51 protein-coding genes are annotated in these 56,722 nt (G+C 68.3%); 23 read left to right on the top strand and 28 right to left on the bottom strand.

Annotation, left to right across the window (positions count from 1 at the left end):
* Nucleotides 1-73 precede the first annotated feature (73 nt).
* Nucleotides 74-520 (bottom strand): VOC family protein, encoded by a 447-nt coding sequence (locus tag E3O50_RS12480; protein WP_134449134.1) that lies wholly within the window; start codon nucleotides 518-520, stop codon nucleotides 74-76.
* A gap of 313 nt (nucleotides 521-833) precedes the next feature.
* On the opposite strand from E3O50_RS12480, the gene E3O50_RS12475 reads away from it, so the two are divergent.
* From E3O50_RS12475 to E3O50_RS12465, 3 genes are all read left to right on the top strand, one after another.
* Nucleotides 834-1,853 carry an ABC transporter permease gene (locus E3O50_RS12475; RefSeq protein ID WP_134449133.1) on the top strand — a complete coding sequence of 340 codons (1,020 nt, stop codon included), beginning with the start codon at nucleotides 834-836 and terminating at the stop codon, nucleotides 1,851-1,853.
* 86 nt (nucleotides 1,854-1,939) lie between these two features.
* Nucleotides 1,940-3,052, top strand: coding sequence for a substrate-binding domain-containing protein (locus E3O50_RS12470; RefSeq protein WP_134558326.1), 1,113 nt, complete (start codon nucleotides 1,940-1,942; stop codon nucleotides 3,050-3,052).
* Nucleotides 3,053-3,150: 98 nt separating this feature from the next.
* On the top strand, nucleotides 3,151-5,697 hold the full coding sequence (locus tag E3O50_RS12465; RefSeq protein WP_241975244.1) for an ATP-binding cassette domain-containing protein: 2,547 nt from the start codon (nucleotides 3,151-3,153) through the stop codon (nucleotides 5,695-5,697).
* 78 nt (nucleotides 5,698-5,775) lie between these two features.
* Here E3O50_RS12465 and E3O50_RS12460 read toward each other — a convergent pair whose 3' ends face one another.
* Nucleotides 5,776-6,654 (bottom strand): NAD(P)-dependent oxidoreductase, encoded by an 879-nt coding sequence (locus tag E3O50_RS12460; RefSeq protein ID WP_134558325.1) that lies wholly within the window; start codon nucleotides 6,652-6,654, stop codon nucleotides 5,776-5,778.
* Between the two features lie 296 nt (nucleotides 6,655-6,950).
* Here E3O50_RS12460 and E3O50_RS12455 point away from each other — a divergent pair, with 296 nt between their 5' ends.
* From E3O50_RS12455 to E3O50_RS12435, 5 genes are all read left to right on the top strand, one after another.
* Nucleotides 6,951-7,181, top strand: coding sequence for an SDR family oxidoreductase (locus tag E3O50_RS12455; protein ID WP_134558324.1), 231 nt, complete (start codon nucleotides 6,951-6,953; stop codon nucleotides 7,179-7,181).
* A 69-nt stretch (nucleotides 7,182-7,250) separates the two neighbouring features.
* The gene (locus E3O50_RS12450) at nucleotides 7,251-8,633 is read left to right on the top strand and encodes a Xaa-Pro peptidase family protein (RefSeq protein ID WP_134449129.1); all 1,383 of its coding nucleotides are present in this window, start codon (nucleotides 7,251-7,253) and stop codon (nucleotides 8,631-8,633) included.
* Between the two features lie 7 nt (nucleotides 8,634-8,640).
* On the top strand, nucleotides 8,641-9,699 hold the full coding sequence (locus tag E3O50_RS12445; protein WP_134558323.1) for an alcohol dehydrogenase catalytic domain-containing protein: 1,059 nt from the start codon (nucleotides 8,641-8,643) through the stop codon (nucleotides 9,697-9,699).
* On the top strand, nucleotides 9,696-10,754 hold the full coding sequence (locus E3O50_RS12440; protein ID WP_134449127.1) for a 2,3-butanediol dehydrogenase: 1,059 nt from the start codon (nucleotides 9,696-9,698) through the stop codon (nucleotides 10,752-10,754). The genes E3O50_RS12445 and E3O50_RS12440 overlap by 4 nt, the downstream gene beginning before the upstream one ends.
* 83 nt (nucleotides 10,755-10,837) lie before the next feature.
* Nucleotides 10,838-11,818 (top strand): zinc-binding dehydrogenase, encoded by a 981-nt coding sequence (locus E3O50_RS12435; protein ID WP_134558322.1) that lies wholly within the window; start codon nucleotides 10,838-10,840, stop codon nucleotides 11,816-11,818.
* 78 nt (nucleotides 11,819-11,896) lie between these two features.
* Here the strand turns inward: E3O50_RS12435 and E3O50_RS12430 are convergent, their stop codons facing one another.
* Nucleotides 11,897-12,982 carry an SDR family oxidoreductase gene (locus E3O50_RS12430; protein WP_241975243.1) on the bottom strand — a complete coding sequence of 362 codons (1,086 nt, stop codon included), beginning with the start codon at nucleotides 12,980-12,982 and terminating at the stop codon, nucleotides 11,897-11,899.
* Nucleotides 12,983-13,244: 262 nt separating this feature from the next.
* Here E3O50_RS12430 and E3O50_RS12425 point away from each other — a divergent pair, with 262 nt between their 5' ends.
* The 3 genes from E3O50_RS12425 (at nucleotide 13,245) to E3O50_RS12415 (ending at nucleotide 16,336) form a co-directional block, all read left to right on the top strand.
* Nucleotides 13,245-13,892: a helix-turn-helix domain-containing protein gene (locus E3O50_RS12425; protein ID WP_134449124.1), complete on the top strand. Its 648-nt coding sequence runs from the start codon at nucleotides 13,245-13,247 to the stop codon at nucleotides 13,890-13,892.
* Between the two features lie 177 nt (nucleotides 13,893-14,069).
* Nucleotides 14,070-15,278, top strand: coding sequence for a metabolite traffic protein EboE (gene eboE, locus E3O50_RS12420; protein WP_134558321.1), 1,209 nt, complete (start codon nucleotides 14,070-14,072; stop codon nucleotides 15,276-15,278).
* A complete protein-coding gene (locus E3O50_RS12415; RefSeq protein ID WP_134558320.1) occupies nucleotides 15,275-16,336 on the top strand; it encodes a 2,3-butanediol dehydrogenase in 1,062 nt (353 codons plus the stop codon). Before eboE ends, E3O50_RS12415 begins: the two co-directional genes overlap by 4 nt.
* A gap of 21 nt (nucleotides 16,337-16,357) precedes the next feature.
* Here E3O50_RS12415 and E3O50_RS12410 read toward each other — a convergent pair whose 3' ends face one another.
* Complete coding sequence (locus tag E3O50_RS12410; RefSeq protein ID WP_241975242.1) at nucleotides 16,358-17,050, bottom strand: GntR family transcriptional regulator; 693 nt, start codon at nucleotides 17,048-17,050, stop codon at nucleotides 16,358-16,360.
* Nucleotides 17,047-17,580, bottom strand: a complete 534-nt coding sequence (locus E3O50_RS12405) for a VOC family protein (RefSeq protein WP_134558319.1) — start codon at nucleotides 17,578-17,580, stop codon at nucleotides 17,047-17,049. The genes E3O50_RS12410 and E3O50_RS12405 overlap by 4 nt, the downstream gene beginning before the upstream one ends.
* 173 nt (nucleotides 17,581-17,753) lie before the next feature.
* Here E3O50_RS12405 and E3O50_RS12400 point away from each other — a divergent pair, with 173 nt between their 5' ends.
* Genes E3O50_RS12400 through E3O50_RS12390 form a run of 3 tightly spaced genes read left to right on the top strand, consistent with a single transcriptional unit; the run spans nucleotide 17,754 to nucleotide 21,595 of the window.
* Nucleotides 17,754-19,940, top strand: a complete 2,187-nt coding sequence (locus E3O50_RS12400; protein ID WP_134558318.1) for an alpha-ketoacid dehydrogenase subunit alpha/beta — start codon at nucleotides 17,754-17,756, stop codon at nucleotides 19,938-19,940.
* On the top strand, nucleotides 19,940-21,268 hold the full coding sequence (locus E3O50_RS12395) for a 2-oxo acid dehydrogenase subunit E2 (RefSeq protein WP_134558317.1): 1,329 nt from the start codon (nucleotides 19,940-19,942) through the stop codon (nucleotides 21,266-21,268). The genes E3O50_RS12400 and E3O50_RS12395 overlap by 1 nt, the downstream gene beginning before the upstream one ends.
* A 51-nt stretch (nucleotides 21,269-21,319) precedes the next feature.
* Complete coding sequence (locus E3O50_RS12390) at nucleotides 21,320-21,595, top strand: hypothetical protein (RefSeq protein WP_134449118.1); 276 nt, start codon at nucleotides 21,320-21,322, stop codon at nucleotides 21,593-21,595.
* An 18-nt stretch (nucleotides 21,596-21,613) separates the two neighbouring features.
* On the opposite strand, the gene E3O50_RS12385 is transcribed toward E3O50_RS12390, so the two are convergent.
* Entirely contained in the window at nucleotides 21,614-22,024 is a 411-nt protein-coding gene (locus E3O50_RS12385; protein ID WP_134558316.1) for a helix-turn-helix domain-containing protein, read from the bottom strand.
* A 92-nt stretch (nucleotides 22,025-22,116) separates the two neighbouring features.
* Here E3O50_RS12385 and E3O50_RS12380 point away from each other — a divergent pair, with 92 nt between their 5' ends.
* Together E3O50_RS12380 and E3O50_RS12375 are read left to right on the top strand one after the other, a co-directional pair.
* Nucleotides 22,117-22,971, top strand: a complete 855-nt coding sequence (locus E3O50_RS12380) for an NAD(P)H-binding protein (protein WP_134558315.1) — start codon at nucleotides 22,117-22,119, stop codon at nucleotides 22,969-22,971.
* Between the two features lie 168 nt (nucleotides 22,972-23,139).
* Nucleotides 23,140-23,637: a GNAT family N-acetyltransferase gene (locus tag E3O50_RS12375; protein WP_134449115.1), complete on the top strand. Its 498-nt coding sequence runs from the start codon at nucleotides 23,140-23,142 to the stop codon at nucleotides 23,635-23,637.
* Between the two features lie 228 nt (nucleotides 23,638-23,865).
* Here the strand turns inward: E3O50_RS12375 and E3O50_RS12370 are convergent, their stop codons facing one another.
* Together E3O50_RS12370 and E3O50_RS12365 are read right to left on the bottom strand one after the other, a co-directional pair.
* Complete coding sequence (locus tag E3O50_RS12370; protein WP_134558314.1) at nucleotides 23,866-24,882, bottom strand: alcohol dehydrogenase catalytic domain-containing protein; 1,017 nt, start codon at nucleotides 24,880-24,882, stop codon at nucleotides 23,866-23,868.
* A gap of 78 nt (nucleotides 24,883-24,960) precedes the next feature.
* Nucleotides 24,961-25,344, bottom strand: a complete 384-nt coding sequence (locus tag E3O50_RS12365; protein WP_134558313.1) for a VOC family protein — start codon at nucleotides 25,342-25,344, stop codon at nucleotides 24,961-24,963.
* Between the two features lie 99 nt (nucleotides 25,345-25,443).
* On the opposite strand from E3O50_RS12365, the gene E3O50_RS12360 reads away from it, so the two are divergent.
* On the top strand, nucleotides 25,444-26,007 hold the full coding sequence (locus E3O50_RS12360; RefSeq protein WP_134558312.1) for an isochorismatase family protein: 564 nt from the start codon (nucleotides 25,444-25,446) through the stop codon (nucleotides 26,005-26,007).
* Between the two features lie 145 nt (nucleotides 26,008-26,152).
* A complete protein-coding gene (locus E3O50_RS12355; RefSeq protein WP_134558311.1) occupies nucleotides 26,153-26,950 on the top strand; it encodes a hypothetical protein in 798 nt (265 codons plus the stop codon).
* A 25-nt stretch (nucleotides 26,951-26,975) separates the two neighbouring features.
* On the opposite strand, the gene E3O50_RS12350 is transcribed toward E3O50_RS12355, so the two are convergent.
* Nucleotides 26,976-27,794, bottom strand: coding sequence for a shikimate 5-dehydrogenase (locus E3O50_RS12350; RefSeq protein WP_134449110.1), 819 nt, complete (start codon nucleotides 27,792-27,794; stop codon nucleotides 26,976-26,978).
* 88 nt (nucleotides 27,795-27,882) lie between these two features.
* A complete protein-coding gene (locus E3O50_RS12345; protein ID WP_134558310.1) occupies nucleotides 27,883-28,740 on the bottom strand; it encodes a PhzF family phenazine biosynthesis protein in 858 nt (285 codons plus the stop codon).
* Between the two features lie 58 nt (nucleotides 28,741-28,798).
* Here E3O50_RS12345 and E3O50_RS12340 point away from each other — a divergent pair, with 58 nt between their 5' ends.
* Nucleotides 28,799-30,187 carry an alpha-amylase family glycosyl hydrolase gene (locus E3O50_RS12340; protein WP_241975241.1) on the top strand — a complete coding sequence of 463 codons (1,389 nt, stop codon included), beginning with the start codon at nucleotides 28,799-28,801 and terminating at the stop codon, nucleotides 30,185-30,187.
* Nucleotides 30,188-30,325: 138 nt separating this feature from the next.
* Here the strand turns inward: E3O50_RS12340 and E3O50_RS12335 are convergent, their stop codons facing one another.
* Nucleotides 30,326-31,015, bottom strand: a complete 690-nt coding sequence (locus tag E3O50_RS12335) for a DUF2461 domain-containing protein (RefSeq protein WP_134558309.1) — start codon at nucleotides 31,013-31,015, stop codon at nucleotides 30,326-30,328.
* A gap of 103 nt (nucleotides 31,016-31,118) precedes the next feature.
* Between E3O50_RS12335 and E3O50_RS12330 the strand changes: the two genes are divergently transcribed.
* On the top strand, nucleotides 31,119-31,715 hold the full coding sequence (locus E3O50_RS12330; protein ID WP_134558308.1) for a hypothetical protein: 597 nt from the start codon (nucleotides 31,119-31,121) through the stop codon (nucleotides 31,713-31,715).
* A 37-nt stretch (nucleotides 31,716-31,752) separates the two neighbouring features.
* Here the strand turns inward: E3O50_RS12330 and E3O50_RS12325 are convergent, their stop codons facing one another.
* Nucleotides 31,753-32,196: an Lrp/AsnC family transcriptional regulator gene (locus E3O50_RS12325; RefSeq protein ID WP_322188778.1), complete on the bottom strand. Its 444-nt coding sequence runs from the start codon at nucleotides 32,194-32,196 to the stop codon at nucleotides 31,753-31,755.
* A gap of 190 nt (nucleotides 32,197-32,386) precedes the next feature.
* Between E3O50_RS12325 and ald the strand changes: the two genes are divergently transcribed.
* The gene (ald, locus tag E3O50_RS12320; RefSeq protein ID WP_134558307.1) at nucleotides 32,387-33,502 is read left to right on the top strand and encodes an alanine dehydrogenase; all 1,116 of its coding nucleotides are present in this window, start codon (nucleotides 32,387-32,389) and stop codon (nucleotides 33,500-33,502) included.
* Here the strand turns inward: ald and E3O50_RS12315 are convergent.
* The 3 genes from E3O50_RS12315 to E3O50_RS12305 are packed head-to-tail and all read right to left on the bottom strand — an operon-like array spanning nucleotide 33,499 to nucleotide 37,147.
* Entirely contained in the window at nucleotides 33,499-34,989 is a 1,491-nt protein-coding gene (locus tag E3O50_RS12315) for an alpha-amylase family glycosyl hydrolase (protein ID WP_134558306.1), read from the bottom strand. The two genes, ald and E3O50_RS12315, sit on opposite strands and share 4 nt — an antisense overlap.
* Nucleotides 34,990-35,031: 42 nt before the next feature.
* Entirely contained in the window at nucleotides 35,032-35,517 is a 486-nt protein-coding gene (locus E3O50_RS12310) for a DUF1003 domain-containing protein (protein WP_134449103.1), read from the bottom strand.
* Between the two features lie 25 nt (nucleotides 35,518-35,542).
* Complete coding sequence (locus E3O50_RS12305) at nucleotides 35,543-37,147, bottom strand: APC family permease (protein WP_134449102.1); 1,605 nt, start codon at nucleotides 37,145-37,147, stop codon at nucleotides 35,543-35,545.
* A 311-nt stretch (nucleotides 37,148-37,458) separates the two neighbouring features.
* Between E3O50_RS12305 and E3O50_RS12300 the strand changes: the two genes are divergently transcribed.
* Nucleotides 37,459-40,524, top strand: a complete 3,066-nt coding sequence (locus tag E3O50_RS12300) for a cell wall-binding repeat-containing protein (protein WP_134558305.1) — start codon at nucleotides 37,459-37,461, stop codon at nucleotides 40,522-40,524.
* 76 nt (nucleotides 40,525-40,600) lie between these two features.
* Here the strand turns inward: E3O50_RS12300 and E3O50_RS12295 are convergent, their stop codons facing one another.
* From E3O50_RS12295 to E3O50_RS12235, 13 genes are all read right to left on the bottom strand, one after another.
* Nucleotides 40,601-41,263 carry a TetR/AcrR family transcriptional regulator gene (locus E3O50_RS12295; protein ID WP_134449100.1) on the bottom strand — a complete coding sequence of 221 codons (663 nt, stop codon included), beginning with the start codon at nucleotides 41,261-41,263 and terminating at the stop codon, nucleotides 40,601-40,603.
* Nucleotides 41,264-41,399: 136 nt separating this feature from the next.
* Nucleotides 41,400-43,229, bottom strand: coding sequence for a hypothetical protein (locus E3O50_RS12290; RefSeq protein ID WP_134558304.1), 1,830 nt, complete (start codon nucleotides 43,227-43,229; stop codon nucleotides 41,400-41,402).
* Nucleotides 43,226-44,494 carry a hypothetical protein gene (locus tag E3O50_RS12285; RefSeq protein WP_134558303.1) on the bottom strand — a complete coding sequence of 423 codons (1,269 nt, stop codon included), beginning with the start codon at nucleotides 44,492-44,494 and terminating at the stop codon, nucleotides 43,226-43,228. The genes E3O50_RS12290 and E3O50_RS12285 overlap by 4 nt, the downstream gene beginning before the upstream one ends.
* A complete protein-coding gene (locus E3O50_RS12280) occupies nucleotides 44,491-48,012 on the bottom strand; it encodes a hypothetical protein (RefSeq protein WP_134564567.1) in 3,522 nt (1,173 codons plus the stop codon). Before E3O50_RS12280 ends, E3O50_RS12285 begins: the two co-directional genes overlap by 4 nt.
* Nucleotides 48,009-49,124, bottom strand: a complete 1,116-nt coding sequence (locus E3O50_RS12275; protein WP_134559339.1) for an endonuclease/exonuclease/phosphatase family protein — start codon at nucleotides 49,122-49,124, stop codon at nucleotides 48,009-48,011. Before E3O50_RS12275 ends, E3O50_RS12280 begins: the two co-directional genes overlap by 4 nt.
* A complete protein-coding gene (locus tag E3O50_RS12270) occupies nucleotides 49,121-49,510 on the bottom strand; it encodes a response regulator (protein WP_134449095.1) in 390 nt (129 codons plus the stop codon). The genes E3O50_RS12275 and E3O50_RS12270 overlap by 4 nt, the downstream gene beginning before the upstream one ends.
* A gap of 9 nt (nucleotides 49,511-49,519) precedes the next feature.
* A complete protein-coding gene (locus E3O50_RS12265) occupies nucleotides 49,520-49,888 on the bottom strand; it encodes an STAS domain-containing protein (RefSeq protein ID WP_134449094.1) in 369 nt (122 codons plus the stop codon).
* On the bottom strand, nucleotides 49,885-50,343 hold the full coding sequence (locus tag E3O50_RS12260; protein ID WP_166787369.1) for an ATP-binding protein: 459 nt from the start codon (nucleotides 50,341-50,343) through the stop codon (nucleotides 49,885-49,887). Before E3O50_RS12260 ends, E3O50_RS12265 begins: the two co-directional genes overlap by 4 nt.
* Nucleotides 50,327-51,739, bottom strand: coding sequence for a PP2C family protein-serine/threonine phosphatase (locus E3O50_RS12255; RefSeq protein ID WP_134559337.1), 1,413 nt, complete (start codon nucleotides 51,737-51,739; stop codon nucleotides 50,327-50,329). Before E3O50_RS12255 ends, E3O50_RS12260 begins: the two co-directional genes overlap by 17 nt.
* A complete protein-coding gene (locus E3O50_RS12250; RefSeq protein WP_134559335.1) occupies nucleotides 51,736-52,068 on the bottom strand; it encodes an STAS domain-containing protein in 333 nt (110 codons plus the stop codon). The genes E3O50_RS12255 and E3O50_RS12250 overlap by 4 nt, the downstream gene beginning before the upstream one ends.
* 9 nt (nucleotides 52,069-52,077) lie before the next feature.
* Nucleotides 52,078-52,914, bottom strand: coding sequence for a dolichyl-phosphate beta-glucosyltransferase (locus E3O50_RS12245; RefSeq protein WP_134449090.1), 837 nt, complete (start codon nucleotides 52,912-52,914; stop codon nucleotides 52,078-52,080).
* The gene (locus E3O50_RS12240) at nucleotides 52,911-54,188 is read right to left on the bottom strand and encodes an oligosaccharide flippase family protein (RefSeq protein ID WP_134559333.1); all 1,278 of its coding nucleotides are present in this window, start codon (nucleotides 54,186-54,188) and stop codon (nucleotides 52,911-52,913) included. The genes E3O50_RS12245 and E3O50_RS12240 overlap by 4 nt, the downstream gene beginning before the upstream one ends.
* Nucleotides 54,185-55,372, bottom strand: a complete 1,188-nt coding sequence (locus E3O50_RS12235) for a glycosyltransferase (protein ID WP_134559331.1) — start codon at nucleotides 55,370-55,372, stop codon at nucleotides 54,185-54,187. The genes E3O50_RS12240 and E3O50_RS12235 overlap by 4 nt, the downstream gene beginning before the upstream one ends.
* Before the next feature lie 318 nt (nucleotides 55,373-55,690).
* Here E3O50_RS12235 and E3O50_RS12230 point away from each other — a divergent pair.
* Nucleotides 55,691-56,722, top strand: a 1,032-nt coding sequence (locus E3O50_RS12230) for a hypothetical protein (RefSeq protein ID WP_198413638.1), incomplete at its 3' end; no start/stop codon positions are given.

Below are 56,722 nucleotides of genomic sequence, written 5' to 3'. Positions count from 1 at the left end.
AATCGTCGTTCTGCCGCGCTCAGAACGACGGCTCACCCGCTTTCGCGAGGAAGGGGGAGGTGTGGGGGCGGGCTCAGGCGGGCGACTCCCAGATTTCCAGCTGGATGCCGTCGGGGTCGCGCAGGTAGGCCCACTTGGAACCGATCAGGGCGCCGGAATCGAGAGTGACGGGCGGTGCGTTGAATACCGCGCCCTTCTCGACCAGGTCCCGGTATGCCGCGTCGAGGTCCGACACTTCGAGGCACACATGCGCGCTGCCGACATCACCATTGCTTCGATCGAAGTCGCGCCCCTCCGGGTTGTGGTATTCCAGGAATTCCAGGCGGGTGTTCCCGATCATGATCATCGAGAATGCCAGCGCGGCATCGTTCACCTGGACGCTGCGGGAGAGTGCCTCTCCCGAACCCTCGCTGACGGGACCAGGAGTGAGCCCGAACATTCGCGAGTACCACTCGAAGGAACGCTTCATGTCGCGCACCGTCACTCCGACGTGGTGCACTCCGAGAACCTGGAAGGCCATCTGACTCTCTCCTCTGCGTCCCGCCGCACTGCGGGTCGCTGTCGTCGTGTTGTCACTCGACTCACATTCTGCTGCGTCGGGATCGCTTTGTACAGTGTCACTACACAAGTGTGCACCGATCGCGCACGCCGGATCGCGGGGGATGGTCCTTCGCGGTGGTCGAGGACGATCCACCTTCCCCAAACCTCGGCGTTGCCGATTCTCGAATCGTTACCGGCAACTACTTGTGAACAGCTCAGGACTTTTGTAAAGTGACGCTCAACACACAGCGCGTGACATCGACGTTGCCCGGTGAGAATTGTTGGGAGAAAGCATGATCGACGCAACGGTGCGTGAACCGGCGAAGCTACTCAGTTCGCGACCTGTCGTCTCCAAGGGATTCGTCACCGTCGGCGTATCCACGGTGCTCCTCTTCGTGGTCTGCGCCCTTGTCGCGCCGACGAGCGTCTCCGGCGGGGCTGTGCTCGGGATGATCCCCTTCGCCGCCGTGCTTGCAATCGTCGGCCTCGGCCAGATGCTGGTCGTGCAGCAGGGCGGAATCGACCTCTCCATCCCCGGCGCCGTGTCGCTCGCCATCGTGATCGTCAGCCACGAGCCGGACGGTGACAACAGCAGGCTGTTGCCCGCGGTCGTTCTGGCGCTGGCCTACGCGATCGGGGCCGGCCTGCTCAATGGCTTCATGGTCGGCCGTCTCGGACTCAACTCGATCATCGCCACCCTGGGAACGAACGCACTGCTCTTCGGGGCCGTCCTGGGCATTTCCGGCGGCACGCCGCGCAGCACGACCAGCCTGCTGGCCGGAATCGCCGGCGGCCTGACCTGGGGCATCCCGAACTCAGCATTCTTCGCTCTCGCCGCGCTGGCGCTCGTGACCGTCATGGTCAAGCGCACGGTAGCCGGGCGGCGTTTCGAAGCCGTCGGGGCGAACCCGCTGACTGCCCGTGCGACGGGCCTGCGCGTGACGATCCATCAGTCGCTGGCTTTCGTGTGGGCCCAGCTGCTGTACTGCCTGGCCGGCATTCTGCTCGCCGGCATCACCAACCAGCCCACTGCCTTCCAGGGCGACGCATACCTGCTCCCGGCGGTCGCGGTCGTCGTGCTTGGCGGCACATCGTTGCTGGGTGGCCGCGGGTATCCCGTCGCCACGGTCATCGCGGCGTTGTTTCTGAGCCAGCTCGACCAGTTCGTGCTGTCACTCGGCGTGCCCTATGCGGTGCGCACCCTCGTGCAGGCGGCGGCGCTCGCCGTCGGCGTGGCACTGTACACGGTGGACTGGGCGGCATTCCGCCAGAGGTTCATCCGCAGGTCCCCCCGGATCGGCACCCCGGCATGACTGCTACACACCGGGGACAAGGTTTTCGACGGAGCGGTCGAAATAGTGCGACAGAGGCGTCGCTCTCACAATGGAGGAAATCAAACATGAAACGTCCCAAGAGTCTCGCAATGCTCGTCATGTCCCTCGCCGCAGCTTCGCTGGCGCTCGCGGGCTGCAGCGGAACGTCATCGAGCTCGGGCTCCGGCTCGACGGCGGATGCCGGAACTTCTGTGGCAGGAGCACCGTCGTGGTGTGGTCCGAAAAAGATCTCCCTCGGTCTGCTCGACGGCTTCGGCGGAAACAGCTGGCGTCTGGTGACGACGGCGGCCGGTGCCGATGAGGCCAAGCTGTGCCCGAGCGTCACAAGCTACGAATACGCGGACGGCCAGGGTGACACCCAGAAGGCCATCTCGGACATCCAGGGCATGGTCGCCAAGGGTGTCAACGCCCTCGTCGTGTTCCCGGACGCCGGCCAGGCCATGCTGCCCGCCCTGCGCAGCGCATACAAGGCCGGCGTCGTGACCGTTCCCTACCGGGTCGACCCGGGCGGCAAGGACGGCGTGGACTACGACGCCTGGATCGGCGCGGACTTCGTGACCGATGGCAAGAACTGGGGTAACTGGCTCAAGACCAACCTCCCCGACGGCGGCAACATCCTCTTCATCAGCGGGCCGAAGGGCAACAGCCAGGCCGTCGACGAGCTGACGGGCATGAAGTCGGTCATCACCGACCCGAAGTACGTCTTCATCGGCGAGACGCCCGAGGTCACCAACTGGGACCCGGCACTCACCCAGCAGGTACTCACCGCGGACATCGCGAAGTACCCGAAGATCGACGCCATCGTCTCGGACTTCGGCCCGTCGCTCGTGGGCGCCCTTCCGGCCTTCGCGAAGAGCGGGCGTTCCGTGCCGGCCATCGTCACCTCTGACGGAAACTCCCTCGGTTGCTTCTACACGGACAACAGCGCGGCCAACCCGGACTTCAAGCTGATGACGGTCGCCACCGGAAACGACAACGTGCGACTCGCCGTCGACTACGCGGTCGCGAAGGCGACCGGTGGCGTGCTCCCGACCGACACGGTCTTCAAGGCCCCGGCCTTCGAAGACTCCGTGAGCGGAAAGCCGAGCACCGTGCAGTGCAAGAAGGACCTGCCCGGCGACATCTACCTCTCGGCGAAGATGTCGCCTGAGGACCAGGCGGCCCTGCTGAAGAAGTAGGCCAACCTGTGCCGCCGTCGGGTCGGTCGCGACTGTCGCGACCGACCCGGCGGCTGGTTCGTTTCCCCACATTGCACAGACAGGAAAAGGTCACAACTGTGAACAACCACGACACCGTCGACGTGACGACGCCGGACAAGGTCGAGCCCGCCGCCCCCGCAACCCTCGTGATGTCCAACATCTCGAAGCTCTACTCCGGCGTCGCGGCCCTCTCGGACGTTTCCGTCGAGATCCTGCCCGGCGAAGTCCACGCCATCCTCGGCGAGAACGGCGCGGGCAAGTCGACGCTGATGAACGTGGCATCGGGTACGGCGCAACCCGACGGGGGCAGCATCACCTTCGAGGGCACCCCGATCGGCGTGCTGACACCGGCCATCGCCGTGCAGCTCGGAATCGCGATCGTCCACCAGCATCCCGCCGTGCTCCCGGACATGACCGTACTGGAGAATCTGCAGGTCGCCCTGCCCGCCGCGGTCCTCGCGTCCGGTACGTCGCTGGAAGCCACTGCTCAGGCGCTGCTCGCCGACGCCGGCCTGAGCGTGCACCTTCAGGATCGCGTGGAACTCCTGTCCGTTGCCCAGAAGCACCTGCTCGAGATCGCCAAGGCTCTTGCCCTCAAGCCGAAACTCCTCATCCTCGACGAACCGACAGCGCCCCTCGGCCAGGGATCCGTCGACCTGCTGTTCGAACGTGTGCGGAGGTCCGTGTCGAACGGAACGGCCGTCGTCTACATCACCCACCGCCTGGCCGAAGTCCGTGAGCTCGCCGACAAGGTGACCGTGCTTCGGGACGGCCGCGTCCGCGGCAGCGCCCGCGTCGCCGACATCACCGACGACGAACTGCTCGCGATGATCGTGGGACGCAAGCTCGAATCGACCTTCCCGCCCAAGCACATCGGCTCGCCGGACGACGAGACGAACTTCTCGATCAACGGGTTGAGCGGCTCGGGATTCGCGAACATCTCGATCAGCGCCCGCCCGGGCGAGATCATCGGCATCGCCGGGGTCGTCGGAAACGGCCAGAGCGAACTGATGCGCGCGCTCGCCGGTCTCGACTACTTCACGGGAACGGTCGCCATCGCCGGCAAGACCTTGAACTCCCGGCAACTCCTGCAGGAGGCGGCATACATGCCCGCCGATCGGCACCGCGAGGGCCTCCTGATGTCCCTCTCGGTGCGCGAGAACGCCGCCGTCTCGGCACTGGCGAAGTTCAAGCGGGGACCGCTGCTCAGCCGCAAGCGTGAGTTGGGCACGGTGGCCGAGACGCTGGGTTCGCTCGCGGTCAAGGCCGCGTCGATGGATTCCGTCGTCTCCTCCCTGTCCGGCGGCAACCAGCAGAAGGTCGTCCTGGCGCGGGCGCTGCTCTCCGAGCCGCTGCTGGTCGTGGCCGATGAGCCGACGCAGGGCGTCGACGTGGGTGCCCGGGCCGAGATCTACCGGATCCTGCGTGAGGTCTCGGCCTCCGGCATCCCCGTCGTCGTTGCCTCATCCGACGCGAAGGAGCTCGAGGGGCTGTGCGACCAGGTCATCGTGATGTCGCGGGGGCACGCGCTCGAAGTGCTCCAGGGCGCTGCGATCAGCGAAGAACGCATGATCCACGCCGCCGTCCGCTCGACGACCCGATCGGTGTCCGTCGTCGCGGATGAATCGGTCTCGAAGCACTCCGGACTCCGTCGTTTCCTGCAGGGCGACTATGCCCCCGCGGTGCTCCTGGTCGGTGTCATTGCACTGCTCGGGTCGTTCCTGTTCAGCCAGAACGCCCGCTACCTCTCCGACTTCAACATCTACTCCGTGCTCACCCTCGTCACGGCGCTCGGTTTCATCGCTCTGGGGCAGACCATCTCGCTGCTGATCGGAGGTATCGATCTGTCCGTCGGGCCCCTCGCCGGGTTCCTGGTGGTGATCGGGTCGTTCTTCATCAACGACGACAAGTCCGTGATGATGATCGTCCTCGGATTCGTGCTCATGATCGTCGTGGCGGCCGTCGTCGGGGTGGTCAACGGCTCGCTGATCAGGTTCGCCCGGTTCACTCCCATCGCCGCGACGCTGACCGTGTACATCGCGTTGCAGGGATTCAGCTTCCTGCTCAGGAGCTCCCCGGACGGGTACATCAACTCGACGGTCACCGGAATCATCGGGTGGCAGCTCGGGCCGGTGCCTGTCGCCTTCATCGTGCTCGTCGCGGCCACGCTCGTGACCGAGTTCTTCCTGAAGAAGCGACGCTGGGGCTGGAAGCTGCGCGCGACCGGATCCAACGAGGAATCGGCGCGCAGGAACGGCATCAATATCAACCGGACCGTCATCCTCGCCTATGTGGCCACCTCACTGTTCGCGTTCGTGGGTGCCGTGATGCTGATGGCGCAGATCGGGGTCGGCGACCCCGCGCAGGGCGTCGGCTACACGCTCACGAGCATCACCGCGGTCGTGCTCGGTGGCACGAGCCTGCTCGGCGGGCGGGGCACCTTCATCGGCACACTCCTCGGTTCCATCCTGCTCGTGCAGGTCCTCAATGCGACGTCGTTCCTCGGCTTGTCCCAGATGTGGCAGTACCTGTTCCAGGGGCTGCTCATCCTGGTGGCGGCGATCGTCTACTCGGTCGCACGACGCAACAACAAGCGCAGGAAGACGTCCTTCGCGCTCAGGTAGGCCGCCCGGTCACCGGTTCCGAGACGACAGAGCGCCGAGCCCGATCCGGGCCCGGCGCTCTGTCGTCTGCCTTGCGTCTCACTCTGCGGCGCTGAGCCCGCGGGTGATCTCGGCGATGGCCGACCAGTCAAGGGGCGCGAGTTCGGGATCGGCGAGAGTCCGCTCGAACATGTCGCGCAACACGGGCGCCGTCGAGAGCACGACGCCGCTCGCAGCAGCAGCCCGCTCCGCGAGGGACAGGTCCTTGAGGCCGAGCCCGACGCTGAAACCGGGCGGGCTGTATGCCTTGCGGGCGATCAGGTTTCCGTAGCCCGTGTAGACACTGCCCGTGAACGCGGCATCCGTCAGGATCTCGACGAACGTCATGCCATCGACTCCACCGTGTTCGACCAGGGTCACCGACTCGGCGAGGGCCTGGAGCGCGTGGATGAGGTTGTAGTTCACGCCGATCTTGACCAGGCTTGCCGTGCTCGGCCGCTCGCCGACGACCCAGGTGCGCTTGCCGATCGCGTCGAGGTACGGCTGCGCCCTGGCTATGGCGCTCTTCGTGCCTGCCGCGACCACATTGAGCTTCCCGGCCGCCGCGATATTGGACCGGCCGAGCACCGGAGCCGCCACGTAGTCGATCCCGGCGAGGGAGTGCAGGTCGGCCAGCCGGTCCGTCGCCTCGACGCTGAGCGTGGCGCAGTTGATGTGCAGGGTGCCGGCCGGCGCATCCGCGAGGGCCTCCGCACTGAAGACGGCTTCGGCGGCAGCGTCATTGGCGAGCATCGAGATCACGGTACCGACGCTGAGGGCGTCGGCGATGGAGACCGCCCGGGTGGCGCCGGCCGCGACGAGGGCGTCCGCCGCACCGGTCGATCGGTTCCAGACGTGCACCGAATGGCCGGACTCGATGAGCCGGCCTGCCATGGCAGAGCCCATTTCGCCGAGTCCGATAAAGCTGATGTCCGACATAGTTCACGCCTTCCAGATTGTCCTGAGGTTTCCGGATCCCGGCCAGCGGCCGGGCGCTCCGTCGCGCCGGATTGGGGCGCAACCACCCCTTTGTGCAGTTCCAGTGAACACTACCGTGAGTGCCCGGTCTGCTCAACGTGATTCCCTCCCGATGGCAGTGTTCGCTTGACAAGCCCGACGCCGCTGAGTTGAATGTCAACCAACACCTTGTGCAGTGAGACTGTACAAAATAGTATTGCTGCGATACCCCGGCCCCGACCGGACACCAGACTTCGTACTGCAAAGGAGCAGAACACGTGGGCATTCGACTCGCCGAAAAGACCGTCGTCGTCACAGGCAGCGCATCCGAGCTCGCCGAAATGGGGGCCGGCGACTCCCGCTTCGACTCGATGGCCGGCGACATCCTGATGGGCCGGCCTGCCGCGCCCGAAGACATCGTGCCCACAGCGGTGTTCCTGGCAGCGAGCGATTCCGACTGCATCACCGGTCAGGTCATCCCCGTCGAGGGCGGCATGATCCTCGTCTGATCCGGCAGCCCGCCCTCCGGCACTCTGCACGACACTCTGCACGACACTCAGCAAAGGAATGACACGACCGTGACCACAGCCACTTTCGGAACCAACGCCGTCGACTGGGAGGAGCGCATCCAGTTCGATCGCCTGCGCACGGACAGGCTCGCCAAGCTCCGGCGCGAGTTGTCCGGCTCGGACCTCGGGGCCGTGCTCGCCTTCGACTTCTCCAACATCCGCTACATGTCGTCGACCCACATCGGAACCTGGGCCATGGACAAGCTCATCCGCTTCTCGCTGCTCACCCGGCACAGCGACCCGATCGTCTGGGACTTCGGGTCCGCGGCCAAGCACCACCAGCTCTACAACCCCTGGCTGCAGACCACGACGGCCGAAGCGGATGCCGACCCGCACGCTCCGCACCACGGCGCGGTCCGGCCGCGGGCCGAGAACGGTGCCCGCGCCGGAATCTCGACCCTCCGCGGAGCCTTCCACCCCGACGCGGGGATCGCCGAGGGCGTCGCCAAGAAGATCAAGCGCGAACTGGAGAAGTTCGGCCTGCAGAACGAGCCACTCGGCGTCGACGTGATCGAGCTGCCCATCCTGATGGCCCTGCAGAAGGAGGGGATCCGCGTCGTCGACGGCCAGCAGGTGTTCCTCAACGCCCGGGCGGTCAAGACCGGTGACGAGATCGCGCTGCTCACGCAGGCCGCGTCGATGGTGGATGCCGCGTACGAATCCCTGTATGAATTCCTGCGGCCGGGCGTGCGTGAGAACGAGGCCGTCGGGCTGGTTTCCAAGGTGCTCTACGACCTGGGGTCTGAGTACGTCGAGGGAGTGAACGCCATCTCGGGGGAGCGTTGCTCACCGCACCCGCACGTCTTCTCCGACCGGTTGATCCGGCCGGGCGACCCCGCCTTCTTCGACATCCTGCACAGCTACCAGGGCTACCGCACCTGCTACTACCGCACCTTCGCGGTCGGGTCGGCGAGCCGGGCGCAGCACGACGCCTACAAGATCGCCCGCCAGTACATGGACAGGGCTATCGCGCTCGTGCGCCCGGGGGCCACCACCGCCGACATCGTCAAGGTCTGGCCGACGGCCCAGGAATTCGGCTTCCCCGACGAGGAAGCCGCCTTCGCCCTGCAGTACGGCCACGGCGTCGGCCTGTCCATCTGGGAGAAGCCGATCTTCTCCCGGCTCGTGTCCCTCGACCACCCGGAGGTGCTCGTGGAGGGCATGGTCTTCGCCCTCGAGACCTACTGGCCGTCCGCCGACGGCATCGGGGCGGCCCGCATCGAAGAAGAAGTCGTCGTCACCGCCACGGGGTGCCAGGTGATCACCAAGTTCCCGGCAGAGGACCTGCTCGTTGCCGGCCAGCGCTACTACAGCGTCGGGGGGCCGTTGTCCCTGGTGCGCGACTCCCAGTCGCACCTCAACACCGCCGCCGGTCGCGGCGAAGCCGAGTAGGGCGCCGATGCGCGCCGCGGTCTACCACGCTGATCACGATGTCCGCCTCGAGGAGGTGCCCGCGCCCGTCCGGGCTCCGGGCGAAGCGCTGCTCGAGGTGCTGCGCAGCGGCATGTGCGGAACGGACGCCACCGAGTGGAAGGCCGGCCCGCTCACCTTCCCGGTGCAGCACCGCCACCCCGTCACCGGCCAGACCGGCCCGATGATTCCCGGCCACGAATTCGTCGGGAAGGTCCTCGAGGTCGACGAGTCGAGCCACTTTTCCGTCGGCGACATCGTCGCGAGCGGTGCGGGTGTGTCCTGCGGCGTCTGCGACCGGTGTGCGGAAGGTCGCACGAATCTCTGCGACCGGTACTACACACTGGGGCTCAACACCGACGGCGGTATGGCCGAGTTCGTCTCCTGCCCGGAGAGCACCCTCGTCCTCGTTCCCGAGGGACTCCCGATCGACCTCGCTGGCCTCGCCCAGCCGCTCGCCGTCGGCCTGCACGCCGCCCGTCGGTCCGGGGTGCGTGACGGTGACCGCGTGGTCCTGATCGGGGCGGGGGCGATCGGCTCCTTCGTGCTCGCCGGGCTGAAATCGCTCGTGTCCGCCGACGTGACCGTGATCGACTTCCCGGGGGCGCGGCTCGAGCGAGCCCGTCGCCTCGGCGCGACACGGGTCGTCGAGGCAGGTGCGGATGCCGCCGCCCGCGTCGCCGAGGCCATCGGGCCGTTCGGCGCCGACGTCGTGATCGAGGCCAGCGGGGCGCCCGGACAACTGAACAATGCCCTCGCGATGGTGCGCAAGGGCGGAACCATCCTCCAGGTCGGGCTGCCGTCCGCCGAGCAGCTGGTCGACATCCATTCGCTCGTCATGCGTGAGATCACCGTGCGGACGACGCTTGCGCACGTGTGCGGCACCGACCTCGCCCCCGCTCTGGGTATTCTGGCGACGACCAATCTGGGCACCGAACTTCTCGACTCCGTCCGACCTCTTGACGACCTCGCCGAACAGCTCGAGCGACTCGCGACGGGCCGGCTCGAGGGCAAGGTACTCTTCGATCCACGACAAGGGGCAGCATGAAGGCAGCAGTTTTCCACGGCGCGCACGACATCCGCATCGAAGACGTGGACGGACCGCCACCCCTCGGCAGCCTCGACGTGCTGCTGCGGCCGTACTGGTGCGGCATCTGCGGCACAGATCTCCACGAGTACGCCATGGGGCCGATCGTCATTCCCTCGCACCCGCATCCGCTCACCGGGGCCACCGCCCCGCAGATCCTCGGGCACGAGTTCTCGGCGGAAGTGCTCGAGGTGGGTTCCGGCGTGCGGTCGGTGCGCGTCGGCCAGCGGGTGTCCGTGATGCCGTTGCTGTACTGCGGCAGCTGCTACTACTGCCGCCGCGGCCTGAACCACCTGTGCCAGTCGATGGCCTGCGTCGGCCTGAGCTTCGCCTCCGGAGGAATCTCGGAACTCGCGGTCGTGCCGGCCAGTCACGTGAGCGTGCTGCCCGATTCCGTCTCCGACCTCCAGGGCGCCCTCGTCGAGCCGGGAGCCGTGGCCGCCTACGGAGTCGACACGGCGCAGGTCCGGCCGGGGGACACCGTGCTCATCACCGGCGCCGGTCCGATCGGCGCACTCGCCTCGCTCTACGCCTCGGCGCTCGGTGCCCGCGTGTTCATCTCCGAGGTCAATCCGACCCGCGTCGCGCTCGCGAGGAGCCTGGACGTGGGCGAGGTGATCGATCCGTCCAAGATCGACGTCGCCGCCTGGGTCAAGGACCAGACCGAGGGAATCGGCGTCGACGCGGTGATCGAGTGCTCGGGCAACGAACGGGCCCTCCAGACGGCCATCGCCTCGGTGCGCTCGGCCGGGCGCATCTCGCAGACCGGCCTGCACACCAGGCAGGCGGCCATCGACCCCATGGTCCTCTCCGAACACGACATCACCCTCGCAGGCACCTGGTGCTATCCCGTCACGGACTGGCCGCGCATCATCGACCTGATCGCCCGCGGCCGGTACCCGGTCGAGAAGGTCGTGAGCGCCCAGATCAGCATGGCGGATGTCGTCGAGAAGGGCTTCGAAACCCTGCTCTCGCCGACCGGCGACCAGGTCAAGGTCCTCGTCAACGCACGCTGACGTCGATTCACACGGCTGACCTCGATCCACACTGACGCGCACCCCTCGCGCACCCTCTCCGTCCCCACGATTGGAATCCCGTTATGAAAGCGCTGCGCTTCGCGGAACAGAATGTTCCCCGGATTGACGAGCTGCCCATCCCCGCGATCGGAGCCGACGAAGTGCTCGTCGCCGCGCGATCCGTCGGGGTCTGCCACTCCGACATCGACCTGCTCGAGGGTCGGTACATCATCCCGTTCGAGTACCCGATCATTCCCGGACACGAATGGTCCGGTGAGGTGGTCGCGGTGGGAAACCGGGTGCAGGACTTCGCGGCCGGCGATCGGGTCGTCGGCGAGTGTGTCATCGGGGAGGACCACTTCGGGTTCTCGATCAGCGGTGCGGCCGCGGAGTTCTTCGTGGCCAGGCCCGAATGGCTGCACAAGCTTCCCGCGAGCGTGTCGTACACGAACGGCGCTCTTGTCGAGCCGTTCAGCGTCGCGTACTACGCGCTGATGCGGGTCGGGAACGTCAACGCGAGCGACACCCTCGTCGTGCTCGGTGCCGGACCGATCGGACTCGCCGTCACCGCGGCCGCCTCGGCCCTCGGCGCCGTGACGATCGTCGTAGAGCCTTCGCCAGAACGACGCGATGCCGCGCTGCGACTCGGCGCCCGCCACGCCGTGCACCCCGACGATATCGTCGAGTTCCTGAACGAGCAGACGGACGGGCGCGGAGCGGATGTCGTCGTCGAGGCGAGCGGCCGGCCGGCCGTCATGGCCCAGGCGCTCGAACTCGCCGCCTTCCGGGGCCGGGTCGCCTACATCGGCATCGACGTCGGGCGCGAGGCGCCGGCGAAGCTCGGGCTCATCCAGTCCAAGGAGCTCAAGATCACCGGTTCGGTCGGCTCGCCCGGAGTGTGGCCGGAAACCCTGCGCTTCCTCGCTCACACCGGAATCGACCTGAGCCCGCTCGTCACCCAGAGGTTCGGGGCCGCCGACGCACTGGGCGCCCTGGAGGCCGCGCACCACCCGGCGACCACGATCAAGGCGCACATCGAATTCGACGCCGTGCTGCCCGCATAGCGAACAGATCTGAACGACGGATGTCCCGGACGAGCGCTGCTTGTCCGGGACATCCGTCTTTGGGGTGGGGGAAACGGCCTAGGGGATGATCTTCGCCGCGCGGTACCGCTCCACCTTGTCGAGGAAGCTGTCCGGCGTGGACCGGAAGCCCAGGAACCCGGCTTGGCGGCTCTTGTTCATGTCGGTGAAGCACTCGATGTTGCGGCCGAGGTCGCTGTCGGTGTGCCACCAGGAAGCGAGGCGGGTGACGTCCGTTTCGACGAGTCCTTCCCGTTCGGCGATGGCGCTCCAGACCTCGTCCTTGCCGGCCATCTGCGCGGTCAACGGGCGGGGTTCGCCCTCGAAACCGGCCCAGGGAACATCGAAGATCGCGGCGACCCGCGGCCAGAGCCAGCGCCAGCGGAAGACGTCGCCGTTGGCGATGTTGAACGCTTCGTTGGCACCCTCCGGGTGCGTGCCCGCCCAGATGATCTGCTCGGCGAGCAGGTCGACGTCGGTGACGTCTGTGACGCCGTTCCACTGGGTGGCTGAGCCGGGAAAGGTGAACGTCAGCCCGAGTTCCTTGCAGATCGCGGCGTAGACGGAGAGGGTGAGCACCATGTTCATCGCGTTGTCCGTTGCGAACCCGAAGACGGTGTGTGCGCGGTGCACGCTCCAGGTGAAGCCGTTCCGGGCGGCGGACCCGAACAGCTCGTCCTCCTGCGCGTAGTAGAAGTTCGGCTGCGGCAGCCGTGGCTCGTCCTCGTGGAACGGGGTCTCCGCGGTGACGCCGGTCGCATAGTTGTCGAACGGGCCGAGGTAGTGCTTGAGCCCGGTCATCAGGGCCACGTGCCTGACCGACTTCTCGCCTTCGAGCGCCGCGAGCACGTTGCGCACGAGGGCGCTGTTGACCTCGATGTTCTCGGTCTCGGTATCCCGCTTCACCCACGCCGTGATCACGACGAGTTCCGGTCGGGTGCCCGTGAGCGCGGCGGCGAGGGACTCGGGGTCCAGGAGGTCTGCCGTCACGGCGGTGATGCCGGGCGTCTCGGAGTGGCCTCGCCTCGAGAGGCCGGTCACGTCCCAGCCCGCGTCGACCAACTGCTTCACGACCGTCTGGCCCGTGATGCCCGTCGCTCCGACGATGAGCGCGCGCCGCCGGGGAACTGTTGAGGGGGATGTCACAAGTCGATCCTTTCCTGATGGACGGGACTTCCTTGTCGCCGTCCTGAGGTGTTCAATGATACTTAACATTGGAATTCCCGGCAAGCCGCGCCGGAACCGCCAGAACCGCCGATTTGGCCCTAGTGGCGGGGTATTCGGGGCTCTTCCTGTGTATATTTGTCCGTACTCACCTTTTTTCCGGAGCGTGGGGTGTATAGCCGGGCTTCAATGATGATGCGAGGCAGGTCCTCGTCGTCGTCATGCTGATGTGTGACAGAGGAACATGATGGACAATTTAGGGTCTCGGCTGAAAGACATCAGGCTCAAGGCCGGCCTGACGTTGCGCGAGCTGGCCAGACAGGTCGACGTTTCGCCCTCCTTCGTCTCCCAGATCGAGAACGGCAAGTCACAGCCGTCCGTCGCGACCCTGTATGCCTTCGCCCAGTTGCTGAACGTGTCCGTCGACGACCTCTTCGAGAGTAAACCGGCCCTCGACCCTGGAGTTCCGGCAGTCCACCCCGAAGAAGTCCTGAATCGGGGCGACGTGACGAATCCCTCGGAGGCGTGGCATCCGTCCGAGTATGCGAACCGGGTCTCCGTGGTGCATCCCTCTCATCGGTCGCGGCTCAACATGGCCGCAGGGGTCAACTGGGAACGTCTTGCCGCCACGCCGGAGCGCGACGTCAACTTCATGAAGATCGTCTACGCGCCGGGAGCCACGTCGACGGACGAGGGCGACACCGTCTCCCACGCCGGCTACGAGTACGGCTATGTCATCGCGGGTGAGTTGCAGGTGACGATCGGCGACGAGGCATTCACGCTGCATGCGGGCGAGTCGCTCGGCTTCGATTCCTCGATCCCGCACAGCCTGAAGAACACCGGAAGCATCGACGTCCAGGGAATCTGGTTCGTTCACGGCGCGCACGCTTAGCCGATCCATTCCGTAAGGCACGCGTCAGGCGTTCGGTTGACAGCGATGCTGGAGCCGTCGTAGCCTGTGTGTTAAGGAATACTTAACGGGTGTTCACTCTCGTCTTAGACGACGACACCCTTCCTTGATATCACGACGATGTGAGCCGGATGACCGGCGGAAAAGGACCAGACCTCCATGGATCTCGGACGCGGCCTCGGCCACCTGTCATATTCCACCCTCGTGCACGCGGGCGACACGTGGGCGGAGATGAAGGAGAGCCTGCACACCTTCGTCCCCGACGTCAAAGCCCGGGTCTCGCCCGATCAGCGCTTCGGCGTCTCACTGCGCATCTCGGCCGACTCGGCGAAGACCCTCGCAGCAAGCCCTGGAGAACGGGCAGAGCTCCGGACATTCCTCGACGACAACGACCTGTACGTCTACACGGTGAACGCGTTCCCGTATGGGCCGTTCAAGGGCGATCTGGTGATGGAACGGGTCTATGAACCGGACTGGTCGACCGACGACAGGGTCGCATATACGAACTCGGTCGCGGACATCCTCGCGGAGATCGCTCCGGCGGACGTGAGCCCCAGCATCCAGACGGCCCCACTCGCGTTCGCTCCGAATGTCACGGACGACGACTACGTCGCCCGGTTCACCACCAACCTGTTCCTGGTCGTCGCCCACCTCGTCGAGCTCGAGGCGCGCACGGGTCGGCGGGTCAAGCTCGCCCTCGAGCCGGAGCCCGCGTGCTTCCTGGAGACCACGGCGGAGACCGTCGCGTTCTTCACCGAGCGGGTCTACTCGCCGCAGGGCATCGCCGAGCTCGCCCGGCTCGCCGTGCTGCCCCTGTCGGAGGCCGAAGGTGCGATGCGCCGATACCTCGGCATCGTCTTCGACATCGGCCACCAGTCCGTCGGATTCGAGGATATTCCGGCATCGCTCCGCAGCCTGGTCGACGCCGGGATCCCGATCTTCAAGCTCCAGGAGGCGGCGGCGCTCTGGGTCAGGGACCTCACTCCTGCACTCGTCCCCCAGCTGCGCGTCTTCACCGACACGATCTACCTGAGCCAGACGACGATGCGCCAGGACGGTGCGGTCACGAAGTTCCTCACCCTCGGCGACGCGCTCGACGCGTTCGAGGAGCACCCGGTGCCCACCGAGATCCGCACCCACTTCCACGTTCCGGTCTTCCTCGAGGAACTCGGCCCGTTCGTCACGACGCGGTTCGCCGTGCAGCAGGCGCTGCAGATGCACCGTGAGACACCGCTCTCCGACCACCTGGAAATCGAGACGTATACCTGGGACGTGCTCCCGGCGCACCTCAAGACCGGCGACATCACCGACTACGTGACCCGCGAACTCGAGTTCGTCCGCGCCGAGCTGCTGGACCCCCGTCCATGAGGGCTGCCGTCTTCCACGGAGCCGGCGACATCCGCGTCGAGGAGGTCACGGCTCCCGAGTCGCCCCGCGCAGGCGAAATCCTGGTCAGGCCGTTGTGGTGCGGCATCTGCGGCACCGACCTGCACGAATACGCCCAGGGCCCGATCGTGATTCCGCGGGAACCGCATCCGCTCACCGGGGCGTGCGGCTCGCAGATTCTGGGCCACGAATTCTCGGCCGAAGTGGTCGAGGTCGGCGAGGGGGTGACCGCGGTGCGGCCGGGCGAGCGGGTGTCGGTGATGCCGCTGCTGTCCTGCGGGCACTGCTACTTCTGCCGCAGGGGACTGAACCACCTCTGCCGCACGATGGCCGCCGTCGGGCTCAGCTACCAGTGGGGCGGCATCGCCGACCTCGCCATCGTGCCCGCAGCGAACGTCACAGTGCTCCCCGACGGCGTGTCCGACCTGCAGGGCGCCGTCGTCGAACCGGGCGCTGTCGCGGCGTACGGGGTGGACACCGCCCGTGTGCGCCCCGGCGACAACGTTCTGATCACCGGGGCCGGTCCGATCGGCGCCCTCGCGTCGCTCTACGCAGCCTCGCTCGGGGCGAACGTCTTCGTCTCGGAGGTCAATCCGGTGCGCGCGGCGCTCGTGCGCAGCTTCGACGTCGGAGTGGTGCTCGACCCGACCGCCGTCGACGTGCCGGGCTGGCTTCGCGACCGGACAGACGGTATCGGTGTCGACGCGGTGATCGAATGCTCGGGGAACGAGCGGGCGCTGCAGGCGGCGATCGCCTCGGTGCGTTCTGCCGGGAGGATCTCCCAGACCGGGCTGCACACGAAGGCTGCGGCCATCGACCCGATGGTCATCTCCGAGCACGACATCACGATCTCGGGCACCTGGTGCTTCCCGGTCACCGACTGGCCGCGCATCATCGACCTGATCGACAGGGGTCGGTACCCGGTGGAGAAGGTCGTGACAGCCCAGATCGCGATGAAGGATGTCGTGGCCCAGGGCTTCGACACGCTGCTGTCACCGACCGGCGACCAGGTCAAGGTGCTCGTGCGCGCCGGCTCGTGATGCCGCGCCCCGAGTGGCCGCCTACTGGGCGAAGAGCGCCGGATGCGTGGACAGCTCGAGCCTGGTGCGGCGGATGTGGCCGGCCAGCATCCGCTCGGCCTCGTCGCCGTCGCCGCGCCTCAGCGCCCCGACGAGCAACTGGTGTTCGTAGTGGACGGCGCGGTTGACATCGGGCCCGATCAGGGTCGTGAAAGCGCGTCGATAGTGCTGGGTCGAGTTCCATAACCGGTGGATGGTCTCGCCCAGGATGGACGTCACGGCGCCGGAGTAGGAGAGCAGGTGGAACTCGCGGTCGAGGCGCAGGAACGTTTCGACGTCCGTGCCGGCCTGCATTTCATCGGCGAGTTCCTGCAGGCGGCCGAGGGTCTCCGGCGACAGATTGGGCAGGCTGTAGCGCAGCAGCAGGGGTTCGATGCGCTCGCGGATCTGGTACATCTCCTCGCACTCCGCGAGGCTCAGGTGGGAGACCCAGGCGCCGGTGTTCGCGACGAGGGTGACGAGGCCATCGGATTCCAGGATGCGCAGCGCCTCGCGAACGGGGAGCCGGCTCGCGCCGAACTGTTCGGCGACGTCCTCCTGGCGGATCCGGGTACCGGGGGCGTATGCGCCGGACAGGATCTCGTCCCGCAATCGCGTGGCGATACGGCTGCCGGCGCTGCCGTCGCGGCTGGGGGCGCTGGCCATGGGGTCCGTCCGGTCGGTGGTGTCGGTCATTCGGCGGGGTGGGCCGGATGCCACAGTTTAGTGGCAGCATCCTTTTCGTAGGCCTTGCCGTCCGGGTAGCTCACGAGCTCGAACTGCATGCCCCAGGGGCTGCGGAAGTAGACCCAGCGCTGGCCGGTGCTCCAGCTGGAGCTCGACGTCGGTGCGCCCATGATCTCCACACCGTGCTCCCGCAGGTGCTCGAGGGCGGCATCGAAGTCGTCCACGTAGAACGCCAGGTGATGCCCGCCGATGTCGCTGTTCCTCGGTTCGGGAGCTGCGGCATCCGCCGGTTCGTACTGGAAGACCTCGAAATTCGGCCCGTGACCGCACCGGAAGAAGCGGAGTTCGCGCATCACCGTGCGCGGGTGCACGCCGAGGTGCTCGAGCATCCACTCGTCGTCGGGGTGGGCGAACGGCCCGAGCGCGTAGACGAGCTCGCAGCCGATCACGTCGACCAGGAACCGCTCTGCCTCGGCGAGGTCGGGGACCGTGAAACCAATGTGTTCCGTGCCGCGCAGACCCGGGATGCCGTGGACCATCGAGAACTCCTTCGTTCGTCGTTGATTTCTCTCATTGTATCCAAAGACCCGAAATGCGTGCATCCTGATCGGAGATATTGCGAACAATCCTTGGCATTGGATTCAATCAACGATACAGTGTTGGTCACATGTAGTCGATCCCCGCGATCGACACGACCAATGGAGACCGGCACATGCCTGAACGACGACGTTTGGATCCCCTGGCCCCGTGGATCGAACTCAGCACCACGGCGCAGGACTGGGCGAGTGCGGACCCGGCACTCCTGGCCACAATGCTCGGCCAGCTGCATCTCATCCGTGCCTTCGAAGAAACCGTGCTCGAACTCGCCGGCGAGGGCCTCGTGCACGGGCCAGCGCACTCCAGCATCGGCCAGGAGGGCGGGGCGGTCGGCTCGATCGTCGGCCTCGGGTCGACGGATGCGATCAACGGCTCGCACCGAGGGCACCACCAGTTCCTCGCCAAGGCGATCAACCATGTCTCCGGCGGCGCCCTCGACCCCGCGGCGCTCGTGACCGCGGACATTCAGACCGTGCTGCAGCGCACCCTCGCCGAGATTCTCGGGCTCGCCCAGGGCTACTGCCGGGGCCGCGGCGGCTCGATGCACCTGCAGTGGTTCGAGGCCGGCGCGCTCGGCACCAACGCGATCGTCGGCGGCGGGGTTCCGCTCGCGGCCGGCAACGCCTGGGCCCAGAAGCACGCGGGAACGACGGATGTCACGGTGAGCTACTTCGGGGACGGCGCGACCAACATCGGCTCGGTCCTTGAAACGATGAACCTCGCTTCGGCGTGGAAGCTGCCGCTTGCCTTCTTCATCGAGAACAACCTCTACGCTGTGTCGACCACGGTGGCCGAGTCGACCGGTGAGCCTCGGCTCTCGGCCCGCGCGCTTGGGTTCGGCATTCCCAGCTGGCGCGTCGACGGTATGGACCCGCTCGCCGTGCACCTGGCGACGAAGGAGGCCGAGCAGGTGATGCGGTCCGGCCAGGGACCCGCTGTCGTCGAGGTCGAGGTCTACCGCTTCTTCCACCAGAACGGACCGTATCCGGGCAGCGCCTTCGGCTACCGGACCAAGGAGGAAGAGGCGGCCTGGCGGGCCCGTGACCCGCTGGACCGGGTCGCCCGCGAAATGATCGCGCTCGGCCAGATCGACACGGCCGGCATCGCCGCGGTGCGCGAGCAGGCCCAGTCCGCGATGCGGGATGCAGTGGCCCAGCTGCTCGAGGCCGACCCGGAGTCGGCGGGGAAGCGCCGGATCCGGCCGGAGCTCTGGCCCGACGTCGACTTCGTCAACGTCGGGGTGCGGGGCGACGCGAGCGAACTGACCGGACTGCGCACGCTCGAGCCGACCGAATACCGGGGCGAGCTCGAAACGAAGAAGTTCGTCGACGCCGTCGCCGGCGTGATGGACCGCCGCATGGCAGAGGACGCACGGATCGTCGTGCTCGGCGAAGACGTGCACCGCCTCAACGGCGGCACGAACGGCGCCACCAAGGGGCTTGCGAAGAAGTTCGAGGGCCGTGTGCTCGGCACGCCGATCAGCGAGAACGCGTTCGCCGGCCTCGGCGGCGGGATGGCGCTCGACGGGCGCTACCGCCCGGTCGTTGAATTCATGTATCCGGACTTCATGTGGGTGGCCGCCGACCAGGTCTTCAACCAGATCGGCAAGGCGCGGCACATGTTCGGCGGCGAGAATCCGGTGCCCCTCGTGCTGCGCACGAAGGTCGCGATGGGAAGCGGCTACGGCTCGCAGCACCTGATGGACCCCGCGGGCATCTTCGCGACGAGCCCCGGCTGGCGGATCGTCGCACCGTCATCGGCGGCTGACTACATCGGCCTGATGAACACCGCTTTGGCCCTGCAGGACCCGGTGCTCGTCATCGAGCATGTCGACCTCTATGCCGACAGCGGTGACGTGCCCGCCGGCGACCTCGACTACTTCATCCCGCTGGGGAAGGCGGCCCTGCGCCGTGAAGGCACCGACGTCACCGTGATCAGCTACCTGTCCATGGTCAAGCACTCCATCGAGGCCGTCGAACTGACCGGCATGAGCGCCGACGTCGTCGACTTGCGCTGGCTCGACCGGGCCTCGATCGACTGGGAGACCATCGGCACGAGCATCCGCAAGACCAACAGCGTGCTCATCGTCGAACAGGGGGCCCGCGGCACGTCGTATGGTGCCTGGCTGTCCGATGAGATCCAACGCCGGTTCTTCGACTACCTCGACCAGCCGGTCGAACGCGTGACCGGCGGCGAGGCAAGCCCGAGCATCTCACGCGTGCTCGAGCGGGCGGCCATTGCGCACACCGAGGACGTCGTCGCCGGCCTCGAGATCATCAAGCTCGGTCTGGGAACCCGCTGATGGCAACGCTCGTGCGCATGCCGGAGGTGCTCGCCAATGCCGCAGAAGCCGCCATCCAGACCTGGCTGGTGAAGGTGGGCGACACTGTGGCGATCGGCCAGCCGCTCGCCGAGATCGAAACGGAGAAGGCGGTCGTCGAGTACCGCGCCGAGACGGAAGGTGTGCTCGCGCGCGTCATCGTCCCCGAGGGCGTGCCCGTCGAAGTGGGCGTGCCGATCGGCGTGATCGCCGCCGTCGGTGAGGCGGAGTCGGACATCGATGCCTTCCTCGCCGGGGACGTCCCGGAGCAGGCAGGGCCGGCGACCCCGGTGACGGCGGCCGCGGAGGCGGCGACGCCGGTCGGAGTGGTCCCGGCCGAATCGGCCCCGGACGGGGCGCAGGTACCGCTCGCCGCAGCCAGCGGCCAGCGTCAATTCGCCAGTCCGCTCGTGCGCCGCATCGCCAGGGAACGCGCGCTCGACCTATCCCGCGTCGTCGGCAGTGGCCCGAACGGGCGGATCGTGCGCCGGGACCTCGACACCCTCAAGCCCGCGCCCGTGTCTGCAGCCGAGTCCCGGCCCGAGCCCGTCATGCCTGTGGCGTCTCCTGCGGTGTCCGTTCCAGCGGCACTCTCGGCCCGCACCACCGGCACATCCGTGGTCGACGCCTCCGGATTCACCGATGTTCCCCACACGGGGATGCGACGGGCGATCGCGCGCCGCCTGACCGAGAGCAAGTCGACGGTTCCACACTTCTACATCACGGCGGACTGCCGCGTCGAGCGCCTCCTCGCCCTCCGCGGCGAGATCAACGCGACGTCGCCGCGGAAGATCTCGGTCAACGACTTTGTGGTCAAGGCCGTCGCGGTAGCGCTTGTCCGGGTGCCCGCCGCGAACGTGATCTGGACCGAGACCGCTACGAGACGATTCGAGCACGTCGATCTCTCGGTGGCGGTGTCCACCGAAACGGGACTGCTCACTCCGGTCCTGCGTGGCGTCGAAGGCCTCACGCTGACGAGCATCAGCGAGAGGGTCGCCGACCTCGCCGGACGGGCGCGGAAGGGGAAGCTGAGGCAAGAGGAACTCGAGGGCGGCAGCTTTGCCGTCTCGAATCTCGGCATGTTCGGGGTCGACCAGTTCTCGGCCATCCTGAACCCGCCCCAGTCCGGCATTCTCGCCGTCGGCACCGCGAAACAACGGCCGGTCGTCGACGCGGGACAGCTCTCGGTCGGCACCGTGATGACCGTCACCCTCTCGGCCGATCACCGTGTGGTCGACGGTGCGGTGGCCGCCGAATGGATGGCGCAGTTCGTGGCCTGTATCGAGAATCCACTCTCTATAATCATTTGAAGTCGGCGGGCTCTGATGACCGTTGACTTCCCCGTGAGCAAAGGCGCGCATATGGATCCCCGACTCGAACGTCTCGTAGCAGAGCGGGCATCCCTTGCCGCGGAATCGGAACGGCTGGCCGCGCTCCTCGCTGCAGAACGGAGCGGCAGGGCGCTGCGAGCGATCTCCCTCGCCTACGGGACGGGCTGCAAGGATGACTTCGAGCGGGAGCGCCAATGCCGCGCGGATGAAGAGCAGATGAAGCAGGTGCGTTCCCTCACTCGCGCCCTCGATCGTCAGTACCACCATCTGACCACAAGCGCCCGCGCCGCCCGCGAAAGCGGGTGAATCGTCGTTCTGTCGCGCTCAGAACGACGATTCACCCGCTTTCGCGTCAGGGAAAGCGGGCGTGCCGGTGATCTCGTCGGCGTTGTCCGCGATCCAGTCCATCAGGGGGACGAGGCGGTCGGCGAGCTCGTGGCCCCTGGCCGTCAACTCATAGTCGACGCGCGGCGGGATCGTCGCCTGCGCCTCCCGGTTCACGAAGCCGTCTGACTCGAGGGTGCGCAGGGTCGATGCGAGCATCTTCTCGCTGATGCCCTCGATGGACCGCCGGAGCTCGCCCCAGCGGAGCGAGTCCTGCTGCAGGGCGAGCAGGATGAGCACGCCCCACTTGCTCGTGACGTGGTCGAGCACGGTGCGCGTGGCGCATTTGGCCGGGTAGACGCCGGCGACGGCACCGGGACGCGCCCGCGAGACGTCGAAACTAACCTTCATGCAGGTAGCTTACCTAAAGGTGGGTACCTGTGCGCGGGAAGGTGCTCGGCCGTCCCGTGGTTGACTCTGACACGCCACCGAAAGGACAACACATGTCATACATCGTCACCGCCACCTCTGGTCACCTCGGCCACCTCATCGTCGAATCCCTCCTCGCCCGCGGCGCGGCCCCGGAGAGCATCGTTGCGACAGCCCGCAATGTCGACAAGCTGTCCGCTCTCGCCGCACTCGGCGTGCGCACCGCAGTCCTCGACTACGGCAACCCCGAGACCGTGACCGCCGTCGTCGAACCGGGCGACGTGCTGATGCTCGTCTCCGGCAGCGAGGTCGGCCAGCGCGTGCCGCAGCACACCGCCGTGATCGCGGCCGCCCAGGCCGCCGGCGTCGGGCGCATCGTCTACACGAGCGCCCCGAAGGCCACGACCTCCGCGCTCGTGCTGGCCCCGGAGCACAAGGCCACCGAGGAGTTCCTGATCGCCTCGGGGGTCCCCTTCACCATCCTGCGCAACGGTTGGTACACCGAGAACTACACCGGTGAAATCGAGAAGGCACGCCAGGCCGGCGAGATCGTCGCGAGCGTCGGCGACGGCCGGGTCGCGAGCGCGAGCCGGGCCGACTATGCGGATGCCGCGGCCGCGGCCATCCTCGACGACTCGCTCGCGGGCAAGACCCTCGAGCTCTCGGGCGACCACGCCTGGGACTTCGCCGAACTCGCAGCCACGATCGGAACCCTCATCGACTCATCGGTGGCCTTCCGGAACCTGACACCCGCAGCACACGCGGAGCTGCTCGCGTCCTTCGGCCTCGACGAGGGCACGGTGGGCTTCGTCGTCGGTCTCGACGCCAACATCCGCGACGGGCTGCTCGGCGAGACGAGCGGCGACCTGGCCCGCCTGATCGGACGGCCGACGACGCCGCTCGCGGAGGGCCTCGCCGCGAGCGCCTAACCTCGCCTGTCCCGGCCCGGCCATGCCCCGGAGGTGGACCTGACGGCATCCGCCCCGGCCACGCCCCGGGGGGTGGACGCGGCGGCATCCGCCCCCGGGTCGGTAGGCTGTGCGATTGCAGAGATCGCACTGCACACACCCGAGCAGACGCAGATGAAGGACCCGACGATGAGTGGCAGTACCGAACGCCTGTTCCGTTTCGAGCGGGTGGAGTGGGACGACCCGCGCGCCGCCGTGCTGCGCGCGCGGATGGACGTGGAGATGACCGCGCGCTACGCCGGCCCTGGCAGCCCCGAACTCGATGACGCCGTGACCGCGGCGCTCAGGATCGACCCCGCCGACATTCTCGCGACCGTGCTCGTGGTCGACGGCGACGGCACCCCCATCGCCCACGCGGCCCTGCGCACCCATGATGGCGACTGGGAGGTCAAGCGCGTGATCGTCTCCGACGACCAGCGCGGGCGCGGGGTCGGCCGTGCCCTGATGAACGAGCTCGAGCGCATCGCCCGTGCCGCCGGCGTGCCGCGGCTCATCCTGCAGACCGGCAGCAAGCAACCGGATGCGGTCGCCCTCTACGAGAAGATCGGCTACACGCCGATCCCGATCTACGAACCGTACATCGAGGCGATCCCGCACTCGTTCTGCTTCGAGAAGCTGCTCGCATGACCTGCACCGCTCCACATTCCCGCGTCGCCCCGCATCCGCTCGCCCCGCCGTGCCCCGAGAGTGCACGTGTGGCCCTGAAGGCCGCTTGACTTTGCCTGCGATTCAACGGCCGAAAGCGCACTCTCGCGAACGCCGGCGCGGGAGACGCTCCGTCGAATCGAATCGAATCGAATCGAATCGGTGCAGTGCGGGGCGGTGACGTTTTTGGCGGCGTTGTCGGGAACGACGTCAGGCGAGCCGGGGGTCGACGTGCAGTTTGGGACCGAGGCCGGCGCCGGCGGGGCGATGCCCGGCCAGGATCTCTCGCACACCGCTGAGCCCGACCGTCGCGGCGACGAGCGGGCGCGGGTCGACGGCACCGCTCGCGTAGAGGTCGATCGTGCCCCTGAGCCCCGGGGAGGCGCTCAGGATGCCGACCGCCGTCACGTCCTTGAGAGCGAGGGTTCGGGTGTCGACCAGGCTCGGGCTGCCGGCGAGACCGACGTAGACCACGCGCTTCCCCGGCTCGACCAGGTCGAGGGCGCGGGCGGGCAGGGCGGCCGCGTTGGAGGCGTCGATGACGGCGTCGAAGGGCGACTCCGGCAGGTCGGCGTCGGTCCAGACTCCGTCGAAGCCGAGGCTCCTGGCGTAGTCCAGTGAGCGCGCGGACCGTCCCATCACGTGCACCTCTGCACCATGCTGCCGGGCGAACAAGGCGATGAGCAGACCGATCGTGCCCGCTCCGAGGACGAGCGCCCGGTCGCCGGGTTCCAGTGCTGCACCCCGAACGGAACGCAGCGCGTTGCCGCCCGGTTCGACGAGCGCGCCGAGCACGTCGTCGACGGTGTCGGGCAGCTCGAACAGCGAGGTGGCGGGCACCGCGAGCTGTTCGGCGAGGGCACCGGGGAAGCCGCCGAGGATGCCGACCTCGAAGCGGAACTCGCAGACATGCTGCAGGCCGCGGAGGCACCGACGGCACACCCCGCAGCCGAGCATGGTGTCACCGGTGACCCGGCGACCGAGCCACCGCCGGTCGACGCCTGCGCCGAGCGCGGTCACGGTCCCGGCCCACTCATGGCCGATCCGCATCGGGTACCGGGCCTTGCCGTCGTGCAGGTACTGCATCTCGCCGGTGAAGAACTCGACGTCGGTTCCGCAGACGCCGACTCTCGCGACATCGACGACGACCTGGCCGGGCCCCGCAACCGGCGGGGCGACATCCTGCACGGATGCTTCCCCGGGCGCGGTGATGACAAAGGCCTTCATGGTGCTTCCTTTCGGCGTGGATCACGAGATCAGCCTGGGAAGCTCCACGAGCTGGTACGAAGCGGGTTCGGGTGCGCGTCAGGCAGGCTTCGCGTACCGGCCGATTTCCTGAAGCGCCCAGGAGTTGCCGTCAGGATCGCTGAAGTACGCGTACTTGACGCCACCCATGTCGTGGATCTCGGTGATCTGCAGGCCACGGTTCACGAGTTCGTCCCGTGCCGCGCCGATGTCGGAGACGACCAGGTGCAGGTTCTTGACCGTGCCGTGCTCAGGTCCATTCCCCATGCCGGTCCCGATGACCACGGAGCACGCCGAGCCCGGAGGGGTCAGCTGCACGATCCGCATTCCGTTGCCTGGCTGCACATCGTGATCCAGGTGGAAGCCGACAATATCCACGTAGAAGGCCTTGCTCCGTTCGACGTCCGCAACGGGCAACGGCACAAGCTCCAGTCGCATGTCCATGGTCGTCACTGTATCAAGGAGCGACAGCCACTCGCGGCGAACGGCGCCGCGGCGTAGCGTGGCCTCGTGACACCGTCCGACAGCTTCTGAGGAGGAATCGTGACCACCCTCGACAACCGGCCGAACACCGCTCTGCTCGTCATCGACGTCCAGACCGGTTTCGTGAAAGACGCCTACGATCGGGACGCGATCGTCGGGAACGTCAGCACCGTAGTCGACAAGGCGCGAGCCGCCGGCGTCGACCTCATCTGGGTGCAGCACCACAACGACGACCAGCCGCAGGGGAGTGCTTCCTGGCAGCTCGTACCCGAACTCGTGCGCCTCGAGGCGGAACCGCTCGTGCACAAGGCGTACGCCGACGCCTTCGAGGACACCGACCTCGAGTCCGTGCTCGCCGAACGCGGCATCGGCGGTCTTGTGATCGCCGGTGCGCAAACGGATGAGTGCATCCGGTCGACGCTCCACGGCGCGATCGTCCGCGGCTACGACGCCATCCTCGTCAGTGATGCCCACACCACCGAGGACCTGAGCGGCTTTGGTGCGCCGCCGCCGGACCTGGTGATCGCCCACACCAACCTGTACTGGGAATACCACATGGCCCCCGGGCGGACAGCGGGCACGGTGACCACTACCGACCTTGACTTCACGGCGCCGTCCTCCTGAGGCGACCGGGCCGGCGGACGGAAACAGCGCTTCGCTCGAGGCTGGGAAATCGCCGGGACGGACTTCCGTGGCCCGCGGGGGCGCAGCACACTGGATGCCGAAAGTGGAAGCTCAAACCTCGCGCGACCCGAACGTGGAGTGACGAATGGGCAGGATTACTCAGGCCTCGATAGTGCGACCGGGCCGGATCGGAAGGCGAGCCGGCGTCGGCATCCTGGCGGCGGCGCTCATCGTCGCGGGTGTCACGGCGGCCGCGCCGCGCGCCGAGGCGGAGGTCCGGACAGTAGCAACCGCTGCCGCTGCCGCGCACTCCGTGTCAGAGACAGTCCCCGCTGCCGCGGCAGCGTCCTCGGTGAAGGCCCTCGACTCCGACCAGGTCATCACCGACCCGGCGTGGTTCACCGCAGCCTATGCCGAGGGATTCCGGCTCTACATTCTGGCGTCGACCGACTGGGGCACCTGCACCCCCGCGGCCCACGCCCAGCCGCAACTGCAGATGGCCCTCGACGCCGGGCTGAAGGTCGCCGCATACACCCGCAATCCCGCCTGCTGGCAGGCCGGCATCGCTGCGACGGGTCCGTACAGCACCCGGCTCCAGTTCTTCGCCCTCGACATCGAGACCGGCAGCCCGCCCCTCACCCGGGACATGATCACGGGGGTGCAGGAGCTCGGAGTGCGCCCGGTCGTCTATAGCGGAGCGGCGATGTGGCCGCTCCTGATGGGAGAAACGACCGAATTCTCCGACGTCGCCCTGTGGGACACCGCAACCGGTCCCCTCGACTATCCGAGCTGGACTGCCGACGTCCTCGCACCCGAACCGGTGCCGTACGGCGGCTGGAATGACTCGGGCAACCTGCGGATCGGCGTGCAGCAGGAGTTCGAGCGCACCCTGAACGGCGTCAGGGTCGACCTTGATTCCTTCGACGCCGAATTCCTGTATTGAGACGGCCTCCCACCGGTGCCGCCCTCTACTGACGCGAGAAAGCGGATGCCGCGAGCACCTGCTCCGGGGTCGGCCGCACCCCGGTGTACAGCTCGAACTGGTGAGCGGCCTGCAGCGCGATGACCTCGGCCCCGGTCACGACCCGCTTCCCGGCCGCACGCGCCGCGCGGATCAGGGGCGTTTCCGCCGGAAGGGCGACCACATCGAAGACGGTCGTGGCCGCGTCGACGGTGCCGAGCGGGTATGCGAGGCTCTCGGACTCTGCGCCACCGCTCATCCCGATCGGGGTCACGTTGACGATCAGCGGTGCGGTCTCGGCTCCCGGGTCCGGCAGCCACCGGTAGCCGAGCTCGTCAGCGAGCAGGCGACCGCTGGTCTCGTTGCGGGCGATGATGGTTCCGTCGGAGAAACCGGCGTCCCGGAAGGCCGCACCGACGGCCTTCGCCATTCCACCGCTCCCTCGGAGCAGGAACGGTGTGCCCGGATCGATGCCGTGCTCGGCGATGAGCTCGGCAATGGCCAGGTAGTCGGTGTTCGACGCCTTCAGGACCCCGTTGTCGTTGACGATGGTGTTCACCGAGCGGATGGCGGTCGCGGAGGCATCCATCTCGTCGACGAGCGCGATGACGTCCTCTTTGAAGGGCATCGACACGGAGCAGCCGCGGATGCCGAGCGCCCGCACGCCGCCGATCGCCGCGGTGATGTCGGTTGTCGTGAATGCCTTGTAGATGAAGTCGAGGCCGAGCTCGTCGTAGAGGTAGTTGTGGAAACGGGTGCCGATGTTGCTCGGGCGGGCCGCGAGCGAGATGCACAGCTGCGTGTCCTTGTTGAGCGCTGGTTTCATGGTTCTTCTCCCGGGATGAGGTGCGGTCTTTCCACGGTAACCCGGACGCCCCGTCCGAAGGTCCGAGACGGGGTCGAGGAGATCGGGTTCAGGAGATGACCGAGGCTGTCCCGGACACCACGATGCCGCCGGTCTCGGGGATATCGACGGTGAGCAGGCTCGGGCGGCCGACGTGACGGCCCTGGTGGATCAACACTCGCGCCGGGGCGTCGACGAGGCCCAGCGCCCGGAGGTAGCCGCCGACGGAGGCCGCCGCAGAGCCCGTCGCCGGGTCCTCGGTCATGGTCCCGACCGGGAAGAGGTTCCGCGCCTCGAACTCGAGCGGCCCCAGCACGCGGAGGGTCGTCACGGTGCCCGCCCAGCCCTCTGCGTCCATCAGGGCACGCACCTGGGCAGGGTCGAACCGGAAGCCGTCGAAGGTCGCCGTCTCCGCGAAGACGAGCACGGGGTGCACGTTGCCCGCGAAGGCGAGCCGGGGCGGGTAGTCCGGGTGCAGGTCGGCGGTGTCGACGCCGAGCAGCCGCAGCAGGTGCTCGAGCACCGATGCCCCGATCGGCTCCACCCGCGGCTCGACACTCGTGAACGAGGCCACGATCCCGTCAGCGGTGCGCCGGGTGGCGATCCTCACCTCCCCGATCTTCGTCTCGAACACGAAGGATTCTGCGTCACCGCGGCCGGCGAGCGCAACGGCGGTCGCGATCGTCGCGTGACCGCAGAACGGCACTTCCGCCGTGGGGGAGAAGTAGCGGATGCCCGCTCTTCCCGGGTCCTGCGGGGTCGGCGGCCGGGTCAGGAACGCGGTTTCCGCGTAACCGAGCGCCGCCGCGATCCGCTGCATCTCGGCGTCGGGGAGCGTGCTCGCGTCGAGCACGACACCGGCCGGGTTGCCACCGGTGGGCTCGGCGGCGAAGGCGGTCAGGCGCAGGATCTCGGTCTCGTCGAACATGCTCAACACCCTAGGCCACCGGTGCGACGCCGCCCCGGGGGGTGCAAAGCTGAGAGACATGATGATCAGCAACACGGATGCCGCCGGGCGAGTCGAACCCGACTGGGTGCGCCACGCGATCTGGTGGCAGCTGTACCCGCTCGGTTTCGTCGGTAGCTACCCGATCGCCCCTTGCGAACCCGTTCCCGGTGCCGGCGAGCACCGCCTGCTGCGGATCGTGGCCTGGCTCGACCATGCGATCGAGCTCGGCGCATCGGGCGTTGCCCTCGGCCCGGTCTTCGCCTCGACGAGCCACGGCTACGACACGAGCGACTACTACCGTATCGACCCGCGCCTCGGCGATGAGGCCGACTTCGACACCCTCGTCGCCGAAGCGCACGCCCGCGGGCTGCGCGTTCTCCTCGACGGGGTGTTCAACCACGTCGGCCCGGATTTCCCGCGCTACCGTGAGGCGATCGAGCAGGGCCCCGGAAGTGCCGCGGCAGCCTGGTTCCAGGCCGGAACCCGGGCCGGCCTCCCGGGAGGCGAGGCCGGTTTCGGAACCTTCGAGGGGCATCCGGGGCTCATCAGTCTCGACCACGGCAACCCGGAGGTCGCCGACTACGTGACCGGCGTCCTCGAGCACTGGCTCGACCGCGGCGCGGACGGCTGGCGGCTCGACGCCGCATACGCGGTCCCCGCCGAATTCTGGGCCGGGGTCCTGCCGCGGGTGCGGGAACGCCACCCGCAGGCGTGGTTCCTCGGCGAGGTCATCCACGGCGACTACCCGGCGATCGTCTCGGCGGCCACCCTCGACTCCGTCACGCAGTACGAGCTCTGGAAGGCGATCTGGAGCAGCCTCAACGATCACAACCCGCACGAGCTGGCCTGGTCGCTCGGCAGGCACAACGGCTTCCTCGACAGCTTCACCCCGGCGACCTTCGTCGGCAACCACGACGTCACCCGGATCTCGACCCGCCTCGAGGATCCGCGGCACCTCGCCCACGCGCTCGCCGTGCTCTTCACGACCGGAGGAACCCCGTCGATCTACGCGGGGGACGAATACGGCTACGCGGGCCTGAAGACCGAGGAGTACGGCGGCGACGACGCGATCCGGCCGGAGTTCCCGGCGGACGGCCCTCCGGCGCTCACCGACACCGAACGCACGGTCTACCGGCTGCACCAGGACCTGATCGGGCTGCGCCGGCGGCATCCGTGGCTGCACGAGGCCCGAACCCGCATCCTGGACAGCGGGGCCGACCACCTCGTCTACGAGGCGCGGGCCGGTGACGACACGCTCGTCGTCGCGCTCAACCTCGGCGACCAGCCGTGCGGCGTCGACCTGGGCCGCTCGGGGCTGACCCAGCTCCTGCCGGGGGGCACGCCGGCGCCGCTGGGGCCGCGTGTCACGATCGCGCCGCACGGCTGGCAGGTGCTCGCGCCCGCCGCGAGCGACTCGGCACGGTAGACCCGATGCGGTCGGGGCCGGTCGGGTGCTGCAGGCCGTGCTGGCGATGACGAAGATCGAGATCCGTGTGCTCGAGGCCGCCTACGACGGTTCGTAGCGGCATCCGCCGGGCGCCCGGTCGAAGCGGCGCGGCCCCGGTCAGCGCCGCTGCTCGAGGCGCAGCGTGGCCAGAGGCACGTTCAGGAAGTCGATCAGGGGTGTCAGCGCCTCGAAACGTTCGATCACGAGCGTGAGGAAAGCATCCGTTTCGGCCACCGATGCCGGCAGGGTCGCGAAGGCGGCCCACTGGCGGCGGCGCAAGAGGTCGACCGCGGGGTGATCGACGGGGTATCCGCGCGGCGGACGCACCAGCGGATTGCCGTCGGCGGGGTCGAACATGCCCGTGAGCCGGGGATCGGCGAGCAGGGCGCGAAGCTCCCCGTGGTGCGCGACGATGTGGTCGCGAATCGCCGTGAGATGCTCGGGGGAGGGCGCATAGCTGCCGCCCGCGACCAGGACCTCGTGGCCGGAGACGCTGAGGAAGTAACCGGCACCGGTCTTCTCCGAACCCCCGAGAGGCCAGGACGCGGCGACGTTCGTCTTGTACGGGGACTTGTCCTTCGAGAACCGCACGTCGCGGTAAATGCGCATGATCGCCTTCTGCGGCGGCCGCACGTGCCCGGGCGCGAATCCCGCGAGGGACTCGTTGACCCGGTCGACCAGGTCGAGCATCGGCTCCCTGACCTCGCTCAGGTACACCGGCTTGTGTTCCTCGAACCAGCCCCGGTCGTTGTGTCCTTCCAACTCGCGCAGGAACTGCAGCGCCTCACCGGAAAAGTGCGTTGTCATACTCTCGCCTCCTCTCGTAGTCTGGCAGCACCGGTGGTCGGGCCGACGCCCGAATGCGGTCGAACGCTGGTCAGCGTCAGTGGCCCGTGCTACTTTTTGCGGCATGGAGCAGAGAGAGCTATTTCTTCAGTCGGATGCCGCGTTGCGCTCCGTCATCGACCGGATCACGCCGGAGCAGCTGACCCTGCCGGCTCCCGCGGAGTGGACCAGCACGGAGAATCCCACGATCAGGGACATCCTCGCCGCGCACGCACGCGACGAGGCCTGGGTCGGGGACGTGCTCGCGGGCCACACCATCGAGGAAGTCGGTGACCGCTTCAACGGCGACCTGCTCGGCGGGGACCCGATCGCGAGCTACAACCGGCTCAACGACGAGGCCACCGCCGCCGTGCGGCAGGACCTCGATCCCGCAGCGATCGTGCACCTCCAGTATGGCGATTACCCGCTCGCCGAGTACCTGCAGCACACGAGCATCTACCGGGCCTTCCAGGCGTGGTCGATCGCGAACTACCTCGGCCTGGAGTACGCGCTGCCGGCTCCACTGGTCGACTTGCTCTGGGAGCAGATCCTGCCCCAGGTGGACGACTGGCGCCAGTATGGAGTCTTCCCTCCCGAGGTCGAGGTTCCCGCCGACGCCGACAAGGAGACCCGGCTGCTCGGCACGACCGGCTTCTGGAAGCCCAGCCGCAGCACGGACTGACCGGCGCCAACCGACGGGGTCCCTCGGCGCCCGGCTGCTACTTTCCCGAGGAGAGCCCGTTGTAGTGGTGCTCGAAGACCAGGCTCGTGCGCGTCGAGGCGACCGCGGGGTTCGCCGACAGGTTCTCGAGCACGAAGTCGCGCACATCGTCGGAGTCGCGGGCCACGAGATGGATGATGAAGTCCTCTGTGCCGCCGAGGAAGAAGACCTGCACGACCCGCGGCATCGCCCGGATCTCGTCCCGGAACGCCGGGATCTGCGTGCGCGCCCCCGATCGGATGCTGACACTGATCAGCGCCTGAAGGCCGAGCCCGAGCGCCTTCGGGTCGACGAGCGTCGTGAACCGGGTGATGATGCCGCGCGTGACGAGGGAGCGCACCCGGGCGATGCACGTCGATTCCGCGATCCCCGCCGCGGTCGCGAGCCGGCTGTTGCTCATCCGCGAGTCGGCCTGGAGGAGGGCCACGAGCGTACTGTCCACGGTATCGAGTTCATCGCCGCCCCGAATCCTCTTCGTTTCCGTCATGCGTGGGCCCCTCTCAACTGAATATCGCGCTGTCTTTCGACCAAGTATCGCGGATTCCACGCTTGTCACGTGCACGAAACGAATACCGAGCATTATTTTCCCTATCCACCGGTAAGTCCGGCCCAAACCGCAGACGGAGTTCCCCATGAAGGTCGGCATCCCCACCGAGATCAAGAACAACGAGAATCGGGTGGCCATCACCCCCGCCGGCGTGCACGAACTCTCCATCCGCGGCCACGAGGTCCTCGTGCAGGCGGGCGCCGGCGTCGGCTCCGGGTTCAGCGACGACGCCTTCCGCGTCGCGGGCGCGGCCATCCTCGGCACTGCCGCCGAGGTCTGGGCCGCCGCGGAGCTGCTGCTCAAGGTCAAGGAACCCATCGAAGCCGAATACCCGCTGATGCGCGACGGGCAGGTGCTCTTCACCTACCTGCACCTCGCCGCGTCCCGTCCGACCACGGATGCCCTCCTCACCTCCGGCACGACGGCGATCGCCTACGAGACCGTCCAGCTCGCCGACCGCAGCCTGCCGCTGCTGTCCCCGATGAGCGAGGTCGCCGGGCGCCTGTCCGTCCAGGTCGGCGCGTACCACCTGATGAGCGCGAACGGCGGAAACGGCATCCTGCTCGGCGGCGTCGCGGGCACCCCCAAGGCGAAGGTCGTCATCATCGGCGGCGGGGTCGCAGGTGAGCACGCCGCGGCGAACGCCCTCGGCATGGGAGCGGACGTCACGATCATCGACCTCTCGATCGCCCGGTTGCGGCAGCTGGAGAACCGGTTCACCGGCGCCATCCAGACCCGCGCATCCACCCGCTACGAGATCGCGGAGCAGGTCCGTGGCGCCGACCTCGTGATCGGCTCCGTGCTCATCCCCGGGGCGCAGGCGCCGAAGCTCGTCACCGACGCCATGGTCGCCACGATGAAACCGGGTTCCGTGCTCGTGGACATCGCGATCGACCAGGGCGGCTGCTTCGAGGGATCCCACGCCACGACCCACGACAAGCCCACCTTCGCCGTGCACGACAGCATCTACTACTGCGTCGCCAACATGCCGGGAGCAGTCCCCGCGACGTCGACCCGTGCGCTCACCAACGCGACCCTGCCCTACGTGATCGCGCTCGCCGACAAGGGCTGGAAGCAGGCCATCTCCGACGATGCCGCACTCGCCAAGGGCCTGAACGTGCACGCGGGCCGCATCACGAACGAGCACGTGGCCGCCGCGTTCGGCGCCCCGGTCCTGACCCTCGCGGAGATCGTCGGCTAGCCGACGGTCCAGGCTGCGAGGGACTCGACCGTGTCGAGGACCTCGCTGCCGTCGGCATCCGCGAGCTGGATGCGGAAACTCGTCGCGGCCCGCGCGGTGCACACCGTCAGGGCCGCACGGGAACCGTCCGCGGCGTTCGCCCAGCGCAGCTCGAGCACGTCCCTGCCATAGGCCGACCAGGTGAACTGGCCGTCGAACGCGGGATGGGCGGAACGGAGCCGCACGAGGCCGAGCTGGGCGCGGGTCACGTCGCTCGCGAGCGCCTCCTCGACCTCGGCGGCCGGGTAGCGGTGCCGGTTCACGTCGCGCCCGCTCCCGGTCTCGGCGAACTGCTCCCGGTCGTCGAGACCGCCGAGCAGGCCGACGTAGTAGGTCTGCGGGCGTCCGGGCAGGAAGTGCTGTACGGCACGCGCGACCAGATAGGCGACGACGTCGCCGCCGAGCGTGCTGAAGAACGTGGCATTGATCTGATGTGGCAGGGTCGACCATTCCGGCACGACCGAGGCGACGGATGAGTGCCCGTGCGTGGCTTCGGCGGCTCGCGCGAACACCTCCGCCATTTCCGCTTCGCTCAGCAGTCCCGGCCGTCCTCCGGCCGGACCGGCGTCGATCACGCCGATGCCGTCGTGGGTGTCGAGCACCGTGACCGCGTTGGCCGGACGGATCTCGAACCAGTGCGCGAGGCGGTCGACCGTGCCGGTGCCCAGGGAGTGCAACAGGAGCGGCGCGAGCGCGAAGTCGTAGACCCAGTCGACGAGGGGCGCGATCGCGAGCTGCTGGGCGTAGTGCCCGTGCACCTCGACGAGCACGGCGAGGTTCTCCGCGCGGGCGAGGTCCGTGACGACCTCGACGAAGGCGAGAGTCTCCGGGGTCATGAAGCTGTCGGTGCCCGGGGTCTTCACGGCGTAGCCGACCGCGTCGAGCCGCACCGTCGATACGCCGCCGTCGGCGAGCACGCGGAGCACCCGGCGCAGGTAGGCGATGGCGACCGGGTTGGCGACGTCGAGGTCGACCTGGCTGGGCAGGAACGTCGTCCAGACGAGATGCCGGGAGCCGTCTGACCCGCGGTACCCCGTGAAGGGCAGTCCCGGCCGCGGTCGGTAGAACGCCGTCAGTTCGGCCTCGGTTGCGCCGTGCGGGAAGACGGTGCCATAGGTGAGGAACATGCCGTCCCAGGGCGACTCCGCGCCGCGGGCCAGCCAGTCGGTGAACTCCACCGAGGACGCCGAGACGTGGTTGACCACGAGATCGGCGGTCAGCCCACGGTCGCCTGCCAGGTCGCGGACCTCGGGCCACGTGCCGAGGCGTGGATCGACCGCAGTGTGGTCGACCGGGTCGAAGCCGGCATCCGCCCCGTCGAACGGCACGTAGAACGGCAGCACGTGCACACTGCCGAAGTCCCGCAGGGGCCCGTCGAGGAGCGCGGCCAGCGCGGGGATCGTGCCGCCGATGCGGTCGGCGTAGACGAGGAGTTCAACGTCGGTCATGGGTACCTGCCTTCCCTAGAGCCGCCACCCTACGCTGCACGGTCAACTCGCGGGTGAACCGAGGGGAGCTGCGGTGACCGGGGCGACGGGAGCGGTTCCGACGATGTGGGCGTGGATTTCCTTCGTGAGCTCATGAACGCGCCGGGTGAGCTCGGTGTTGGTGAGCAGTTCCTGGTCGCTCATCTTGAAATCATGGTCGGCCTTCGCCTGCTGGAATCCGGCCTGCCGGTTCTGGCCGATCATCACGAACGTCGAGAGGAAGATGGCCTCGAGAGACACCACGAGGGTCAGGGTCGGCCACGGGCTCGGTTCGAAGAACAGCATCCAGCCGGCGAACACGACGGCATGCAGGTAGACGAACCGCATCGATCCCGCGAAGGCCGTGACGGCATCCGCGATGCGCAGCTGCACACTCGCGGCACGACGCTTCGCCTCAGCGAGCACGATCGGGTGGTGGTCGCCGGTCGCCAGGATGTGCCTGGGGAGGATGGACGACAGGTGCGGGGTAGCCGCGGTGCTGGTGCTCATGCCCCGAGGCTACCCGGCGCGCGTGCTATTCGGGCACGACCAGTGCGGGGGTGTCCTGGCGCAGCGTCTCTCCGCGGAAGAAGCTCGGCCTGGCCAGGAAGGTGAGGCCCATGACGGCGAGTCCGAGTACGAGCAGGCCGACGCCGATCACGAAGACCAGTCCGATCCCGAAGAGTTCCGAACCGCTGCCGAAGTCGGGGCTCCAGGCGCTCACGGCGGTCTGCACGAACACGACGGTGAGGATCAGCCCGCCCGCCGCCGGCACCAGGAGCCGCAGGAAGAAGTTGCGCACGCTCGAGAACAGGCTCTGGCGGAAGTACCAGACGCAGGCGAAGGAGGTGAGTGCGTAGTAGAAGCAGATCATCAGCCCGAGCGACTGGATGGTGTCGTTCAGGACGTTGACGCTGATGATCGTCATGACGGCGTAGAACCCGGCCGCGATGGCCCCGGCTGCGATCGTCGCGAAGCCGGGCGAGCCGAAGCGCTTGCTGACCCTGGCGAAGTGCGGCGGGAGGGCGTGGTAGTGCGCCATCGACAGCAGGGTGCGGGCAGGGGAGGCCATCGTCGACTGCAGCGAGGAGGCGGAACTGGCCAGCACGGCCATCGACATCAGGATCGCGACCGGCCCCATCACGGGTCCGGCGATCGCGGCGAAGATGTTGCCCTGGTTGTCCGGGTTGCTCAGGCCGATTCCCTCGGCGCCGACGCCGGACACCATCATGGTGGCCACGATCAGCACGAGGTAGAGGCCGAGCACGACGAGGGCGGTCAGGGTACCCGCCTTGCCCGCGGTTCCCTTCGTTCCCTTGGTCTCCTCGTTCACGGTGAGGCAGACGTCCCAGCCCCAGTAGACGAAGATCGCCAGGGAGATGCCGGCGGCCAGCTGGCTGAAACTGTCGACACGGGTGGGGTCGAACCAGGTCCAGTCGAAGGCGAGCGCGGTGGTGGATGCACCGTTCGTCGCGTTGACGATGGCCGAGACGCTGAAGATGAGGAGGACGACGATCTGGAAGCCGACCATGCTGTACTGCACGAGCTTGGTGGCGTGCAGCCCGCGGTAGCTCACCCAGACGGCGAGGGCCACGAAGACGAGACAGGTTGCGATGTTGATGAAGGTATTGTCGGCGAGCGCGGCGAGATCCGGGTTGGCGAAGACCTCGCCGAGGAAGACGTAGAAGAAGCTGACGGCCACGCCGGCGAGGCTCGAGAGCACGATGATGTTGGCCGCGAGCATGCCCCAGCCGCTCATCCAACCGACGAAGGGACCGAACGCCTTGGTGGTCCAGGTGAAGGAGGTTCCGCTGTCGGGGGAGTCGGCATTGAGCTCCCGGTAGGCGAGGGCGACGAGGATCATCGGGATGAACGCCAGGATGAACACGGCCGGCAGCTGCTTGCCGACCTCGGCAACGGTCGCGCCGAGCGAGCTTGTGAGACTGTACGCCGGGGCGACGGAGGAGATGCCGAGCACGACGACGGCGAGCAAGCCGAGCTGCCCGCCTTTGAGGCCCTTCTTCGTGATGCCGTGCTTGCTCCCCGCCGCGTCGTGCAGCGTTGAGCTGTGCACGAGGTGGACGTCGGTGAACGGCTGCGATGAGGTCGGCGCCGACCCTCGGGTGGACTGCTGGGTCATGTGTGGTCCCTTTCCTCGGGCCGGGCGCATCGACGCGCGAACGGCCCGTTCGGGTACTGCGGTGTATCCGATGGACTAAATGAATTGAGTTCGTTTATTCTGGGGGTGAGTCAGGCGGATTGCAAGCACTTACCGCAGATTCACCGGCGGGCGCCAGAGCGGCGCGTGTGGTTAACCGCAAACTTGCGTGGTAATTCGCAGGTAAACCGCCTTTTTCCGGCGCTCTGCTTGTTCGGGGATCAATCGCTCAGCACACTGGGCGCAGGTGCTGGGATTCCAGGATCAGTCACGATTCACGAGGAGCACCTCCCATGACCGGATTTTCGCTGGCCCCTGCACGCTCGCTCAGGCTCATCGCGGTCCTCGCCGCCGTCGCCGTGGGCATCACCCTCGGCGCGACCCCGGCGCGCGCCGCTGTCACGGACCCGCAGACGGTCGTCAGCCTGACCTTCGACGACGGCAACGCCGACCAGCTCGCCGCGGTGGCCACCCTGAACCAGTTCGGGATGAAGGGCACCTTCTTCATCACCACCGGCTTCATCGACAACCCCGGCTGGCTGACCAGGGCAGACCTCACGAGCATCGCCGCCGCCGGTCACGAGATCGCCGGCCACACGGTCACCCACCCCGACCTCCTCACCCTCCCCGCGGACGAAGCCACCCGGCAGGTCTGCCAGGGCCGGGCGACCCTCGCCGACTGGGGCTTCCCGACGCGAAGCTTCGCCTACCCCTTCGCAACGGTGGATGCCGCGACCGAGGCGATCGTCCAGGCCTGCGGGTTCAACAGCGCCCGCGGCCTCGGCGACATCGACACCCGGTTCGGCTGCACGGGCTGCGGATTCGCCGAAACCATTCCTCCGGCCGACGCGTACCTCACCCGCGCCCCCGACGAGGTCGACACGACCTGGACCCTCGCAGACCTCGAGAACACGGTCACGAACGCCGAGACGGCGGGCGGGGGCTGGGTGCAGCTCACCTTCCACCACCTCTGCGCCGGAAGCTGCGACGCGCTCTCCGTCGACCCGGCGGTCTTCGCCCAGTTCGCTGCCTGGCTCTCCACGCGTGCCGCATCCAACAACACCACGGTCAAGACCGTCGGAGACGTCATCGGCGGCGCCGTCAAGCCGGTCGTTCCCGTCACGACGACCTCGACAGCGGCCCCCGGTCCCGGCGTGAACGGGGTGGTCAACCCGAGCCTCGAGACAGCGGGAACCACTGGCCTCCCACAGTGCTGGGCCGTCGGCGGTTTCGGCACGAACACCGCGGCCTTCAGCACGGTCTCCGCCGCGCACACCGGCACCAAGGCCGAGCAGCTGGTCGTGAGCAACCTCGTCAGCGGCGACTCGAAACTCATCCTCACCCAGGACCTCGGCGCCTGCGCCCCCACGGTCACCCCTGGGCACACCTACTCCCTGCGCGCGTGGTACACCTCAACGGTCACCACCCAGTTCGACGTCTATCTGCGCAACTCGATCGGCAGCTGGAGCTACTGGACGTCGAGTCCGTACTTCCCGGCAGGCTCCGCATACGCGCAGGCCCTCTACACGACGGCGGCCATCCCGGCCGGCACGACCGGACTGAGCTTCGGCCTCAACCTGATCCTCAACGGAACCCTCGTGACCGACGACTACGCCCTCTATGACAGCGTCGGCGCCCCGGGAATCCTCGTGCCCGCCACCCCGACCGTGACCGGTTCCGCCTCCGTCGGCAGCACCCTGACCGCGGTCCCCGGCGCCTGGTCGCCGGCCACAGCAGCCTTCGCCCACCAGTGGCTGCGTGACGGCGCGGACATCCCCGGGGCGACATCCGCCACCTATACGCCGGTCGCGGCCGACCTCGGTACGGCACTCTCGGTGCGGGTCACGGGATCCGCGCCCGGTTACCTGCCGGTCTCCGCGGCGGCGACCTCGGTGCCGACCGCCGTCGTCGTCGCCGGTACTCTCGTCGTCGGCACCCCCACGATCACCGGGACGGCCGCCGTCGGCGCGCTCCTCACGGCGATACCGGGCACCTGGGCGCCGGCCGGCGTGAACTTCGCCTACCAGTGGCTCGCCAACGGCACGCCCATCGCAGGGGCCACCGCCGCCGGCTACACCCCGGTCGCCGCGGATGCCGGCACGACGCTCACCGTGCGGGTCACCGGCACGGCGCCCGGCTACCAGCCCGCTTCAGCTGTCTCTGCGCCCACCGGTGCGGTCGCGGCCGGCGGGATCGGAACGGCCACGCCGGTGATCTCCGGGACCGCTTCGGTCGGCGCGGTACTGACCGCGATCCCGGGCACCTGGACGCCTGCCGGGGTGGGTTTCGCCTACCAGTGGCTCGCAAACGGCACGGCCATCTCGGGCGCCACGTCGGCCGGCTACACCCCGGTCGCCGCGGATGCCGGAGCGGCGCTCACCGTCCGGGTCACCGGCTCGGCGCCCGGCTACCAGCCCGCGTCAGCGGTCTCGGCGCCCACGGCACCGGTCTCCCTCGCGACGGTCACCCGGGTCGCGGGAACCAACCCGTACTCGACGGCGATCGCCGTCTCCCAGGGCTTCGCGCCCGGCGTCTCCCGCGTCTACCTCGTCAGCGGCACGAGCTTCGCCGACGCCCTCAGCGCCGGGCCAGCCGCCGCGCACTTCGGCGGCCCCGTGCTCCTGACCGGTCTCACCGCGCTTCCGGCAGGGGTCAGGGCCGAACTGGTCCGGCTGCACCCGGGCAAGATCGTCATCGTCGGCGGAACCGCAAGCGTGTCCGCGGCGGTCTCGGCCGAGCTCGCGGGCATCGCACCCGTCGCACGGCTCGCCGGCGCCGACCGGTACGCCACCTCCCGCCTCGTGGCAGCGGATGCCTTCGGCAGCCTCGCGGCGACGGCCTACGTCGCGACAGGGGCCGACTTCCCCGGAGCGCTCGCGGCAGCATCCGCCGCCGCCCGCGCGGGCGCACCGGTCGTTCTCGTGCCGGCCGGCGGCTTCCTGCCCGACCTCGCAACGGCCGCCCTGCTGCGCACCCTGCACACCAGGACCGTGAAGATCGCGGGCGGGACGGCGGACGTGACGAGCCTCACCGAGTTCTGGCTGAAGCTGCAACTCGGCGGCGCCTCGGTGACCCGGTACAGCGGCGCAGATCGCTACGCGACCAGCGCGGCGCTCAACCTCAACGCCTTCACGTCCGCGACGACGGTGTACCTCGCGAGCGGAACGAGCTACCAGGATGCCCTGGTCGGCTCGGCGCTCGCCGGGGCGAAGTCGGCTCCGCTGTATCTCACGCCCGCGACGTGTGTGCCCCGGGCGACGCTCACCGCGATCACCCGCCTCGGCGCGACCCGGGTGGTCCTGATCGGGACGGCGACCGCCCTCACCGGTGACGTCGCGGCGCTCAAGCCGTGCCCGTGAGCCAGTGATGCTCCGGGCGCCGCACGACCCGCGGCGCCCGCGGCAGCTCGCACGGCACGACAGGCCGGGCGGATGCTCAGGGTTGGCGCAGGCCGCCGATCCGGTCGACGAGGGCCTCGAGTCCGAACTCGAACGCGACATCCGCCCGCGCCCTGCCCGCGTTCTGCTGCCCGTGCCGCACCGCTGCGCTGAAGATCGGACTCGACTCGGCGAGCGCACCGGTCTCGAATATGTCGGCCGGAGCCGTCACATCGAAAGCCGCGCCGAAGATGAACGACTCGAGTGCGACGATCGAGGGCACGATCTGTGCAGAAGGCACCCCGGCGGAGGACAGTCCCGCCGCGACGGTCTCGTACATGCGCAGGGTTTGCGGTGCGCCCGTGACCGGGAGCACCGCAACAATCGAGATCAACGGAACGTGCGTTGCGAAGATGTCCCGGTACGACCAGGCCCAGCGGCGCAGGGCCGTGTCCCACGGCTCTGAGCCGAAGCCGGCCACATCGACCATCGTCATCACGTGGTCCTGCAACCACTGCAGCACGACGTGCTTCGATGCCGCGTGGTTGTAGAGCGCGGAGGGAGCCACTCCCAGACTCCTGGCCAGGCCGGACATCGTGAAACTTTCGTAGCCGGCCGCCCCGATCAGCCGGAGGGCCGCAGCGGTGATGCGCGGTTTCGTCAGAACCGTCTCAAGCGGCCTTCCGGCCCTGCGGTGACCGGCGTCGTCTGCGTCGCTCATCGGGCTCTTCTCTCGGTGGGCAGTCTCGGTGGATGGCGTCGTTACAGTACATCACCCTGGTGACGCATCACCCAGGCGACGACACGGGGTCAGATCGCACTGTCGAGGAGGACCTGGACGAGGGCGCGCGTGGCAATCACTGTGGTGTGCTTCCTGGGCGGTCGTGCTGACCTGTTGTGGGGGAGTCCGCGGGACCCGGCTTCTGCAGCCTGCGCTTGCGCCGGCGGTGACGGGCCCACAGCAGCACCCCGGCGCCGGCGAGCAGGGCCGCGAACACCAGGATCCAGAATTTCGAGGTGGCGTAGTCGAGAAGGCCCGGTGCCGGAATCGTCGTGAGCTGGGCGCCGGCCTCGAAGAGCACGGCGGCGGGCTTGGCAGAGCCGTCGGCGCGGAGCAGCCCGCCGGCATCCGTCTTCGTGTCGGCGAAGGCCGCCACGCTGAGGCGGGACAGTCCGGCGCGCTCCGCGGCCAGGAGTACCCGGGCGACGTCGGAGGCCTGCCGTGCCTCGGTCTTCGGCAGGGGTCCCCAGCCGCCCTCGGTGCTGAGCCCGGTCACCGTCAGCAGCACGGCCCGGTCGGGGAGCGCGGCGCGCACAGCCCCGATCGCTGCGGTCGGGTCACCGCCTCCGGTCAGGTGCAGGGACACGGCGTCGACCAGCCGGGCCATCGACGGATCGGCCGCGGCCGCACTCGTCGCCCAGGAGACGGTCTGCGGCGTGCCAGGGTCGAGCTCCCGCAGGACGGAGCCGGTGTGCAGGAGGAACGCCCGGATCTCGGCGGGGCTCGGAGACCCGGTCGTGCGCTGCTCCGGCCGGTCGGCGAGGTCCCAGAGGGCGAGGGCCGGTTGGCCGCGCACCGCGGTCGCGATGGCCGTGAGGTGGGCATCGGCAGCGACCCAGTTCGCGGGGGTGAGGTCGCGGAAGCCGTCGAAGAGGACGAGGTCGACCCGCAGTCCGTGCCGGTCGGCCTGCTCGAGCAACGTGATCAGGCCGGTGATGGCGTCGTCGGTGGGTTTCGCGCCGCCCAGCTCGGTGTACGGGAGCGGAACCCGGATGGTGTCGAACCCGAGAGCCCGCAGGCGGGCGAAGTCGGCCCCCAGGGTGGCCGGGGCGAGCAGGATGGGGGCTGGAACGGGAGTGGCGGAGGGCGCAGGGGTCGGGGTCGCGCCGGGAATCGGTGTCGGTGTGGCGCTCGCCGTGACGGCGACCGGAACGACGGGCGCCCAGCCGGCCGGGCGATACTCGGTGGCCAGGCTCGCCGGGACCGTGAGGGGTGTCGTCGTCGGGGCGCCGGTGATCGCGGTCGCTCCGGCGGCATCCGTCGTCAGTGCGGCAGTGTCGCTCCCTGCGGAGCGCCGGAGCTGGCGGATGCGCCAGAAGCCGTCTTCGAGCACCATCACGACGTCGTAGCTCTCGTGGCTGAGCAGTACCGTCTCATTCAGCCCGGTGCCGACCGTGCGTGCGATGTTCGCACCCCCGTCGTGGAAGGCGACGGTCGCGCCGTCGAGGGCGTAGAACTCGAGTTCGAGGGAGTGGCGCAGGTCCCAGGTCGCGCTCGGGCCGGTGCGGGGCAGATCGAGCACGGCACGCCGGGCCGCCCCGCTGAAGGTGTCGTTGACGGCAGGCCGCTCGCCCGTGGACTGGAAACGCCCGATCGCGGCCCAGGCCCGGATATAGCTGGCTGCGATCATCATGCGCGTCGCGGGCTCGAGCACTCGTTCGCGCTGCCACGCGTCTGGCAGCCAGCTGACGAGCTGGCTTGCGTTGACCGGAACCGTCGCGACTTCGTGGAGCCCGGACGAGACCTTCGCCCCTGTCGAACTCTGCAGCGTGATCTGCCCGCTGAGCACGAGGAGCCCGACGGTCGCGGCGACGAGGCCGAGGCCGAGCAGCGCGGCGATCAGCCGTTTGATGCGGCTGCGCCTGAAGTTCCCCGGGACGCGGACCGGGAGCCTGGGCCTCGTCATCGGAGCGTCTCCACGTTTTCTGCGCCGAGCACCGAGACGGTGACCGTGACCGGACTGACGAGCGGCCTGGTCGCGACGAGGATGTCGAGCACGCCGTTCACGAGCCCGGCGCTTGCGGAGCCGGCCTCGCCGATGGCGTCGACCACGGAGACGCGGGCCGTCGTTCCATCCGGCACGAATGTGCCGCCGAAGCGGTTGACCGGGCCGATACTCACGAAGACGCCGGCGTCGACCAGGCGTGCGCTCAGGTCGACAGTACCGACGGTGGCCGCGAACGGCAGTGTGAGGGCGCTCGCCGCGTGCACACCGCGACAGAACCCGGTGATCTGGAACGCGCCCGGCGTTCCCGGCGCCTGCAGCGAGAGCTGGGCGACGCCGGAGATCGTGGCCGCGGTCGTGCGCCCCGCGCCTTCAGGGCCCGTCCATTCCACCGTGACCTGGGTGCCGTCCGGCTCGACATTGCCGAAGCGATCCCGCAGCACGGAAGTCCGGATCGGGACGAGCGTCTGGCCGTCGGCCCCGGCGTTGGCGGCCAACACGGGCTCGACGGGCTCGAGGGAGAAGGGGAGCGGTGGCCCGGCGACTTCGTCGAGGCTGACGCTCGGTCCGGTCACGGGACCGGAAGCGACCCAGACCTGGCCACGACCGGCCAGGGTGCCCGAGACGAGTTCCTGGAAGGCGAGCAGGTGCGACACGACCGCTCCGCTCGAACTCCGCACTCCGACGGGGTTCTCGCGGGAGACCAGCACCGGTGAACCCTCTGCGATGGAATTACCCCAGGCGTCGACAGGGATCGTGACGACCATGGACATGTCTGCGGCGTCGGCCACGATGGAGCGAGCGCCGACGACGGCCTGTATCGGGCCGACCGCGGCCCCGGGGGTGAGCTCCGTGGCACCCCGCACGACCGTTCCACCGGAACTCGCCACGAGGGTGACGGACCCTGCGCTGCGGGTCAGGGCGACCGGAAGCCGGAATTCCGCCGTGTCGTCGACACTCACGGCGGTGAGCACGAGCTGGCCGAGCGAACCGATCGCGACGAGTTGCACCGTCGCGCCGTCGGCGGCCCCCGCGACGGTCACCGGAATCTCCGCGCCCGCCGGCGCGGTCGGCGCGACTTGCAGCACGAGGGCGGTCGCAGCGTTCTGTGCTGCCCGCGCTTCCGCGCGGGAGCCGGCTCCGGAATCCGTGGGGAGCCCGATCGCCAGGCCGAGGGCGAGCGTGACGATCAGGCCGACTGCGCGGCGCGTGCCCGGCCGCGTCACGGCTGGCTCGCTCTGGCGTAGGTCGTCGCCGTGAGAGACAGCCCGGAAAAGCCCGTATCGGCGGGCAGGGCGATCGAGGCTGCGAGCGCGGATGCCGGCGGAGAGTGGGCAGGACCCGCGTAGCCGGTCGTCGGCACCCCGGAGGCTGCGATCGGGGTGCGTGACGCGAGCGGAATGCGGAAATCGCTGACCGATTGCGGGGCGATGCTGTGCTCGAGATAGGCATGATCGACCCAGGCCAGGCTGCCGTCCGCTGCCGTATAGGACACCAGGAGGTGCGGAACGGAGGCTTCCACCGTGCTGTCGTTGCGCAGCTCGCCGAGAACGGCGTAGCCGTCGACGGCCGAGCCGGTGAGCCGCAGGTGCTGCACTTGCAGGCCGCGCGCGCTCGCCCGCGGGGTCACGACGGCGCGGGCGTAGACGGCCACCGACGACACTGTCGCGCCGGCGGCGAGCACGAAGGGGGTGATCGTCTGAGGGTCGAACTCGACAGGGCCGTGGATATTGGAGGACGTGGCCGGTGCTGCGACGGTGACGCTTGTCGCGGAGGGGGGCGTCACCGCCGTCGTGTCCTTGAGGCCGCCGTCGGCTTCGAGGCCGTAGTCGCCGGTACCGGCGATGCTCTGGAACTCGATCCGGAAGGGGCTCGTCGCTCCGGGCAGCAGCTTGTGAACGAGTACCTGGGCGGCATCCCAGCTGGCGAGCAGCGCGCCGTCCTGATCGCGCAGCTGCGCTTCGACGGTGACGTCTGCGGGGTCGACGTCGGTGTTCGTCACCTCGCCGATCACGACCCAGCGACCGTTCACGAGCAGGGAGCTGACGTTGCCGAGGGTCAGCTCGGGCCGGTCGAGCACGTCCATCGTGGAGGTTCCGTCCGAGCTGAGTGCGCGACGACCCTGGGAGAGGAAGCCGACGGCGGGTCGGCTGGTGAACTGGTCCGGCGGAGACGTCGCGTCTCCGGCGGGAAGGTCGATGAACCAGCCGGTCGGTTCCTGGATCAGGGTCACAGGGGTGGTCACCCGATACGACTGCAGGGAGGTGAGATAGTCGAGGGTTGCGGTCATCACCTGCCTGCCCGGGGTGCTCGAGGCCGGCACTGCGGTGACGGATGCGAGCTTCGCGAAGGAGGCGACAAGGCCTCCGTCCCTGCCGAGTTCCTGCTGGTACACCGTGTAGTCCGGCCGGGTCGAGGGATCGAGCAGGGCGTATGCGGCGGCGAAGCGGCGGAAATCGAGGTGTCCGTAGTAGTCCTCGACGACTTCGGCAGCCGTGGGCTGGCGCGGCTTCGCCACTGCGAGGGCGCCGCCGGCAGCGACCATGACCAGCATCAGGGTCACGACGGCCGCCTGCCAGCGGCGGCGGCGCTTCCGGACCCGGGCGCGTGCCCGCGTGCGGAGGCGCGGCAGTGCCCCGCCCCAGGGCAGCCAGCCGCCGGCCGGGGGCGCGGGCTCCTCGGTGTGCGGGATGCGGTCGCTCGCCCCGGCGAGGGCGGCGTCGACGGCGCCGACGGCGCGGGTCACCGGGCTCGTGAGCTTCTTCAGTGCGGAGCGCAGGAGGCGGGCGGCCGTGCGGGGCGGGCGGGCGAGCATCCGTCGCAGCCTGGCCGGCACGACACGGCGCACGACGGCGCCGACGCCGGGCACCCGCGTGGGCGCTCCGATCAGGGACCACACCATGAGCACAAGCGCCAGGGCGATGGAGGCGGGCGGGATCAGTCCCCACCACAGGCGCTCCCAGAGCGGTGCCTGGTGCGAGACCTCGTTCGTCGGCAGCGGGGCGACGTCGGAGCGTTCCCAGATTTCGATGCCGTTCTCGAGCGGACCGAGGTCGGTCCAGCCGCTCGCGTCGAGCAGCGGGGAGTAGAAGGCATCGTTGCTGAAGACGTATTTGAGCGAGTACCGGCCGGGCACCGCCAGGAACTGTTGCAGGCTCCCGATCCCGGGCACACCGGAGTACTTCGCGCCCTCGAGGCGCTCGATCGGCCGGGACGTCAGCTCGGGCAGCTGCCGGGCAGAGTGATAGTCGCCGTCGATGGTTCCGGCGGTCATATTGGCACCGAGCCAGGCCATCTGGTCGCCGAATCCCAGTGTGAGGTACCGCCACTGGGAGTGCTGATCCTTGTTCATGAAGGTCGTGATCGGGGTGACGTCGATCGGGGCAGGCTGGAATGCCCGGTACTGCGTGAGGTTCGCCGCGTAGAGGGTCGTGGTGAGGTGTGCGGCCAGCAGCAGGCCCGGAAGGACCACCGAGAGCGTGCGCCCGACATGCGCGAGCAGCCAGGCTCGGATCGAACCGTTCGTGACGCTCGACACGAACTGACCGACGAGCGGCAGGATGGAGATGGTCGCCCAGAACGTGAAGCGGTCGAGTGTGAGGATGTCGTACGCGCCGCCCAGGAGGATCTTGGGAAATGGCGTGGTGCCGCCGGTGCCGAGGAACGCGAGCACGCCGAGGGAGAGGGTGAGCGGCCACGCCTTGCCCGCCATGCCGCGAATCAATGCGTATGGCAGCACGAGCAGCGTCGTGCCCCAGGGGATCAGCCAGAAGACCAGGCCGGCGTTGACATTGACCAGGAAACTGTCGCGGCTGGCGTGCGGGATGGAGACCTGGGTGATCGGGTCGCTCTTGGAGTACAGCCAGTACGGAAGGACGACGCAGAGCAGGGCAGTGACCACCAGCGCCCCGAGGATCCCGGTCCGCACGAGGGAGGGCATCACCCGGCGGATCCGGCGGGCGATCAGCGGCCAGAGCAGCCGGAAGCTGAACCGCGGCGGGTGTCCGTCCTTTTCGCCGGCGAGCGGGGTGCGCACGGCGAACACGAGTGCCCCGAGCAGGACCGGCCCGAGGAAGAAGAGCGATCCGAACAGGGTCGTGACATGGTGGCAGGCCGTGGTGGCCATGATGCAGCCGACCCCGGCGAGCAGGGCCTTCCGGTTGCCGGTGCGCACCCAGGTATTCGCGAAGGGCAGCCCGTTGAGCAGGAACCCGAGCGAGAGCGTGGTGGGAAGCTGGCCGAAGACGTGCACGGTTTCAGCGATGGACGACGCCAGCACCAGGGCGATGGCCGCCCAGCCTGCTGAGGTGCGGTTGACCCAGATGCCGCTCCAGCGGTAGACCCCGATGGTGAGGTTGAGGAGGGCGAAGACCTGCACGACGACGAAGCCGGGGCGCAACCCGATGATCTTGCTCAGGGCCGCGATCATGAAGTGGCCGCCCGGCGGGTAGCTCAGGGTGGAGAACCCGGTGTACCAGCGGGTGTCCCAGCTCGAGAACCAGTCTCTGGCGTAGTGGTCGGCGAAGAAGATGTGCACGTAGGCGTCGTAGGTGCGCTGGTAACTTCCGGCGAGCAGCAAAGAGCCGTGGAACACGAGCACGAGGATGAGCGCGATGAAGAGCAGGCGGTGGCGGCGCACGAAGCCCTTTCGCGAGCGCCCGTCCGGCGCTTCTTCCGGCCGGTGCACCCTCGCCTTCTCCGCTGCCGGAACGGGGACCGGGGCCGGCTCCGCCACCAGGGTCATGGCGTCGGAGTCTCCGGCGACGAAGGACTCTGAGACGAAGGACTCTGAGACGAAGGACTCTGAGACGAAGGACTCCGGGACGACGGGAGGGCGAGGTCGACGACGAGGCGGCGGTGGTCGCTCCCCGCGCTCGTCTGGTCGGTCACGGCGACGACCGTGACCTGTTGGCTGACGAGCACATGGTCGAGGCGCATCAGCGGAGGAACGACGCCGTCCCAGCGTGGCCAGGTCGCCCCGAAACCGCTGCCGGACTCCACGAAGGCGTCCCGCAGCCCGGTGGCGACGAGCCGCCGCAGCGGCGCATGGTCGAGGGTCGCGTTGAAATCGCCCGCGAGGATGAGGGTGCCGGTGTCGCTTGCCGCGATCCGGGCCAGCTCGGCGTACTGTCCCCGCCAGAGCACGGTGTTCTCCGAGGTGACGGGTGCTACCGCGTGCACATCGATGATCCGTACGAGTCCTGCGGGCGTGTGGATGCGCGCCTCGAGCATCGGGGACCCGGCTACGTCGATCGGGCCGCCGTCTTCGATCGGCAGGCGGGAGAAGATCGCCGAGCCATGGTATCCGGGGAGCGCGTCGAGGATCCGTTCCGGGTAGGCCGCCCAGAGCGGCGAGGCGGCGAGCGTGGCCAGGTGTTCGGGGGTGACCTCTTCGAGCACGATCACGTCGGCATCCGTCGCGACGAGCTCGCCGGCGAGGGTGGCGAGCTCGGTGTTGTCGAGGAGGACGTTGGCGCTGACGATCCGGAGCGGAGTGGCGCCGACGGGTGCCGTGCGCGGGCCGTTCCATCCGATGGCCGGAATCAGCAGGGTGGCCTGCACGACGACGAGGGCGAGCGCAACCGTGCCGAGGGCGAGTGGCCACCTGAGGCGGGCCGGCCCGTCGGAACGTCTGCGGGCCCGCCGGGCCCGTCGCATGAGCACGATTCCCGTGCCCGCGAGCAGAGGATACGCCGGGAGGAGCAGCCACACCGTGATGCCCTGCACCCCGATCAGCAGTGGTTCGGTTTCACTGGACAGCGCCCGGATCAGGGCGCTCGCGGTCATGCCGCCTGCTGCCAGCCAGCCGAGGCCGCACGCAGTCCTGGTCAGGGCACGCGTGACGCCGCGACTCACCGGTCCCTTTGGCGCGGCAGGATCGTCGCGAGGCACTCGGAGAGCGCGCGGGAGCTGATCGGCTTGATCAGGTGCCCATCGATCACGCTCGCGAGGTCGAGTCCGACAGAGGAATGTTCCACGATGCCGGTCACGAGTACGAAGAGCGGGCGAGCCGGCGCCGGTGGCAGCGCGTTCAGCAGGTCCACACCGGTGCCGCCCGGCATCGAGAAGTCGGAGAAGATCGCCGTGAAGGTGCCAGACCGGGCGAGCGCGATCGCCGGGGCGACATCGTCGGCCTCGGTGACGTCCCAGCCCGCCCTGCGCAACATATGGGAGAGGACGAGGCGGGACACGGTTTCGTCGTCGACGACCAGGGCCGTGTTGGACAGGGATTCGGCGGTCATGGCGCGGCCTCAGTCGTCCTGCTGCTGCGGCAGCATCCGGAAGATCTGGTCGAACTGGGTGAGCCGGAACACCCGCATCGCATTGTCCGAGTCCGGACGCACGAGTACAACGTCGCCACCGTGTGCCCGGCAGGAACGCCGCTGCCAGACGAGCACGGCGAGGCCGGCACTGTCCACGAAATCGACGGCAGCGAGGTCGAACACGATCTGGGGGCATCCGGCTATGTCGGACTCGTCGAGCCGGGCGCGCAGGTCGGATGCGGCGACGGCGTCGAGTCGACCGCCGAGCGTCACAACAGTGAGTCCGGCGGCCGGCGTCGCGACGCCGACCGTGAGGCCGCTGTCCCTCGATGTGCGGACGGTGTCTGGATCGATCATGGCTGGTGCTCATTTCCGGTCTTCTGGGAGTCGGCCGGCGGGGTGCGGTTGACGCGGAGGGTCCATCGGTTCCCGGCGTCGACCCGGCGGTAGTCGAGATCGTTGACGAGTTTGCGGACCAGCATGAGGCCGTATCCGCGTTCCTGGGGAACCCCGGCCACAGGGATCCTGACCCCGGCCGGGTCGAAGGGCAGGCCGGGATCGGTCACGCAGATCTCGACGACGGAATCGGTGATTCCGGCGCTGAACCGGATCTCCGCAGCGACCGGCAGGCCGGCGTGGTCGATGATGTTCATCGCGACCTCGTGGACGGCGAGTTCCAGGCGTGCGGCGATCGCGCCGGCCTCATCGTCGGGGAGCTCGCCGAGCACCCCGTGCAGCCACGGACCGATCTTGCGGACCATCGCCGTTGTGCCCTCGATGACAAGCTCGGTCGGGTCAGCTGACGCGGTCATGAATCGCCTCCACGGCTCGGAGGATGACGAGGGTGCGGTCATCGGAGGGCGGGGTTCCATCCGCGTGTCTTTTCACGGCATCTAGAATATGGTGTCCGAGCCGCTCGGCGGACTCTCCCGGGAGCTCGGCACAGAGTTCGGCCAGACGGTCGTAGCCGAGCATCACCCCGCTGGAGTTCTCCTGTTCGGCGAGTCCGTCGGAACCGAGCACCAGTGCGTCGTTCCGCTGCAGGTCGAAGCGCACTGTCCGACCTCGTGGCTCGGGTAACACGCCGAGCGGTGGCATTGACGCCGGAATGAGCGTTATGATCCCGTCCAGGACGAGCATCACCGGGGAATGGCCGGCGTTGCACACGTGCAGGGCGCCCATACTGGGCCGGTATGCGCCGAGGGCGACGGTGATGAACAGTCCGACATCGTCGAGATAGTCGTAGAGTTCGATGCCCATCGCGCACATCGCCCCCGCAGGATCGTCTGCGTCGTGGGTGAGGAAGGCCACCCGGGCGGCGCTGACGGCACGCGTCATCACCATCGCCGCGGGAAGACCCTTTCCGGCGACGTCGCCCACGGTGAACCACAGCACATCGCCCACCACGGCGAAGGCGAAGAAGTCCCCGCCGGCAAGGCTCGCCGGAATCGTGTCGGAGAACACCTCGACCCCGGAGAGGGTCGGCGCAGGCTGGGAGAAGACTGCCTGGGCAAGGCTTGATGCGACCTGGTGCTCGCGCTCGAAAGTGGCGCGCTTGATCTCGAGGAGATGCAGCCGGGTGAGCGCGAACTGCATGTCGGCGGCCGCAACCGCCGCCCTGACGAGGCGCAGGTCGCCCGTGGTGTAGACCGGTCCGTTCGTCCTGAGGAATGCGAGCGCGCGGATGCCCCCGCTCTGGTCGTTGAGGGGTGCGATCACAGCGTTCCCCTGGCCGACGAGTCTCGGCTCCGGGTCATCAGTACTCTTCGTCGCCTCGCGGATGACCTCCGTGAGCTCGGGCGAGTCCGAGGACGGCCCTCCCGTGGTGTGCACCAGGCGATCGTCGACCATCGCGACGAGGTCCGACGCGGTCAGTACCCTGGCTTGGTCGAGCAGGTCGCGAAGCGCCTCGGACCTGCCGAGGGTGCTCAGGTTCACCTGGGTGAGCGCCCGAAGGGCAATCAGGTGGTCCTGGCTTGTGATCAGGGCTTCCGTGACGTCGTCCTGGGCGGAGTAGATCCCGTGGATCGCACGGCGGATGGCGTTGGCTGCGTCGATGGCGTCGGGGGCCGCGTCCCCGGAGACGGTCCAGTCGGAACCGGGCGGTCGGTGGATCTCGCCGGCCCCGGCCGCCACAAGTAAGCGCTCGAGAGCGGCGTCGGCGAGGTCGCTCTCGATCAGGTGGGTTTCGGGGGAAGCGGGGGTCATGATGTGGTCGTGGTCGGGTCCGTCCGGGACTCCAGGGTGAAGACCTGCTGGAGTTCGGTCAGTTCGAGGATGATCCGGACCGGGTCGGAGACGTTCACGAGGATGACTTCGCCGCCGATTGCCTTGGCAGCCTTCTGCGAGCGCAACAGTTCGGCGAGGGCGCTCGAGTCGACGAACACGACGTTCGAGAGGTCGAGTCGCAGGGTCGCGTTCTCCGGTCGGATCAGGAGGTCGACGACGTTGCGGAAGTCCGCGGTCTCGTGGGCGTCGAAACGGCCGGCAAGGCTGACTGTCGTGTGGCCGATTCCGGATTCGGTGCGTATTCTCATCGTGATTTCCTATTTGATCGATGCGACGGATGCGGGGGACGAGGCTCGCGAGACCGGTGAATGGCCGGTGACGGTGTACCCGCCGCGCAGGTCGTGGACCTTGATCTTGACGAGGTCGGCGACGAACTGCAGGCTCACCTTGGCGGCGTCGACCGTGGAACCGGGCGCGTCGATCCATTCGACGGGGACTTCGGCCGTGGTCAGCCCAAGACGGCCGGCGAGGTAGATCACCTCGAGATCGAAGGAGAACCCATCGACGACCTGGAGGGTGAACAGCGACCGGGCCGCCGGGGCGGTGAAGAGCTTGAAGCCGCACTGCGTGTCCGCGATCTCGATGCCGAACCCGACGGACACCATCACGTGCAGGCCCCGGCTCAGGACCTTCCGCAGGGCGCTCTTTCCGCTCACCGCCGCGCCGGCGGCTGCTCGCGAGCCGACGACGACGTCGTAGCCGGCATCGATCTTCGCCATGAGGTGGTCGAATTGCTCGATCGGCGTTGACTGGTCCGCGTCCGCGAACAGGATGAATTCACCGCGGGCCGCGAGCATTCCCCTGCGGACGGCGTCACCCTTTCCGGTGTTCTTGGCGGCGACGAGCACGGTCATGTTCGGAAAGCGCAGGTCCTGCAGGAGGGAGACTGTCGTGTCCGTGGAGCCGTCGTCGGCGATGATCAACTCCCAGGGTTCGCCCCTCGAACACATGTGGGTGGCGATTGCACCGACAGTCGGCAGGATTCGCCACTCCTCGTTGTATGCCGGAATGACGACCGAGACGCGCGGCGGCACAGTCGACTTCTCGGTGACCCACTTGCGATAGGCTTGGTAGGTGCCGGTTTCCGCGGTCATCGGGGCAACCCTTCTTCGGTGGGAATGTGGGGGGAGGATCTGGTGAGGAGGTGCCGGGCGGCCATCACGCCGAGCAGGAGCACCATCGCCACGAATTGCACGATGATCAGTTGCGCGGTCGACTCGTGCCAGACAAGCAGCAGCACGAGCTGCACGACGGATGCTCCGAACAGCAGCCAGGACTGGGTGTTGCGTCCCTGCGACAACTCGTGGCTGGCTACGAGGTTTGCCACGGCGAAGAGGGTCGTCATCCCCGCGTATGCGGCGAGGGGCGCCGAGAGGTCGCCGTAGGCCGGGCCGAGGATGAAGCCCAGCACGGGACCGCCCAGGACCAGCGCGCCCAGTGTGCACGCGGCACCGATCCCGGCGACGGCCGCTATGCCGCCGGTCAGCAGGGACCCGGTGTCACCGCCGCTCGCGTGCCGTCGAGCCACGACAGGGAACACGACGGTCGCGACCGACCACGCCAGGAAGAACACCGCCCGCCCGACGAGAGCGATCGCGGCGTAGATCCCCGCGGCATCCGGGGAGAAGAATGCCTTTGCGACGAGCACGTCGCTGTTGTTGGCGATGATCTGGCCGATCAGGAGTACCGACACCAGGGCGGCGTAGCTGCGCACCGTGACCAGGTCGGGGGCGGTACCCGTGAGCCCTGGTCCGGTCCTGGCGAGCAGCTTCACGGCGAGCCAGGTGGCGACGAACGACGCCGTGAGACCGATGGTCGCGCCGTTGACACCGAAGCCGAGTGCGACGAGGGCCACACCGCAGCCGAGACGCACAACCATCTCCACCACGAAGGACGTGGCGAGACCGGGGAAGCGCAGCCGGCCCTGCATGACACCACGACCGACGGACTGCACGAGGTAGAACGGCATTCCGGCGCCGAGGATGACGAATGGCCAGAACGACGCGGTGTGGAAGACCTGCGACCAGAGGGTGCTGCCTCCGGCGAGGATCGCCCCGGTCAGGATGCCGGCACCGAGCGCATAACCGCGCAGGGTGCGGGCGAGCCGGTCGGAGCGGGCCGGATCACCGGACTCGTCATAGATTCCGACGAAGCGGGCCGCCACGAGCTGCAGGCAGAGCGCGATCGAGGTGATCGTGAGCATGAGCGTCACCATCAGGTTGGCATCCGAGAACTCGGCGGGGGTCAGTACCCGGCCGAGGAACAGGTTGAGCACGTAGTTCCCGGCATTGGCCACGATCATGGCCACGGCAAGAGCGGTACCGCCGCCCACCAGGGAGGGAGTCCGTGAGGAAGGTTCCGCCGTCATCGCATGGCCCGCCTGTCGAGCAGCCGCTGGATGTGGATCAGGTGCCAGTGCATGACCTCGGACATCGGGATGCCCGAGGCGGCCGCGAAGTTGCGGCGGCCGAGGGACACCCGCTGTTCGGGGTGGTCGAGCACCTCGGCCAGGGCGTCGGCGAGGCTGGTCGCGTCACCCGGTTCGAAGTAGACGCCGAGGAAGCCCTCTTCTTCGATGATGTCGATCAGGTCGCCGATGCGGGGCAGCACGGCGGCACGACCATACTCCCCGGCCTGGTGCAGCACACCCGAACTCCCGGTCGTCGACGTGTACGGGAAGGCGACGACGGTCGCGGCGGAGAAGAGCGGCGCCACCTCCTCCTCGGCGACATAGCCCGTGAAGACGAGGTCAGGCAGATCGGAGAACCGTTCGGCGACCGACTGCATGTAGCCGGCGGAATTCGGGCTGTCCGTACCCGCGAGCACCAACTCGAGGTCGTCGTACCCGCGGTCGAGGAGCTCCTGGTATGCCTCGACGAGCACGTCGACGGTCTTGTACGTGCCCCATTTGCCGAACGCAAGGATGCGCCGGCGTCCGTCCGGTATGCCGAAAGACGGGAATGCGACCTCCTCGAAGCTTCCGTGCGGTGCGAGGAGCGCGTTCGTCGCGCCGTAGCTCTCCTGCAGGTATTCCACATAGCGCGGGATGGTCAGCGCCACGAGGTCGGCGCGGAGCAGGGCGCGGGTGAGGATGCGTCCGGCGAACTTCATCAGGCGCGCCGTCGTCGCGGAGCCGGCGAAGCCGGCATCCTGCATGTCGACGTTGTCCGCGAGGTTGTGCAGCACGACGACGGTCGGTACCCGGAACAACCGCAGCACGGCCGGGATCAGCAGCCCGAGTGCCCCGGGGATGCGCTTGTCCCCGAAGGTGGCGAACTGGAGGTTGAAGAGCACGGCGTCCGGGCGTGTGCGCCGGATCGCCCGGGTGAGTCCCACGATATTCGTGACGCTGTTGAAGGTCCAGCTCGGATAAGCCGTCACGCCGTCGAGGGGGGCAGGACTGCCGGCATCCGTCACGTCGGCGTACAGCAGCACCTCGCCGACCTCGGCCTGCCGGGCGAGGTGTTTGACGAGGTGGAAGCCGAACTCGTTCAGGCTGTTGCGGCCCGGGGGAAAGGCCGTGACGACACCGACCCGCAGTTTCCCGCTCATCGGGCCGGGACCAGGTCCGACGGCGTCAGAGCGTATGGGCTCATGCGTACCCCCTGTGGATCGTGAAAACCGGAACGGCGCTCGCCGACGGTTGTGTTGCACTCAATTGCCTGCCCAACGAGCTCGGAACCGAGCACATCTCGTGGTGAAACCGGGCAGTCCACCTGACTTACTCCTGTGTTCGCGCGGTGTCTTCGGGGGTACCGTGCAGACACAGTATGACGTATCCTCAGGGGGAATTGTATGCAAATCTGGTCGATCCGGAATGTGCACATACCTACCCGTTTCCTCGTTCGACCAAGAAGAGAGGCCCCAGACATGGGACCTGACCGCACCGGCTCCGACCCGTCGCACTCGTCGCCGCGCGACGCGTTCGTGATGCCTCGGCTGATGCTTGTTGCCTTCGTCGTGGTGGGCCTGGGGATCGCCGCCTATGCCTGGGCCACCGTGGCCACCGACGTGGCGGAACGTCCGGTCTGGGTCGACTACACGTACTACCTCGGACTCGAATTCGCGGTGGCGGGCCTCGTCCTGGCGCGCGTCATTCTCGTGAAGTCCGAACGACTCGCCTGGGCCTTGCTCGGCGCGGCGATGCTGTGCATCGCCGCGGCAGACACTGCCGAGTCGATTCTCTTCCCGCCGCGGGCTCCCCATACGGCTTCCCTGGCAGCCATCATTTTCTTCGCCCTCTTCCTGGTGTTCTCGGTGTCGTTCCTTCTCGTTCTGATGCGGCGACGGCTGAACCCGACGTCGGCGACCGTGTGGCTGGATGGTGTCATCGCCGGACTCGGCCTCGTGGCGGTTGCGGCGGCGTTGCTGTTCCGACCGGTGTCGGACATCGTCCTGGACGATATCCTGGGACTCGCATACCCGGTCTCGCCCCTGATCCTCGTAGCCCTGCTCGTGTGCGCCCTCACCGTATACGGCCGACGCCCGAGCCGGGCGTGGTTCCTGCTGGTCATCGCCTTCCTGGGCTTCGCACTGGCCAACACCTTCCTGGTGGCCGGCGTCGCCGACGGCACCTATGTCCGGGGCGGAATCGTCGATGTCGCGTGGCCCGTTGTCGGCGTCCTGCTCGGTCTCGCCGCATGGAGTCCTGGCGTTTCGGCCCTGCCCGACCGCGCGAGTGCCACGCTCGCTCTCGCCGCACCCGCGATTTTCAGCATCGGCGCACTCTGCGTGATCGTCGTGAACGAGTTCGTGCCGCTCGCTTCGCTTGCCGTCTTCGTCTCGTTCTGCACCCTGTTGGTCGGTGCGGTGCGCCTGTTGTTCGCGGTGCGGGATGCTGATCGGTTGCGGGTGCGGCAGGTGGAGTTGAATGTGAGTCTGGGGTTGGCGCGGGATGCGGCG

The sequence above is a fragment of the Cryobacterium sp. MDB1-18-1 genome, assembly GCF_004402735.1.
GTDB lineage: Bacteria > Actinomycetota > Actinomycetes > Actinomycetales > Microbacteriaceae > Cryobacterium > Cryobacterium glucosi.
This window is presented reverse-complemented; position numbering and strand designations above follow the sequence as displayed.

Coding starts and splice junctions, on each gene's coding strand:
- E3O50_RS12475 (WP_134449133.1), top strand. CDS start 834: ATGATCGACGCAACGGTGCGTGAACCGGCGAAGCTACTCAGTTCGCGA.
- E3O50_RS12460 (WP_134558325.1), bottom strand. CDS start 6,654: ATGTCGGACATCAGCTTTATCGGACTCGGCGAAATGGGCTCTGCCATG.
- E3O50_RS12305 (WP_134449102.1), bottom strand. CDS start 37,147: ATGACCCAGCAGTCCACCCGAGGGTCGGCGCCGACCTCATCGCAGCCG.
- E3O50_RS12265 (WP_134449094.1), bottom strand. CDS start 49,888: ATGATCGATCCAGACACCGTCCGCACATCGAGGGACAGCGGCCTCACG.
- E3O50_RS12385 (WP_134558316.1), bottom strand. CDS start 22,024: ATGAAGGTTAGTTTCGACGTCTCGCGGGCGCGTCCCGGTGCCGTCGCC.
- E3O50_RS12245 (WP_134449090.1), bottom strand. CDS start 52,914: ATGACCGCGGAAACCGGCACCTACCAAGCCTATCGCAAGTGGGTCACC.
- E3O50_RS12375 (WP_134449115.1), top strand. CDS start 23,140: ATGAGTGGCAGTACCGAACGCCTGTTCCGTTTCGAGCGGGTGGAGTGG.
- E3O50_RS12335 (WP_134558309.1), bottom strand. CDS start 31,015: ATGACAACGCACTTTTCCGGTGAGGCGCTGCAGTTCCTGCGCGAGTTG.
- E3O50_RS12345 (WP_134558310.1), bottom strand. CDS start 28,740: ATGTTCGACGAGACCGAGATCCTGCGCCTGACCGCCTTCGCCGCCGAG.
- eboE (WP_134558321.1), top strand. CDS start 14,070: ATGGATCTCGGACGCGGCCTCGGCCACCTGTCATATTCCACCCTCGTG.
- E3O50_RS12470 (WP_134558326.1), top strand. CDS start 1,940: ATGAAACGTCCCAAGAGTCTCGCAATGCTCGTCATGTCCCTCGCCGCA.
- E3O50_RS12380 (WP_134558315.1), top strand. CDS start 22,117: ATGTCATACATCGTCACCGCCACCTCTGGTCACCTCGGCCACCTCATC.
- E3O50_RS12295 (WP_134449100.1), bottom strand. CDS start 41,263: ATGAGCGACGCAGACGACGCCGGTCACCGCAGGGCCGGAAGGCCGCTT.
- E3O50_RS12365 (WP_134558313.1), bottom strand. CDS start 25,344: ATGGACATGCGACTGGAGCTTGTGCCGTTGCCCGTTGCGGACGTCGAA.
- E3O50_RS12415 (WP_134558320.1), top strand. CDS start 15,275: ATGAGGGCTGCCGTCTTCCACGGAGCCGGCGACATCCGCGTCGAGGAG.
- E3O50_RS12390 (WP_134449118.1), top strand. CDS start 21,320: ATGGATCCCCGACTCGAACGTCTCGTAGCAGAGCGGGCATCCCTTGCC.
- E3O50_RS12350 (WP_134449110.1), bottom strand. CDS start 27,794: ATGAAACCAGCGCTCAACAAGGACACGCAGCTGTGCATCTCGCTCGCG.
- E3O50_RS12340 (WP_241975241.1), top strand. CDS start 28,799: ATGATGATCAGCAACACGGATGCCGCCGGGCGAGTCGAACCCGACTGG.
- E3O50_RS12355 (WP_134558311.1), top strand. CDS start 26,153: ATGGGCAGGATTACTCAGGCCTCGATAGTGCGACCGGGCCGGATCGGA.
- E3O50_RS12435 (WP_134558322.1), top strand. CDS start 10,838: ATGAAAGCGCTGCGCTTCGCGGAACAGAATGTTCCCCGGATTGACGAG.
- E3O50_RS12405 (WP_134558319.1), bottom strand. CDS start 17,580: ATGGTCCACGGCATCCCGGGTCTGCGCGGCACGGAACACATTGGTTTC.
- E3O50_RS12315 (WP_134558306.1), bottom strand. CDS start 34,989: ATGACCGACGTTGAACTCCTCGTCTACGCCGACCGCATCGGCGGCACG.
- E3O50_RS12370 (WP_134558314.1), bottom strand. CDS start 24,882: ATGAAGGCCTTTGTCATCACCGCGCCCGGGGAAGCATCCGTGCAGGAT.
- E3O50_RS12400 (WP_134558318.1), top strand. CDS start 17,754: ATGCCTGAACGACGACGTTTGGATCCCCTGGCCCCGTGGATCGAACTC.
- E3O50_RS12280 (WP_134564567.1), bottom strand. CDS start 48,012: ATGACCCTGGTGGCGGAGCCGGCCCCGGTCCCCGTTCCGGCAGCGGAG.
- E3O50_RS12310 (WP_134449103.1), bottom strand. CDS start 35,517: ATGAGCACCAGCACCGCGGCTACCCCGCACCTGTCGTCCATCCTCCCC.
- E3O50_RS12425 (WP_134449124.1), top strand. CDS start 13,245: ATGATGGACAATTTAGGGTCTCGGCTGAAAGACATCAGGCTCAAGGCC.
- E3O50_RS12260 (WP_166787369.1), bottom strand. CDS start 50,343: ATGACCGCGTCAGCTGACCCGACCGAGCTTGTCATCGAGGGCACAACG.
- E3O50_RS12235 (WP_134559331.1), bottom strand. CDS start 55,372: ATGAGCGGGAAACTGCGGGTCGGTGTCGTCACGGCCTTTCCCCCGGGC.
- E3O50_RS12250 (WP_134559335.1), bottom strand. CDS start 52,068: ATGAGAATACGCACCGAATCCGGAATCGGCCACACGACAGTCAGCCTT.
- E3O50_RS12480 (WP_134449134.1), bottom strand. CDS start 520: ATGGCCTTCCAGGTTCTCGGAGTGCACCACGTCGGAGTGACGGTGCGC.
- E3O50_RS12330 (WP_134558308.1), top strand. CDS start 31,119: ATGGAGCAGAGAGAGCTATTTCTTCAGTCGGATGCCGCGTTGCGCTCC.
- E3O50_RS12300 (WP_134558305.1), top strand. CDS start 37,459: ATGACCGGATTTTCGCTGGCCCCTGCACGCTCGCTCAGGCTCATCGCG.
- E3O50_RS12395 (WP_134558317.1), top strand. CDS start 19,940: ATGGCAACGCTCGTGCGCATGCCGGAGGTGCTCGCCAATGCCGCAGAA.
- E3O50_RS12445 (WP_134558323.1), top strand. CDS start 8,641: ATGCGCGCCGCGGTCTACCACGCTGATCACGATGTCCGCCTCGAGGAG.
- ald (WP_134558307.1), top strand. CDS start 32,387: ATGAAGGTCGGCATCCCCACCGAGATCAAGAACAACGAGAATCGGGTG.
- E3O50_RS12240 (WP_134559333.1), bottom strand. CDS start 54,188: ATGACGGCGGAACCTTCCTCACGGACTCCCTCCCTGGTGGGCGGCGGT.
- E3O50_RS12410 (WP_241975242.1), bottom strand. CDS start 17,050: ATGACCGACACCACCGACCGGACGGACCCCATGGCCAGCGCCCCCAGC.
- E3O50_RS12255 (WP_134559337.1), bottom strand. CDS start 51,739: ATGACCCCCGCTTCCCCCGAAACCCACCTGATCGAGAGCGACCTCGCC.
- E3O50_RS12440 (WP_134449127.1), top strand. CDS start 9,696: ATGAAGGCAGCAGTTTTCCACGGCGCGCACGACATCCGCATCGAAGAC.
- E3O50_RS12270 (WP_134449095.1), bottom strand. CDS start 49,510: ATGACCGCCGAATCCCTGTCCAACACGGCCCTGGTCGTCGACGACGAA.
- E3O50_RS12290 (WP_134558304.1), bottom strand. CDS start 43,229: ATGACGAGGCCCAGGCTCCCGGTCCGCGTCCCGGGGAACTTCAGGCGC.